This window comes from Achromobacter pestifer, from assembly GCF_902859625.1.
Taxonomy (GTDB): domain Bacteria; phylum Pseudomonadota; class Gammaproteobacteria; order Burkholderiales; family Burkholderiaceae_B; genus Achromobacter; species Achromobacter pestifer.
The window spans coordinates 57,672-114,016 of the sequence record NZ_CADIJX010000014.1; the positions used below are offsets into that span (position 1 = coordinate 57,672).

Sequence of the window (56,345 nt, forward strand, 5' to 3'; positions counted from 1 at the left end):
GGGGCCTTGGCCTGGCGCAACACGGCCAGCGGCAACAAGGGATTGGGCTTGGGCGACGCAGGCAACACGTCGTCGGTCAATCCCAGTATCCAAACGCCGTCCCAGTAGCCGCCCTCTGCTTCCAGCAGACCCAGCACGTCCAGGCGAGCCAAGGGATCGCGTTGCGGCTGGAACGAAGCCGACCGCGCCACGCTTTGCAGCAGATTCACCGCAGCCACCCCGCCCAGCCGGCCTGCGGCCGGCGCCAGCGCCGAAAAACTGCCCAAGGCGTCACCCAGCGCGCCCATGACCTGGTAGCCCACGCTATCCAGCACGGCTTCGCCCGGAAAACCCAACGCGGTCAGCGCGGCCTTCATGCGCAGTATCCAGACGTCGCAGGTGGCTTGACGGCCCCCCTGGGTCCAGATCTCCATCGCCTGGTTCCAGGCTTGCGCCAAGGTGGGCGTATCGGCCAACAGCTTCTTCCAATCCTGCGGGCTGACCCGCTGCACGGCCTGCCGGCGCCAACGCGCGTCGATCGCCGCCAGACGCGCGCGGTCACGCACATCGCTGGCGCAATATCCAGCCAGCAAGGCAGCGCCCAGCACGTCCACGCCGCACCCCTTGCCGGCGGCGCATTCAGCCAGCGCGCGCAGCCACGCCAGCGCCGCGCGTGCCATCGGCCATTCATTCAGGGAACGGCCCACCGCCACGTTGAACGCATAAGCCGGCGCACCATCGCGGCCGGCCAGCGCCTGGCTGAGCACACGCCGCGCAAAGGGGGATTCGGCTTCCAGCTGGGGCGACACAATGGCATAGCGTCCGTGCGGATGCGCCTTCAGCTGGCTAGCCGCCCATGCGGCGGCGGCACGCCATTCACCGCCTTGATCCGGTGCTTCAAATCGCCGCGCCACGGTCTCCACCCGCTGTGCATCTCGCCACTGCGCGACCACGGTGCCTTGCGCCTCGAAGGCATGCAGCAGACGGCGAAAGCGCGGCGACACATCGGTGAACCCCGCCAGCACCAGGTGATCGGGCGTGGCCAGCCGGCCCGCTTCCAGGGCGCGCAACACCCGCGCATACCCCTGGTTCGCGTCTTCGGCATCGATGCCCGTCAACGTATCGCGGTAGCGCGCTCGCCATCGGGCAAAACCGCGGTATTCGTCCGTGTCCGCGCCTGACGGCACCTGCAAATCCCATTCGTCCATCAGCAGATCGGCATCCATGGACAGCCGCGCCGCTTGGCTCGCATCCAGCAGCACCCGTTCGGCCTCTTCCGCGCGGATGGCTTCCGTCCACACCAATTGCGTGGCAAAACTGTCCAGCCGGTAGGCGGGCATGTCGCCATCCGCCTCGAAGGCCAGTTCGTTGGCGGATTCCGCCAGCCAGGCCGACAGCGGCAGAATGCGAGGCAGCTCGCTGACCTGACGCTCCTGGCGCAGCAGGCCGGCCAGCTCCAGCGTAAGCCGTCGCGACAGCCGGTTGTTCACCGTCAGCACCAGCGTGCCGGCAGCGGACATGACGCCGATGTCCGGCAGCGATAGATCGGGATAGGAAAGCGATGCGTCCTGCATGGGCACCTACAAGGCGCGTGTCGGAAGGACAGGCGCGAGTGACGAAAAAAACGACGGAGGAAACTCCGTCGTAGGATACCGCGAGCCAAGGGGGCAAAGGCGTCTAGAACCCGCAGAGGGCAGCCAGATTTTCCCAGTGGACCTGCATTTCGGGCGTGGTGTAGCCCCAGAACGCCAAACCCAGCACGACTGCCAACGCCAGCATGCCCAGTGCGCGCCAACCCCGATGGCGGCGGACGACGGGGGCTTGGGCAGGCGTCATGGGCGGTTCTCTGGATGGCATGATTCGCTGATCGGCATCAGGCCGACACGGGACGGGCTTCGACTGGCGTCACCGGTTGCTCACGCACCGGCAGGCACAACAGCGCCGCGATGACGGCAAGCGCCACGCCCAGCCACCAGACCATATCGTAGTTGCCCGTCTTGGCGTAAGCGTAACCCCCCAGCCAGACACCAATAAAGCTGCCCAACTGATGGCCCAGGAAGACAATGCCAGACAGGGTAGCGGCATAGCGCAAACCGTAGATCTGACCAATCAGGCCTTGCGTAAGCGGCACCGTGCCCAGCCAGAACAGGCCCATCCACGCCGCGAAGACATACAGCACCCAAGAGGACAATGGCACGGCCAGCAGCAGCAAAATGCCAAAGGCCCGCATGAAATACACCACGGCCAACAAGCGCTTCTTGCTGTATTTTCCGCCCAGCTTTCCCGCGTAGAACGAACCCAGCACGTTGAACAGGCCGATCAACGCCACGGCGGTTGCCCCCTGCCCTGCCGTCAGGCCGCCGTCGGTGACGAAGGCCGGCAGGTGCAAGGTGATGAAGGCGGTGTGGAAGCCACAGACGAAGTAGCTCCAGAACAAAAAGTGGAATGACGGGTGGCGCACCGCCTGACGCACGGCCGAGGCCAGTGACTGATGGGGGCCTGACTGCGATTGCGGACGGCCGCGCAGAAAATAGGCCAGCGGCGCGGCGCAAGCCACAAACAAGGAAAGCACCCACAGCGCGCCCGGCCAGTCCATGCCGGTGATCAGCGCTTGCCCGGTGGGCACCACGGCGAACTGGCCCAGCGAACCACCGGCGCTGGCAATGCCCATCGCGGTGCTGCGGTAGGCGGGTGGCACCGCGCGCGCGACCACCGGCAGGATCACCGGAAAGGTGGTGCCCGCCTGGCCCAGCCCGACCAGCACGCCGGCCGTCAGGTACAGGGTGGTTTCGTCAGTGGCGAAACGGGTGCCGATCATGCCCAGCATGTACAGCAGCGCGCCCAGCGCGATGGTGCGCCCCGAGCCGTAACGGTCGGCCAGGATGCCCATGAAGATACACGCGACGCCCCACACCAGGTTCTGCAAGGCGAAGGCCATCGAAAATACGTCGCGGCCCCAGCCGTGCGCCAGGCCCATCGGCTGCATGAACAGGCCAAAAGTCGCGCGAACGCCCATGGCAAGCAACACCACCAAGGTGCCCAGGACAATGGTGCGCGTGGAAATCGTATCGGTTTGACTAGACATGAAACCCGAGTCTGGTTGTTGTATGGGTTTCGTCCCCTCCTCGGGACGGATCCGCACATCATATACAAGTCCCCGGGTCCGAATCGGCAATAGCCATGCTGCCGCATCGCGCTTTTCGTCCCTCCGCCTCGGGCCTTACCCCTACGACTAAGGTCGAGTGTCCCCCGGACGGATGCGTCTCTATATTGGCCGCAGCCCGCCCGGCATTCCCGCACGGGCCAGACCGGAATCCCAGAACCCTCCGGCGATAACCATCGGGAGACTCCTCAAGTGACCTCTTCGGAAGCATTGACGGCCGCCGTCATGCGACATCCCAAATATCAGGAATTGCTGCGTCGGCGCAGCCGCGCCAGCTTGCTGTTCTTCACGATCACCGCCGTGATCTACGCAGGCTTCATCCTGACGCTGGCCTTCGACCCGGTGTTCTTTGCGCGTTCGCTGCCGGGCATGACGATGAGCATCGGCGTCCTGACCGGCACCCTCGTCGTATGCAGCGCCGTGGTGCTGGTTTCCGCCTACGTCCACCTGTCCAACACCGTGTTCGATCCGCTTCTGGCCGCCATCGTCAAGGACGTCTCATGAAGCACAAGACAAGCATCGCAGCCGTGCTGGCATTGTGGGCCGGGCTAACCGCGACGGCACAAGCCGCCACCACGGGGCAGACCAGCACTTCCGCCATCGCCATGTTCGTGACGTTCATCGCTGCCACCATGGGCATCACTTACTGGGCGGCCAAACGCACCCGGACTACGTCCGATTTCTACACCGCGGGGGGTGGCCTGTCAGGCTTCCAGAATGGCCTGGCGATAGCCGGAGATTATCTCTCGGCCGCCTCGTTCCTGGGCATCGCGGGCATGGTCTACGTCAGCGGCTTTGACGGCATGATCTACGCCATCGGGTTCCTGTTCGGCTGGCCCGTGGTCATGTTCCTGATCGCGGAGCGGCTGCGCAACCTGGGGCGCTACAACTTCGCCGATGTCACGTCGTTCCGGCTGGCGCAAACGCCCATGCGCATTCTTGCCGCCAGCGCATCGCTGCTGATCATCGCGCTGTATCTGATCGCGCAGATGGTGGGCGCGGGCAAGCTGATCGTGCTGCTGTTCGGGCTGGACTACAACATCGCCGTGCTGATCGTCGGGTCGCTGATGATGATCTACGTGGCTTTCGGCGGCATGACCGCCACCACCTGGGTGCAGATCATCAAGGCCGTGCTGATGCTGTTCGGCGCCACGCTGATGACGGTGCTGGTGATGGCCGCCTTCCGCTACAGCCCGGACGCGCTGCTGGCCGAAGCCGTGCGCGTTCATCCGTCGGGCCGCGAACTACTGGCGCCGGGCGCCGAGGTCAGCAGCAATCCGCTGAACGCCTTGTCGCTGGGCATCGCGCTGGCGTTCGGCACGGCCGGGCTGCCACACATCCTGATGCGTTTCTTCACGGTATCGAACGCCAAGGAAGCGCGCAAGTCCGTCATCTACGCCAGTTCCTTCATCGGCTACTTCTATCTGCTGACGTTCATCATCGGCTTTGGCGCGGTTGCCCTGCTGGTTCGGCACCCCGAATATTTCGTGGCCAATGCAGACGGCAGCTTCGACATGTTGAAAAGCCTGATCGGCGGCACCAACATGGTGGCGGTGCACCTGGCCAACGCCGTGGGCGGCAGCCTGTTGCTGGGGTTCCTGGCAGCCGTCACGTTCGCGACGATCGTGGCGGTGGTGGCGGGACTGGCGTTGGCCGGCGCTGCGGCGATCTCCCATGACCTGTACGCCAACGTCATTGCGCGCGGCCGCGCCACGGAGCACCAGCAAATGCGCATCTCGCGCCTGTCGACCATAGCGCTGGGCGTCATGGCCATCCTGCTGGGCATCGTGTTCGAGAACCAGAACGTGGCATTCATGGTGGGCTTGGCCTTCGCCATCGCCGCCAGCGCCAATTTCCCCGTTCTGGTGTTGTCGATCTCATGGCGCGGCTGTACCACGCGCGGGGTCACCATCGGCGGATTCCTGGGCCTGGCCAGCGCCACCCTCTGGGTCATCCTGAGCAAGACCGTATGGGTGGACGTCTTCGGTTTTGCCGCGCCCATCACGCCCTTCCCCAACCCCGGCATCCTGTCCATTCCCCTGGCGTTCTTCTCGATCTGGTTGTTCTCGAAGCTGGACAAGAGCCCCAGAGCCCAGCGGGAAGCCGCGGCGTTCGACGCCTTGACCGTCCGCAGCCAGACCGGGATCGGCGCCGCCACCGCCATCTCCCATTAACCGTTCAGAGGAGCTTCCATGGACCCCATCCGCGACCTTTATCCCGTGCCACAAGGCTTTGCCGGCCCGCAAACGGTTACGCAGGAACAGTACCAGGAACAATACGCGGCCTCGCTGAGCGATCCCGACGCTTTCTGGGCGCAAGCTGCGCAGCGCGTGCAGTGGTATCGCGAGCCCACGCAAATCCGCGACGTCAGCTTCGCCACCGAGGACTTCCACATCCGGTGGTACGCCGACGGGGAACTGAACGCCAGCGTCAACTGCCTGGATCGCCACCTGGAGACCCATGGCGACAAGACCGCGCTGATCTGGGAACCCGACGACCCCGATACGCCTTCGCAGCGCGTCAGCTACCGCGAACTGCACGCCAAGGTCTGCAAGATGGGCAATGCCTTGCGCCGCGCGGGCATCGGACGCGGCGACCGCGTCACGATCTATATGCCGATGATCGTGGACACCGTGGCAGCCCTGCTGGCCTGCGCGCGCATCGGCGCCGTGCACAACGTGGTGTTCGGCGGATTCGCGCCGGCCTCGATCGCCGACCGTGTGCGCAACTGCGGCGCCAAGGCCATCATCACCGCCGACGAAGGCCGCCGCGCGGGCCGCACGATTCCGTTGAAGGCCAACGTGGACGCCGCCCTGGAGATGCCAGGCATGGAGGGGGTGCGCACGGTGCTGGTAATCCGGCACACGGGGGCTCCCGTCAGCATGACGGCCGAGCGCGACTACTGGCTGGACAAGCTGATGGACCGGGAATCCGACGAATGTGTCCCCGAACGCATGAACGCCGAAGATCCGCTGTTCATCCTCTATACCTCGGGCAGCACCGGCAAGCCCAAGGGCATGTTGCACACCACCGGCGGCTACCTCGTCTATGCCGCGTATACCCATGCCGTCATCTTCGATATCCGGGACAGCGATGTCTTCTGGTGCACGGCCGATGTGGGTTGGATCACCGGCCACAGCTACATCGTGTACGGCCCGCTGGCCAACGGAGCCACCTCCGTCATCTTTGAAGGCGTTCCCAGCTATCCGGACGCCTCACGCTTCTGGCAAGTGATTGACAAGCACGAGGTCAGCATCTTCTACACCGCCCCGACCGCCATCCGCGCCCTGATGCGTGAAGGCCCCGAACCTGTGCTGCGCACGTCGCGCAAATCGCTGCGGTTGTTGGGCACGGTGGGTGAACCCATCAACCCCGAAGCCTGGCGCTGGTACCACGGCGTGGTCGGCGCAGGCCGTTGCCCCATCGTGGACACCTGGTGGCAGACGGAAACGGGCGGCATCCTGATTGCGCCCCTGCCTGGCGCCAAGGCCTGCAAACCCGGAGCGGCCAGCATGCCGTTCTTCGGCATCCAACCCGCGCTGGTCGACGTGAAGACGGGAGCCCTGATCGAAGGCGCGGGCGAAGGCAATCTCTTCATCCGCGATTCCTGGCCCGGCCAGGCCCGCACGGTCTACGGCGATGACCGCCGCTACATCGAAGGCTGCTTCAAGGACTATCCCGGCATGTACTTCACCGGCGACAGTTGCCGTCGCGACGCTGATGGCGACTACTGGATCACCGGCCGCGTGGACGATGTGCTGAACGTCAGCGGGCACCGCATTGGCACCGCCGAACTGGAAAGCGCGCTGGTATCGCATCCGAAGGTTGCCGAAGCCGCCGCCGTCGGCTTCGCCCATGACATCAAGGGTCAGGGCATCTACGTCTATGTCACGCTGAAGGCCGGCACCATGGAATCCGACAGCCTGCGCAAGGAACTTGTAGACCACGTGCGGCGCGAGATCGGCCCCATCGCCACGCCAGACCATCTGCAATGGGCGCCCGCCCTGCCCAAGACGCGCTCGGGCAAGATCATGCGCCGCATCCTGCGCAAGATCGCCGAGAACAGCGTCGACGATCTGGGCGACATCACCACGCTGGCAGATCCCTCGGTCGTGCAGGCATTGGTGCGGGAACGCCGCATGGCATGATAGCGCCATGCTCGTCTTCCTGATTGCCGACGATCATCCGCTGTTTCGCGAAGCGCTGTGCGCGATGATCGTCCGCATGTTTCCCCGCGCAGTGGTCCACGAAGCCGACCACGTGAGCAAGCTCTATGGACTGGTGGATGCCTGGCCGGACGCTGCCCTGCTCCTGCTGAACTTGAATCTGCCGGGCGGCGCCGGCTACGGCCCGCTGGCGCATGTGCGCGACCGGCATCCCCAGTTGCCGATCATCATCCTGTCGGCACGCGACGACCCCGTGTTGATGCGACGGTCGATGGACCATGGCGTACAGGGCTTCATTCCGAAATCCATCGACGCGGCCACATTGGGTGACGCCCTGCGGCACGTGCTGGGCGGCGGCGCCTGGTTGCCCGAACGCAGTGATACGGCGGGCAGCGACGCAGCCCCGCCGACGGCCAGCACGCGCGATCTGACGCCACAGCAGTTCCGTGTGCTGCAAATGGTGGCGGCCGGTCTCTTGAACAAGCAGATCGCCCATGAACTCCATGTGTCCGAAGCCACCGTCAAGAGCCACATGACCGCCGTCATGCGCAAACTCAGCGTCACCAATCGCACGCAGGCGGTATTGATGACGGAACGGCTGCGCATGCGCGCCAGGCATTACACCCCCCCGCGCTGACACCACACCGGCTATCGATCCGGATGGCACCCGGTAAATACAAGCACGCCGAATATAGTTGATATTATCAACTAATTGATTGAAAATGGCGTTTTCCATATCGCAGGCAACGCCATGATTCTGCAAACTCCGCTGACCCGGTTGTTGGGCACGCGCTATCCCATCATCCAGGGCGGCATGAGCTGGGCATCGTCCAACGCGGCACTGGCGTTGGCGGTATCCCAGGCAGGCGGCCTGGGCGTCATCGCCGCGGGCCCGATGTATCCCGAAGCGCTGCTGGCCGCCGTGCGCCAAGTGCGCGCAGGCACGGATGCCCCTTTCGCCGTGAATATTCCGCTCTACAACAAGCGTGCGCAGGAACACATGGACATCGCCATTGGGGAAGGCGTACCAGCGATCATTGCGTCTCAGGGCGGTCCACAGAAATACCTGGGGCGCGCACGCGAGGCCGGCATCAAATGGCTACAGGTCGTCGCCAGCCCGCTGCATGCCGAAAAAGCACAAGCGGCCGGCGTGGATGCCGTGATCGCCGTGGGCCTGGAAGCCGGCGGCCATCCCGGCCCGGACGAAATCGGCCTGCACGTGCTGGTGCGCGCCATCGTGCGCCGCGTGACGTTGCCCGTGGTTGCGGCGGGCGGCATTGCCGACGGCGCGGGCATTGCCGCCGCCCTGTGCCTGGGCGCGGCCGGCGCGCAACTGGGCACCCGCTTTCTGCTGACGCCCGAGGCCGGCGTCCATGCCGACTACAAGGCGGCCGTGTTGGCTGCGGGTGTCTCGGACACCACGCTGGTCGGACGCGGCCGCTCTCCGGTACGGATGCTGCGCAATACCTTTGCCCGCCAATACCTGAGCGCCGAACGCGCGCTCGAAGACGCCGACCTGGATGCACTGTTCACGGCCAGTTCGCTGAAGCAAGCCGCCCTGGAGGGCGATGTCGAAGGCGGCAAGGTCGAAGCGGGACAAAGCGCCGGCCTGATCGACAGCGTGCAGCCGGCCGGCGTGGTCATGCAACAGCTGGTGGATGAAACCCGCGCGGCCTTGGCGCGCGCCGCCGCGCTGGCGGGCTAGCGCATTCCCCATCCCGCCAAGCAACAAGCCGCCCACGTAAAAACCCCCGAAGGTTGGATCAACGTCCCACTTTCGGGGGTCAGCTCAACGGGGCGGCTTGTTGCTTGTCAGCGCACGTCGATTCCTCTACTTCTTCATCAGGCCCGCCGACTCCACCAGCTTGCGCATCGCCGCCTGATCCTTTTCCACGAACGCCGTCGCCTGTTGCGGAGACATGTTCCACAAGTCCACGCCTTGCGCCTGCATCAGCTTGCCGTATTCCACATCGGCGTTCACCCGGCTCACGGCCTCGTTCAATCGTTGCAGCACCTCGGGCGGCGTGCCCTTGGGCGCCGCCAGGCTGTACCAGGATGCGGATTCCGCCCCGACCACGCCCGACTCCGCCAAGGTGGGCACATCGGGCAACAGCGGCGAGCGCTTGTCGTTGGCATAGGCCAGCGCCTTCAGGCGTCCGCTACGAATGAATTGCAAGCTGGCCGCCAGGTTCAGCACGGCGATATCCACCTGCCCGCCAACCAGGTCATTGATGGCGGGTGCCGCGCCGCTGTAGGGGATGTGCACGATATCCACGCCCGCTCGCTGGCGGAACAATTCGGCGCCCAAATGCGGCGAGCTGCCCGGCCCGGCTGAGGCATAGTTGATCTTGCCCGGTTCCTTGCGCGCAAGCGCCACCAGATCGGCCACGCTACCCGCGTTCAGGGTGGGCCGCGCAACCAACATGTTGGGCTGGTTGGCCACGATGGACACGAAGGCGAAATCCTTGATGCCGTCATACGGCGTGCGCTGCATCAAGGGCGTGACGACGTGCGCGGCCGAGGTGCCAAGCAGCAGGGTGTAGCCATCCGGCTTGGCTCGGGCCACGTAGTTGGCGCCGATGGCCGCGCCGCCGCCCGCCTTGTTTTCCACGATCACGGGCTTGCCCAATTGCTTCTCAAGTTCGCGGGCCAAGGCCCGGCCCAAGACATCGGCGGGTCCGCCCGCCGCATAGGGGTTGACCAGCGTGATCGGCTGGGACGGATAGGAATCGGCCGCGGCGGCCGTCGCGCTTAGCGCAGCGACGGCCAGGCCGCAGCACAGGCGCTTGAGGGTCTTCATGAGGTTGTCTCCTGGAATATTGGTTTTTTTGGTACGAAAGGGAAATGCCGCTAGATCGCGCCTTCGGCGCGCAGCGCTTGAATCTCATCCTGCGTCAGCCCCAACTGTGACGTCAGCAGTTGCTCGGTGTGTTCCCCCAGCAATGGCGGCCGTTCAAGGCGGGGGTTTTCGTATCCCTGGAACTTGAAGGGCACCGGCACTGCGCCGAATCGGCCGATGGAGGGGTGTTCATAGCTGGACACCATGCCGCGCGCCAGCACATGCTCGTTGTGCAGGATTTCTTCCACATCCAGGATGGGGCCGGCCGGCACACCAACCGCGTCGCAACGCCGGCATAGTTCGTCGCGCGTCAGCCGCGCGGCCGCCGCCGCTAGTCCCGCCATGACTTCATCACGCCGTGCCACGCGCACGGCGTTGCGCGCCAATTCCGCGTCGTCGGCCCATTGCGGCAAGTCCAACGCTTCGCACAACGGCTTCCAATGCTGATCGCTGCCCGTGATCTGCACCCATCGGCCGTCACTGCACACGAATGCCGCCGACGGCACGCGACCCGGATGCTCGGTGCCCAGCCGTGGCGGCACTTCGCCCAACGCGAAATAGCGCGCCGCCGCCAGCGACAGCAGGCCGACCTGACCATCGAGCATCGAGAAATCGATATGGCAACCCTGCCCCGATTTCGCCCGGCCAACCAGCGCCGACAAGATGCCAATGGCGGCCCACAATCCCGACGTCAGGTCGCCCACGGGCAGCCCCGGCTTGACGGGTCCGCCGCCGCGTTCACCCGTCAGACTCATGATGCCGCCCATGGCCTGGAATACGGTGTCGTAGCCCTTGCGCGGCGCGTATGGCCCCGTCATGCCAAAGCCCGTGCAGGAAAAATAGATCAGCCCGGGATTGCCTGGCGCGATCGAGTCCCGATCCAGCCCGTACTTCGCCAGCGTGCCCACGGGAAAGTTCTCGACCACGACGTCGCTGGTCTCGGCCAGCCGGCGGATCAAGGCCTGCCCCGCCGGCTTGCGGAAATTCACCGTGATCGATTGCTTGCTGCGATTGAAGGCCAGGTAGTAGGCCGACTCGGTGCCCCCCTCCCCTTGCACTTGCGGTTCAAACCCGCGCGTCTCGTCGCCCGATCCGGGTTGCTCGACCTTGATCACGGTCGCCCCCAATTCGGCCAGGATCATCGAGGCGAACGGACACGCCAGTACACGCGACAGATCCAGGATGGTCACGCCATCCAACGGCCTCATCGCGCGGCTCCCTGGCGGAATCCCCGCATGATGACGTTGGCGTCGCGCCCGACCCCCAACGCCTCGGCCAGCCCCAAGTCGGCTGCGCGGTGGAAGGCGCGCTTGGTCAGCCCCATCGCGGCCGGCTCCCAGCCTGCCAGCCGTGTTGCCATGGCAATGGCCGCGTCCAGTACCTGTCCGGCAGGCAGCGAACGGTTGGCGATGCCCAGCGCCAGTGCGCGCGCGCCGTCGATGGGCTCGGCCATCACCACCAGTTCAAAGGCGTGCTTGCGGCCCACTTGCCGCACCAGATTCGCCATGACGACCGCAGCCACGATGCCGTGGCGCAGTTCCGGATACCCGAAACGCACATCGTCAGCCATGACGGTCAGGTCGCACGCCAGCGCCAGACCGGCGCCACCGCCCAGCGCATTGCCATGCACCGCCGCGACGACTGGCTTGGTCATCCGCGAGAACACCAGATGCAGGTCCGTCGTCAGATCCGCGCGGCTCAGCACGGCCTCGGGCTGCTCCATCGTCAGGCCTGAAAACTCTGTTGTGTCGGCGCCCGCGCAGAACGACTTTCCATTTCCGGTCAGCACCACGGCGCGCACGGAGGTGTCGTGGTCCGCCTGCCGCAGCGCTTGCAGCAAGGCCGTGGTCAGCGCCGTGTTCAGCGCGTTGTGCTTTTCCGGCCGATTCAGGCGCAGCAGGCGCACGGCACCCTGGTTTTCGACGATCAGTTCCGACATGACGCATGTCCTTCTAGAAAGAGGTGAAGCATTTAATGGACTTAATCAACAATATGGGCAAAAAAAGGCGCAACGCGGGCGCCCATCGCTTAGCGTGGTTGCACCCCGCGGCCACGGCGCGCAGGCACCTCGGCTTTGAATTCGTTCAGCATTTCCAAGGCGTGCGCGGTCAGCTTGTCCAGCATCCGTTCCATCGCGTCGCGCTCTTCGTCGGTCAGCACCGACAACATCGCGTCGTTGCGTTGGACGGCGGCGGGGAACATCTCGTCATACAGATCGCGCCCTGCGCGCGTCAGATCCAGGCTGACGCCGCGGCCATCCTGGCTATCGGCGCTACGGCAGATCAATCCGCGTTCGATCAGTTCGGACACGGTTCGGCTGGCCTGGCTCTTGTCGATGTTGGCCTCGCGCGCCACCGCGTTGAGCGACATGTCCGGTGCCGCGCCCAACAGCGCAATGATCCGCCATTCACGCGGGCCGACGCCATAGCGGCTTTCGTTGAGTCCTGCCGCAATCCGGCTGGACACGTAGGCCAGACGGTTCAGCCGATACGAGAACAGTTCCTTAAGGGCCTGGGGTTCGGCGCGCGTGCGGGTAACGGTCTTGTGTGCGGTCGGAGATGCCATGGCTGAGTTCTACGTAGAGGAAGAAGAAGTCGGGCGGACGCAGCGGACGCGCCCTTGGCCGCATGATATACAAATGCGGCGCGCGGCTTTCATGACGCAGCCTGCGACGGCGATACACCCGGTATCAGCGGATTCAGGCCACTTTGCGCCACGCGGCTGTGCAACGGCCGCCCCAGCGTCTGCTGGCAATATTGCGACACCTCGTCCAACGCCGTCAGATTCAGCCCGGTTCGCACGCCCATGGACTCGAACAGGCTCACCAAGTCCTCAGTGGCGACGTTGCCGGTGTGGCCGCCACCATATTTGACCTTGGCCGGGTGCCCGCCCACGCCACCGAATGCCGTATCGAAATGGCGCACGCCCGCCTCCAACGCGGCCACGTAATTCACCAGGCCCGTGCCACGGGTATCGTGGAAATGCGCGACCGGCGTCAGCTGCGGAAATTCCAGCGCCATGCGCGAGTACAAGCTGCGTACCGCTGCGGGCGTCGCCATCCCGGTGGTGTCGCCCAGCGTCACGATCCCAACGCCCAGTTGCGCAAAGCGTTCCACGTCGTCCATCACGGAGTCGGGGTCCACCGCCCCTTCAAACGGACAGCCGAACGCCACCGAAATCGTGCCAACCATGCGCAAGCGTCCGCCTGCCAACTGCGCCATCTCGGCAATGTTGTCCCATTGCGCGACCCGCTCGCGTTTCAGATTGCGCAGCGAATGCGAGGTGGTGGCCGACACCAGCAGGCTGATTTCGTTGGCGCCGATTCCCGCGTCCTGATCGGCCAGCGCGCGTTGCACCGCACGGGCATTGGCGCAGGTCGCCTTGTACCAAACCCCATCACGACGCGGCAGCATGGCCAGCAGTTCAGTGGCGTCGGAAAACTGCGGCACGACCTTGGGGTTGGAATAGGACGTGGCTTCCACGCGCTCAAAGCCCAACGCCGCAAAGCGATCGATCAAGTCCGCCTTGATCCTGGTGTCGATGAATTCCGGTTCATGCTGCAAGCCATCGCGGGCAAAGCACTCGCACAACACCACATCGCGCGCGCTCATGCCGTCTGCTCCAGTCCGAACAGCGCAATCGCATGCGCACGCAGCTTGTTCTTCTGCACCTTGGAACTACCTGTCATGCCGATGTGCTCAAAACTATCGACCACTTCTACGTAACGCGGCACCTTGTAGTTCGCGCACCGCGCCTTGCACCAGGCCGTCAATTCACTTGCCGCGCAAACCTGCCCTTCCTTGAGAAGAACGAATGCGGCTGGCACTTCACCCAGGCGCGCATCCGGCACGCCCACGACCTGGGCCATGCGCACGGCGGGGTGACTGTGCAGCACTTCTTCAACTTCGGCCGGCGCGACGTTTTCACCGCCGACGCGGAACATATCCTTTAACCGGCCGACCATCCGCAAGCGGCCGTTTGCGTCCATTTCGCCCAGATCGCCCGTGCTGAGCCAACCGTCTGGGCCCAACGCGCGAGCCGTCGCTTCGGGCATGTTGTAGTAGCCCTTCATCACGCTCCATCCGCGCGCCTGGATCTCGCCCGCCTCGCCAACCGCGACGGGCAGGCCCGTGCCCGGATCCACCACGCGGATTTCCATGCCGGGATGCGGCAGCGCCCAGCCTGCGGCGCGCAGCGCAAAAGAATCATCAAACGACGACAGCGTGATGTTGGGCGAGGCTTCGGACTGACCGTAGGCATTGCAGATGCCCGGCACGCCCATGACGTCGCGTATTTTTTGCATGACTTGCGGCCCCGCAGCGGCCCAACCGCCCCGCAGATGAATACGTGCGCGGTCAAAATCGGGATGGCCCATCAGCATCAGGAAGATCGTATCGTTGCCGGACGTCAGCGTGCAGCGCTCGGCATCCAGCATCTGCAAGGCATCAGCGACGTCAAACTTGGGCAGCGTCAACAAGCAGCATCCCGTGACCAGGCTCACCAGGATGGATAGCGTGGTGCCGGCAACGTGGAAGTACGGGCGGATACTGAAGTAGCGATCGTCCGCCCGCACGCCAATGCGCTGGGCAGCGGCCCACGCATTGGTCAACATATTGGCGTGCGTCAGCATCACGCCTTTCGGAAACGAGGTCGTGCCCGACGTGTATTGAATCAACAGCACGTCGTCCGGATGAACGGCGTCGATAGCCGCCTGCATGGCAGCATCGTCCACGGCGCGGCCCGCGTCCAGGAATGCTTGCCACGCTTCGCCGCCACCCGGGCAGCGTTCGCCCAGCACCACGACCTGGCGCAATGCAGGCAAGCGTTCGCCCGGCAGCCGCATGGCCAGCGCCGGCTCTACTTGCGTAAGCAGATCCAGAAAGTCGATGCCCAGAAACGTATCGGCGGTCAGCAACAGCGTCACGTCGGCCTGCTTGAGGCAGAACTCAAGCTCTTCCGTCTTGAAGCGCGTATTGACCGGAACCGTGACTGCGCCCAGCATGGCGCAGGCATAGAAAATCTGCACCCACACGCCGCTATTGCCCAGCAGCACGCCGACATGATCGCCGTGCCGCACACCGGCCGCGTGCAGCGCGCGCGCAATACGGCGCGCTTCATCACGCATCTCGCGCCAGTCATGGCGCTCACCGGGCGCGACGAACGCTTCGGCCTGCGGGAACGCATGGACGCTGCGCTCCAGCGCCTTCGATAAGGTGGTTGGCGCGGCGATCATGCGCGGCCTCCCGATTCAGCCGCGCCAAAGCCGGCGATTGCCTGCTGCCAGTTGGTGCCGCGCAGATTTTCCTCGATCGCCAGCAGCTCGATCGCCATGGCCCCTTCTCGCGTCGTCGCCAGCCCCTGGTCGATGCTGCGTTTCGTCAGCCTGACGGTCAGCGGCGCGGCGCCAGCAATGTGCCGCGCCATGGCAAGCGCCTCTTGCCCCAAGGCATCCGGCGCGTGGACATGATTCACCAGGCCAATCTCGCACGCTTCCGCCGCGTCGAAGCGGCGACCGGTGAACAGCAATTCCTTGGCCTTGCGCGCGCCAGCGATGCGCGGCAGCCGCTGCGTGGCGCCCACCGTTCCCCAGCCCACTTCGGGATAACAGAACATCGCTTCAGAAGAGGCCAGCACGAAGTCGCAGGCCGAGGCGATCTCGCAGCCCGAGCCGAATGCCGGCCCATGCACCACTGCGATCACCGGCTGCGGCATGCGTTCGATCGCGCCATAGGCGGCAAACCCCTGCACCCGCCGCGCCGTCATGTCGGCCGTGGACATGGTTTTGCGTTCTTTCAGATCGGCGCCCGCGCAGAAGGCCGATCCCGCCCCCGTGATCAGCACCACATGCACGGCGGGATCAGCGGCCAGCGTCGTCATGGCCTGCACCAATTCGGCGCACATCAACGAGTTCAACGCATTGCGGCTATCGGGACGATTCAGCGTCACCGTGGCGACACGGTCCTGCACATCCAACAAGATCGTGTGAAAAATCGGGGTCATGCCTGCTCCTGAGTGTTCTAGGTATCTATCGGGCCTGGAACTGGCGCCTTTGCCAGCGCGCGTGCCGCCTTGAAATCGACTATAGGTCATATAGTTGATTAAATCCACTAGTTTTCAGATCACTGGAGGTCGGCGCTTGCTGGTTGCGGCGGATCGACCGGCTTTCGGACGATTTGGGCCGATGCCCCTGTCCTGCTAGACTTGCGCCCTGCCTGCCCCTGGGGCCACATTGATTAGTGATACACTCCCCGCCGAGTGTTTCCCTGCAATATCAAGGCACTAGGATAAAAACTTGAAGCGCGCCGCGGCACCGCGATGGCTTCAACGTGATTGCAGTGCCCAGCCTTGCCCGTCTCGCCGTAGTTAAATGGATATAACCGGCCCCTCCTAAGGGTCAATTGGTGGTTCGATTCCACCCGGCGAGGCCACCCCCCGGCCTCGGTCCCGACGCCGCACTCCCCCCTAAATTCCGCACGTTCAGCCAGATGAGGGTTAATCCGGGCTACGCTCACGCGCCTTGCGCCGTTAGCTTCTGGTGTCGCGTCTTGTGACGAATTGAAGCGACGTCAATACGTCACTAATATTTTTTTCAGCGATGATAGTGAATCGTCTTGCGCGCAACTTGATGTGCTGTTTAAATTCGACTCGTAAGCCCCTAATTCATCTGGATTTTTTCTGAACCGACGAACCGCCGGCTTAAGAAACACTTCTTCACAGACTGACAAGCCTGCTCAAACCATGGCATTTTCCTGGAAACGTGCAATAGCGAACGCGATAGCGCCGGCAGCGCTGGCGATGTGCGCGCTGCTGCCCCCAGCCGCGCTAGCCGCGAAGAATTCCGACCCTTGCAAGACGAACGCCAAATCGGCGGCCTGCAAGGCGCAACAAGCCAAGAAACCCCCTGCCGCGAAAGCTGGCTCAGGCAAGAGCGCCTCAGGCAAACAAGCCGCGCCCGCCGCCAAGAAGGCCGCCCCGGCCGCCAAGAAGGCACCGCCTAAATCTTCCTCCACCGCCAAGAAAGCACCGCCCAAGGGCGGCAGGCAAGTCGCCGCCAAGGGCACGCCGCCCAAGAAGGGCGCGGCGGGCAAGAACGGCGCCTCGAACAAGCCCTCGCGCGGACAACGCGCCGCCGCCGCAGCCTCAGCGGCCGCCATGCCGCCGCCCGCAGTTTCGGTGCGCGCCGAAGCCGCCGCGCTGCGATCCAGCACCGCCTACGTGCAAGACCTGGAAACGTCGACCGTCCTCTTTGCCAAGAACGAAAATGTCGTGCGTCCCATCGCCTCGATCTCGAAGCTGATGACGGCGGTCGTCGTCGTGGACGCCAACCTGCCGATGGATGAAATGCTTGAGATCACCGACGACGACGTCGATGGCTTGAAGCACACCACGTCGCGCTTGCGCGTCGGCACCAAGCTCTCGCGCGGCGACATGCTGCACTTGGCGCTGATGTCGTCCGAGAACCGCGCTGCCAACGCGCTGGGCCGCCACTATCCGGGCGGCCTGCCCGCTTTCGTGGCCGCCATGAACGCCAAGGCGCAATCGCTGGGCATGGGCAGCACGCACTTCATCGAGCCGACGGGCCTGTCCAGCAACAACGTCTCGTCCCCGCATGACCTGGCCCGCCTGCTGCGCGCAGCGTCGCAGCGCCCGCTGATCCATCGCTATTCGACTGATACCGAGTACGACGTCGAGATCAACAACCGCACGCAGACCTTCCGCAATACCAACCTGCTGGTGCGCAAGCCTGACTGGGACATCAAGGTGTCCAAGACCGGCTACATCAACGAAGCGGGCGAATGCCTGGTCATGCTGGCCCGCATCAATGGCCGCGATCTGGCCATCGTGCTGCTGGATTCCCAAGGCAAGCTGTCGCGCATCGGCGATGCCGTGCGGATCCGCCGCATCGTGCAAAACGAAGTGGCATTGGCATCGATCCAGCCTGGCGGTTGAACGCTCTGCCTGCCCAAAAAGAAGGCCCGATCTTGTGATCGGGCCTTTTTCATTACGGGTGCCTGAGGGCTATGCGGCCACGGGCCGCTTGCTGCGCAACGGGGTCGCGTCATAGAGCGACGCCGGCAGCCCTTCCAGCACGGCTTGCGGATTCAGGGACCGAAGCGGCACCGCCGCATCCAGCGGAATCCGGCCGTCGGCCTGTAGCACTTGATAGCGCAGGCAACATACGCGCAGAAACGATGTGAAGTTGGCGGCCTCGCCACGGTATTCGATCAGTTCGTCGTACAGGCGTTCGATCAGTTGCGTGACCCGCATGCCGTCGCGTGCGGCGATCTCTTCCAGCACCTGCCAGAACAACTGCTCCAGCCGCAAGCTGGTTGCCACGCCATGCAGACGCAACGAACGGGTTTCGGGCGCGTAGGACTGCTCGCTCGCGCGGATGAAGATTTCACACATGGGAGCTCCGGGGCCAGGCGCCCGCTGAACGGGCACATCCGGGTCACTGTACGACGTTTGATGCGCTACCCGCAAGACACCCCTGCCCCCGGCACGGCTTACGCCAGCCGGTTGAGCCCGCTATTCTGCAACGACACGTTGCACGCCAGCGGCCCATGCCCCCCAGTTGATATAAATCATGGTCACGACAGCGTGAGCGTCCGAGCATAGTGAAACTGATCAGACTTCGGAGGTAGTGTGATGGACAAGACCATGAAGGCCGCAGTTGCACGAGCATTTGGCAAACCCCTTGTGATTGAAGAGGTCGCGGTGCCCCGGCCTGGCCCGGGCGAACTGCTGGTGAAGATCGAAGCTTGCGGCGTGTGCCACACCGACTTGCATGCCGTTGAAGGCGACTGGCCGGTCAAACCCAATCCCCCCTTCATTCCCGGCCACGAAGGCGTGGGCCACGTCGTGGCGGTGGGCGCGGGCGTCACCCATGTGAAGGAAGGCGACCGCGTTGGCATCCCCTGGCTGTATTCCGCCTGCGGCCATTGCGAACACTGTCTGGGCGGCTGGGAAACCCTGTGTGAACAGCAACAGAACGCGGGCTATTCCGTGAACGGCGGTTTCGCCGAATACGCGCTTGCCGCCGCCGATTACGTTGGGCTACTGCCCAAGAACGTCAGTTTCATCGACATCGCCCCCGTCCTGTGCGCGGGCGTCACCGTGTACAAGGGCCTGAAGATGACGGACACGCGCCCGGGCAACTGGGTGGTGATTTCCGGCATTGGCGGGTTGGGCCACATGGCCGTGCAATACGCCAAGGCGATGGGCTTGAACGTTGCCGCCGTGGACATCGACGACGCCAAGCTGGACTTCGCCCGCCGGCTGGGCGCGGAAGTGACCGTTAACGCCAAGACCACTGATCCCGCCGCCTATCTGAAGCGCGAGATTGGTGGCGCGCATGGCGCGTTGATCACGGCCGTGTCGCCCAAGGCGTTCGAGCAAGCGCTAGGCATGGTGCGCCGTGGCGGCACCGTGGCGCTGAACGGCTTGCCGCCCGGCGATTTCCCGCTATCGATCTTCGACATGGTGCTCAACGGCGTCACCGTGCGCGGCTCCATCGTGGGCTCGCGCCTGGACTTGCAGGAGTCCCTGCAATTCGCCGAAGAAGGCAAAGTGCATGCGACCGTCGCCACGGAAAGCCTGGAGAACATCAACAGCGTGTTCGACCGCATGAAGCAGGGAAAAATCGAAGGCCGTATCGTGCTTGATTTCGCCTGACCGGCGAACGCAAAGCCGCCGCAACGACAAGGCGCCAGGGGCAGTTGCAGCCCCTGGCGCCTTGCGTATTCACACGGAAGTCCGGAATCGGATTCGCAGCCTTCCGCGCGCGGTGGATCAATGCGTGATTTTCGTGCCCAGCACCGCCAGGAACTGCGCCAGCCATGCCGGATGCGCGGGCCACGCCGGCGCCGTCACCAGGTTGCCGTCGGTGTAGGCCTGATCAATGCCGATCTCGGCGTAAGTGCCACCAGCCAGCCGAACTTCCGGCGCGCACGCGGGATACGCCGAGCACGTGCGTCCCTTCAGGATGCCGGCCGCGGCCAGCAATTGCGCGCCATGGCACACCGCCGCGATGGGCTTGCCGGCCTGGTCGAAGCCGCGCACGATATCCAGCACCTTTTCATTCAGGCGCAGGTATTCCGGCGCACGCCCGCCGGGGATCACCAACCCGTCATAGGACGAAGGTTCCACGCGATCGAAGTCGAAATTCAGCGCAAAGTTGTGACCGCGTTTTTCACTGTAGGTCTGCGCGCCTTCAAAATCATGGATCGCGGTGGCGATGGTGTCGCCGGCTTTCTTGTCCGGGCAGACCGCATGCACCGTGTGCCCCACGGCCAACAGCGTCTGGAACGGCACCATGGTCTCGTAGTCCTCGGCGTAGTCGCCGACCAGCATCAACAGTCGTTTGCTCATGATTGTCTCCTAGGGATGGGGTGGAGCCGGTTGTGCGCCTGACTCGGTGTCGGGCTTCCGGTTCTTGATGTTCTGCCCCATTGTGCCCCTGTCGCAAATCCGGCGGGTGGTATGGGAATACCACGTCTGGGGCTGCCGCTATTCCAGCGCGACGGTCACGCTCTTCGCCCCCAGCAACGTCACGAGCACGTTGGGGTCGATGCCAATCAGGTAGCCGCGCCGTCCACCGTTGATATAGACCACGGGATACGTCAGCATCTCGGCTTCGATCCACACCGGCATCTTCTTGCGCGTGCCGAACGGAGACGTGCCGCCCACCTGATAGCCGGAGTGCCGCTGCGCGACCTCGGGCTTGCAGGGCTCCACTTTCTTCAAGCCCGCCTGGCGTGCCAGGTTCTTGGTGGAGACCTCGCGGTCACCGTGCATGACCACGATCAGCGGCTTGGCCGATTCGTCTTCCATCACCAGCGTCTTCACCACCGCATGCGGATCCAGGCCCAACTGACGCGCGGCCTCGCCGGCGCCGCCGTGGTCCACGTAGTCATAGGTGTGTTCCGTGTAGGCCACCTTGTTCTGCTTCAGGAACTGGGTGGCGGGGGTTTCAGAAACGTGGCGGGCTTTGCTCATGGTTGGGTCGGGTCGAAAATGAAAAGTGTAAGACAGCGCGGGGGCCGGGCGTCGCGGCCAACTAACCGCGCGGATGATGCGCCGCGTGCAGCGCCTTCAGGCGTTCGCGCGCCACATGCGTGTAGATCTGCGTGGTGGAAATGTCTGCGTGGCCCAGCAACATCTGCACCACGCGCAGGTCGGCGCCGTGGTTCAGCAAGTGCGTGGCGAATGCATGGCGCAGCACGTGCGGCGACAACGGCGCGTGGACGTCGGCCAAGAGCGCATATTTTTTCACCAGTTGCCAGAACGCCTGGCGCGACATGGCTTCTGCGCGTCCGGTGATGAACAACGCATCGCTTTGACGCCCGGCGGCCAGTTCGGGGCGCGCGGTCTTCAGGTACTGGTCAATCCAGTGCGCGGCCTCCTGGCCCAGCGGCACCAGGCGATCCTTCCCCCCTTTTCCCAACACGACGCGCACCACGCCTTCATTCAGGCTGACGTCCAGTGCGCGCACGCCCACCAGCTCCGACACGCGCAGACCGGTGGCATACAGCGTTTCCAGCATGGCGCGATCACGCAGGCCGCGCGGCTGCCCCAGGTCCGGCGCGCGCAGCAAGGCGTCCACCTGCTGTTCGGACAAGGTCTTGGGCAGGCGGGGGGGCTGCTTGGCGGCAATCAGGGTCAGGCAGGGATCTCGCTCCGACCGGTGTTCGCGCAATGCCCAGGCATAGAAACGGCGTAGCGCCGCCAGCCGGCGGTTGGCGGTGGTGGCACGGGTTTCTTCATGGCGAAACGCAAACCAGGCCTCGATATCGGCCTTCTGCGCCTCGTTCAAGGGTTTGGCGGGACCTGCGGGCAGCGCGTGCGTGGCGGAGGCGTCGCCGTAGCGGTCGGCCATTTCGCGAGCATAGGCATCCGGGTCCTCCAGCCAGCGGGCAAAGCCGGTCAGGTCGCGCCGATAGGCGGCCAGGGTATTCGCCGACAATCCGTCCTCTAGCCAGACGGCGTCGATGAAGGCGTCGATATCGGCCTGGGAGGCCAGTGGCGCGCGGGAATCCGACATGGAGCTCACCGTTCCCCCACGCCCACGGCGGCCGACTTCAGCCAGCTCTCGAAGAGCTTGAGCGCGTCGGAACGTTCGCTGCGTTGCGGATAACCGAAGTAATAGCCCTGGCTGACCATCAGGGACTGCGGCACCGGCATTTTCAGCGTGCCCTGATCCAGCGCCGGCTGCGCCAGGAAACGCGGCATCAGCCCCACGCCCAACCCGGCCTGCACGGCCGCCATCACCATGGTGAACAATTCATAACGCGGGCCGCCCGCTGCCTGCGGGCCATATAGATGGTTGTTGGCGCCATACCACTGGCGCCAGGCGTCCGGCCGCGAGGCCAGGTGCAGGTGGGTCATGCCGGCCAGGACGCTGGTGCCCGTGTCCGTCGCCCGGGCGGCCCGGGCCGCCAGGTCCGGCGCACACACCGGCACCAATTCTCGCTCGGGGAACAGCAGCCCTCCCTGGGTGCCTGGCCACAGGCCGTCGCCGTGGTAGAGCGCCCCGTCAAAAGGCTGGTCCTTGAATTGGAACGGCAGCGTGCGCACCGACAGGCTGACCGTGATATCCGCATGTTCGCGCTGGAAATCCGCCAATCGCGGAATCAGCCAGGTCGTGGCCAGGGTGGGCACCACCGCGATGTGAATGCTGCGCCCCATGCCCGTGCGGCTGACGAGCCCGAAAGTGTCCTTTTCGATCTGGTCCAGATGGTGACGGATGCGGCCGGCATATTCGGCGCCGTGGTCGGTCAGGACGATCCGCCGCCGCACCCGGGTGAACAACTGCACCCCCAGGCGCGATTCCAGGCTGGCCACCTGCCGGTAGACCGCGCTGTGCGTCAGGGACAGTTCCTCGGCCGCGCGGGAAAAACTGCCTAGACGGGCCGACGCTTCAAACGCTTGCAGCGCGCTCAGATTGGGTATGCCATTTCTCATGGGGCGGGAACTACCTGAAATCGGCCTGAACCCCGCATGCCGCTTGCGGCGGCGCAACAGGGCACTACGTGCCGGAGGATCAATAGATTGTGCAATTTTATCAATTGCGTTGTGCGATCAAGGAACATATGCTCGGGAGTCTTATCCTCGGCTCACCACGACATCCCATCATGCCCCAGCAAGATTCCCGCCTTGGCGGTCACATTCTGGTCGACCAGTTGGTCGCCCAGGGCGTCAAACATGTTTTCTGCGTTCCCGGCGAGAGCTACCTGGCGGTGCTGGATGGCCTGCACGATGTCGATATCAAGGTCACGGTCTGCCGTCAGGAAGGCGGCGCGGCCATGATGGCCGACGCCCACGGCAAGCTGACCGGCGAACCCGGCATCTGCATGGTGACGCGCGGCCCGGGTGCGTCCAACGCGCTGGCCGGCGTGCACATCGCCAAGCAGGACTCCACGCCCCTGATCCTGTTCGTGGGCCAGATCGAGCGCGGCATGCGCGAACGTGAAGCCTTCCAGGAAATGGACTACCGCGCCGTGTTCGGCACCCAGGCCAAGTGGGTCACCGAGATCGACCAGGTAGAGCGCATTCCCGAACTGATCTCGCGTGCCTTCCATATCGCCACGTCGGGCCGCCCCGGCCCCGTCGTGATCGCATTGCCTGAAGACATGCTGGTGGAGGCCGCCAAGGTCGCCGACGCCCCGCGCTACGAATTGATCGAATCCGCTCCCACCGCCGGCCAATTGGCCGATCTGGAAAAGCTGCTGGCGGATGCCAAGAATCCGGTCGCCATTCTGGGCGGCACGCGCTGGGACGCCCGCGCCGTGCAGCAATTCGCTGACTTCGCGCAGAGCCATGCGCTGCCCACGGCGGTCTCGTTCCGCCGCCAGATGCTGTTCCCCGCGGATCACCCTTGCTTCATCGGCGACGTGGGCCTGGGCATCAACCCGGCGCTGCTCAAGCGCGTGGCCGACGCCGACCTGATCCTGCTGATTGGCGGCCGCATGTCGGAAAACCCCAGCCAGGCCTACACGCTGCTGGATATTCCGGTGCCCAAGCAAAAACTGGTGCACGTGCATCCCGACACCGCCGAACTGGGTCGCGTGTACCGCGCCAACCTGGCCATCAATACCTCGCCCTCCGCTTTCGTGGCCGCGCTTGCCGGCCTGAAGGCCCCCGCCAAGCCGGCATGGGCCGAAGGCACCCAGGCCATGCGCGAGTCCTACCTGAAGTGGAGCAACCCGGACGCCATCACGACCCCGGGCGCGCTGCAAATGGGCCAGGTCATGGCTTATCTGGAAAAGACGCTGCCCGCCGACGCCATCATGACCAACGGCGCGGGCAACTACGCCACCTGGCTGCACCGTTTCCACCGTTTCACCCGTTTTGGCACGCAACTGGCCCCCACCTCGGGGTCGATGGGCTACGGCCTGCCGGCGGCCGTCGGCGCCAAGCGCGTCTGGCCGGACAAGACCGTCGTCTGCTTCGCGGGCGACGGCTGCTTCCTGATGCACGGCCAGGAATTCGCCACGGCCGTCCAGTACGACTTGCCCATCATCGTGGTGCTGGTCGACAACGGCATGTATGGCACGATCCGCATGCACCAGGAAAAGCATTACCCCGGCCGCGTTTCCGCGACCGAACTCAAGAACCCGGACTTCGCCGACTATGCGCGCGCCTTTGGCGGCCATGGCGAGCGGGTCGAGACCACGGATCAATTCGGCCCGGCCTTTGAACGGGCCTTGGCCAGCGGCAAACCGGCGATCCTGCATTGCTTCATCGATCCGGAAACCATCACCCCGTCGACGACCCTGGAAAAGATTCGCGACGCGGCCCTGAAGGCGCAGCACTGATACCAGACCGGGCGGCGCATCCGGCGGCAGGCCTCGGCATGCTGCCGTGCAAACCCCAACTTGCCGCCCGAATTATTTTAGGTTTAAACTTTCTAGATTCCGAATACGGAAATCCATAGCGGAGACCCTGCATGTCCTCGAATCCTTCTTTCCAATGGCAAGACCCCCTGTTGCTGGACCAGCAACTGACCGAAGAAGAACGCATGGTGCGCGATGCCGCCTATGCCTATTCGCAGGACAAGCTTGCCCCCCGCGTGTTGAACGCCTTCCGCAACGAGAAGACCGATCCGGAAATCTTCTCTGAAATGGGCGAACTCGGCCTGTTGGGCGCCACCATCCCCGAAGCCTACGGCGGCGCTGGCATGAACTACGTCAGCTATGGCCTGATCGCCCGCGAAGTCGAACGCATCGACTCCGGCTACCGCTCGATGATGAGCGTGCAGTCGTCGCTGGTCATGGTGCCGATCAACGAATTCGGCAGCGAAGCCCAAAAGCAGAAGTATCTGCCCAAGCTGGCCCGCGGCGAATGGATCGGCTGCTTCGGCCTGACCGAACCCAACCACGGCTCCGACCCCGGCGGCATGGAAACCCGCGCCGTCAAGACGTCTGACGGCTACAAGGTTTCCGGCAACAAGATGTGGATCACCAACTCCCCCATCGCCGATGTGTTCGTGGTGTGGGCCAAGTGCGTCGGCGGCGAGTTCGACGGCAAGATCCGCGGCTTCATCCTGGACAAGGGCATGAAGGGCCTGTCGGCCCCGGCCATCCACGGCAAGGTCGGCCTGCGCGCGTCGATCACCGGCGAAATCGTCATGGACGAAGTGGAAATCTCCGAAGACCAGATGATGCCTGGCGTGTCCGGCCTGAAGGGTCCGTTCACCTGCCTGAACTCCGCCCGTTACGGCATCGCCTGGGGCGCCATCGGCGCCGCGGAAGCGTGCTGGCACACCGCCCGCCAGTACACCCTGGACCGCAAGCAGTTTGGCCGCCCGTTGGCCGCCAACCAGCTGATCCAGAAGAAGCTGGCCGACATGCAGACCGAAATCACGCTGGCCCTGCAAGGCTGCCTGCGCTTGGGCCGCATGAAGGACGAAGGCACCGCCGCCGTCGAAATCACGTCGATCATGAAGCGCAACTCGTGCGGCAAGGCGCTGGACATTGCACGCCTGGCCCGCGACATGCTGGGCGGCAACGGCATCTCCGACGAGTTCGGCGTGGCCCGCCACCTGGTGAACCTGGAAGTGGTCAACACCTACGAAGGCACCCATGACGTGCACGCCCTGATCCTGGGTCGCGCGCAAACGGGCATCCAGGCTTTCTATTGATCGCTTGATTGGCCCTGCCACTGAAAACCGCCCCTCGGGGCGGTTTTTTCGCTTCTGGACGTTTCGCTTCTGGACGCCATGGCCATATACGCGATGCCCGCCCGGCACGCATTGTCGTTGGCCCGTCTTGTCGTTGGTTCGCATTGCCGTTAGCCCGTATTGGCGGCAGCTTGTACACGCCGTACGCTTTGTGGCACTTGTCCCGACCAGGAGCCGCCCATGCACGTCAGCCCTTCCCTCCGCCTGATGGCGGGTATCGCCATGGCCTTCATCGGCCATGGCGCCTACGCCGTCACCACCCTGACCATGACCACCGAGTACCCGGCGACGTCCATGCCCGGGCAAGGCGTCTCCACCTTCGCGGATCTGGTGCGGGCGAAGACGGCAGGCACGGTGGTGATTGACGCCACCTACGACGCCGCCAAGGGCATCAAATCGGGCGACATGATTGACGCGGTGGAAACCCGGAAGGTGGATGCCGGCGATGCGTTCGCTGGCGCGCTGGCCACGAAATATCCGCTGTTCGGCGTGTCGTCGCTGCCATTTCTGGCCGACTCGCTGTCCAAGGCGCGCAACCTGAACAAGGCCGCACGGCCCGCGTACGAAAAGTTGTTGGCGGCCCACGGACAGAAGCTGCTCTACACCACGCCATGGCCCGCCTCGGGCATCTGGTCAAAGCAGAAGATCGACAGTGTGGCGGCGCTAAAGGCCTTGAACATCCGCACCTATGACGCTACGTCCCAGGACGTGATGCAAAAGGCCGGGGCGCGCGCGCAGAACATTTCATTCGCCGATGCCATGCCGCGCATCGCGGCTGGCGACGTGAATGCGGTGCTGTCGTCAGGCGACGGCGGCGCGGGGCGAAAGCTGTGGGAGCACCTGCCGAATTTCTCCGAAATCAACTATGCCATGCCGATTTCGATTGCGACGATGAACCTACAGGCGTATCAAGCACTGGATGCCCGCACCCGACGAGCCATCGACCAGGCGGCGGCGCAGACAGAGACCGAGCAATGGAAACGCATTGACGGCCGCTTGCAGCAGAACTACGCAAACATGCGCAAGAACGGCGTGGCGATCAATACCGCCGTGCCACCCGCAGTGCGCAAGGCACTGCGGGATGCGGCGGCGGATTCCGTGCAGGCCTGGAAAACAGCAGTTGGCCCCGATGCGGCAAATATCCTGAAACAGGGTTCCAAACGCTAGCCGCACATCAAGGGGCTGGGCCGCATCGCCCTAATCTTCGCCCGACAGATCAAACAGGCTGGTCGCATCCAGTTCCAGCACGCCTTCGTCGTGCTGGTTGATCACCGTCCATGACCACGTGATGATGCCCAGGTCGGGGCGCGACGACGAAGTTCGCGCGCCCTGTACCCGCGCTTCCAGGCGCAAGGTGTCACCGGGGCGCACCGGCGTGCGCCAGCGCACTTCGCCCAGCCCCGGTGAACCGAAGGATTCGGAATCATGCAGCGCGGCGTCCACGGCCATGCGCATGGCCAGCGCGCAGGTGTGCCAGCCACTGGCGATCAGTCCGCCCCAGCGCCCTTCCGCGGCCCGTTGCGGGTCGGTATGGAACCATTGCGGATCAAACTTGCGTGCAAACTCCAGGATCTCGGCCTCGGTGATGGTGACCGGACCCGCCTTGATCATCATGCCGTCTTTGAATTCGGCGAACTTCATCTTTGGTTTTCCCCCCAACTAACGCAAACGGCGCACCCATGGCGCGCCGCTTTTCACGTGTGTCACGCTTAAGGTCTCAGGACTCAGTACGTCTCGAAATGCAGGCGCCCTTCGCGGCGCAGCACATCATGCAGGATAGACCAATCCTGCCCCGATTGCATCGTCACGTCGCGCAAAGCGTCCAACACACCGACTTCCATGCCCTTCAGTCCGCACACGTAGATGCAGGTATTGCGATCGGACAGCAGATCCAGCACCGGAGCCGCGCGTTCCCGGATCAGATCCTGCACGTAGCGCTTGGGCTGCCCGGCCTCGCGCGAGAGCGCAAGGTTGATATCGATGAAATCGCGGGGCAGCTTCATCAGCGGGCCGAAGTACGGCAGTTCGCGTTCGGTGCGGGCGCCGAAGAACAGCATCAGGCGGCCGTTTTCACCGGTATCGATACGGCGGCGATAGCGCTCGGTCATGGCGCGCATCGGCGCGGAACCGGTGCCGGTACAGATCATGATGAGATTGGCGCGCGGATGGTTCGGCATCAGGAAGGTATGGCCGAACGGGCCAATCACTTGCACGGTGTCGTTCTTGGCCAGGTCGCACAGGTAGTTCGAGCACACGCCGTGCGCGGCGACGCCGCCATGGTCTTCGGTCACGCGCTTCACGGTCAGCGACAAGTTGTTATAGCCGGCGCGCTCGCCATCACGCGGGCTGGCCAGCGAATACTGTCGCGCATGGTGCGGCCGGCCCTGGGCGTCGGTGCCCGGCGGCAGGATGCCGATGGACTGCCCTTCCAACACGGGAAAAGGCAGTTCGCCGAAGTCCAGCACGATGTGGTGGATATCGCTTTCCGTGTCGACACCCGTCACGCGGTAGTTGCCCACCACCGTGGCCGTCATCGGCGTCTTGTGCGTGTACAGATTGACATAGGGGTGCGCTGCCGACCACGGCGGTATGGACGCCCCCGGCACGGCAAACGACGCGGACACGGCGGCCGCGGCAATGTCGGGCGCGTCCAGGGCGACGCCTGCATCGGCGGCTTGCGGCAACGATTTTTCCTGCGGCAGTTCCTCCCAACCGAGCTGGTCCTGCACCGAATAGGCCTCGCTGCGCAGCACCATTCGCCAGTTGTCGATCGACCCCGTGGGGCATGGCGGCACGCACGCCATGCAGCCATTGCAGATGTCGGGATTCACGACGTAGTTGTTCGAGTCGTGCGTGATCGCGTCGACCGGACAGGTTTCTTCGCAGGTGTTGCAGCGAATGCAGATCTCGGGATCGATCAGATGCTGCTTCAGCATTTGTACGGGTAATGGGGCGTTCATCGCGGTCTTCCCAATGCGCTGGCGGACGGCGCCGTTGCGCCGCCCTTTCCGCCTTAGTTGAAACGGACGTAGTCGAAATTCACTGGCTGGCGATTGATGCCCATGACGGGCGGCGCGATCCAGTTGGCGAACTTGCCCGGTTCCGTGACGCGCCCCATCAGCGATGCGACAAACGCCCGGTCCTCCGGGGAAGGCAGCCACTTGTGGCTGTTGGCCTTCCATTGGGATTCGGACAGGATCTCGCCTTCGGGCGACATGCGAATACCGGCCAGCGTGCCGATCTGGCGGTTGAACGCCTTGTGCGGCACTTGCAGGCGAAACGGAATGCCGCTTTTTTCAATGACCTTGTTCCAGCGCCCGATGCCGGCCACCGAATCGCGAATGAAGTCATCACGCAGCACCTCGTTCAAGGCGTTCAGCATGGGCACTTCGATCTCGTTCAATTTGCCGTTGTTCACGGTCAGTACGCGATAGGTGTCATTCTTCAACTGATGGTCGTCGGTGCGCTTGGATTCTTCATAGCGGCCCTTCAAACCGGAACCGTAGAAGATCGCGGCGTTGGAGGATTGGTCCGCGCCGAACAGGTCGATGGTGACGCTGTAGTGGAAGTTCAGGTAGCGCTGGATGGTCGGCAGATCGATCACGCCGGCGGCGCGCACGCTTTCCGGATCATCGGTCTTGAGCTGGTTCATCACTTCGCAGGTGCGCTGGATCACCCGGGAAATTCCGGATTCGCCCACGAACATGTGGTGCGCCTCTTCCGTCAGCATGAACTTGGTGGTGCGGGCCAGCGGGTCGAAGCTGGACTCGGCCAATGCGCACAACTGGAATTTGCCGTCGCGGTCGGTGAAGTACGTGAACATGTAGAAGGCCAGCCAGTCCGGCGTCTTCTCGTTGAACGCGCCCAGGATGCGCGGATTGTCGGAGTCTCCTGAACTGCGCTGGAGCAGCGCATCGGCCTCTTCGCGGCCATCGCGGCCGAAGTAGCGATGCAGCAGATAGACCATCGCCCACAAGTGGCGGCCTTCTTCCACGTTGATCTGGAACAGGTTGCGCAAGTCGTACTGCGACGGTGCGGTCAGGCCCAGATGGCGCTGCTGCTCGATCGAAGCCGGTTCCGTGTCGCCCTGCGTGACGATGATGCGGCGCAGGTTGGCGCGGTGTTCGCCCGGCACGTCCTGCCAGACGTCGCGCCCCATGTTTTCGCCGAAATGGATCTTGCGCTGCCCGTCCTGCGGCGCCAGGAAGATCCCCCAGCGGTAGTCAGGCATGCGGACGTGGCTGAAATTGGCCCAACCGTCGGGCTCCACGCTGACCGCGGTACGCAGGTAGACGTCAAAACCGTGCGAGCCGTCCGGCCCCATGTCCTGCCACCATTGCAGGTAGTTTGGCTGCCAGTGCTCCAGCGCGCGTTGCAAGGTGCGGTCGCCGGACAGGTTGACGTTATTGGGGATCTTATCGGTGTAATTGATTCCAGACATTGTCTCGCTCCTTTTCTCTTTCAGACCCGGTTCCAGTCGAATGCCGCCTGTTCGCCCTTGCCGTAGAGCTTCAGCGCGCCCTTGTCCCCGGCCGCATTGGGGCGGTTGAAGATCCAGTTCTGCCAGGCGGTCAGGCGCCCGAAAATGCGGGTCTCCATCGTTTCCGTGCCGCCGAAGCGCAGGTTTGCCTCCAGCCCGGTCAAGGCGTCGGGCGACAGCGCGCGGCGTTCTTCCAGCATCATGCGCACCTCGTCATCCCAATCAATGCTGTCGGGCGCGAAGGTGACCAGGCCCAGTTCCAGCGCATCGGCGGCGGACAGCGGTTGCCCGGCCCGCGCGCGCACGGCTTCCAGCGGCGCGGTCTCTTCGTAAAAGCGGCGCTGCAAGCGGCTTTGGCCATTCACCAGCGGATACGCGCCGAAGTTGCGTTCGCCCACCACGATCTGCGCTGGCGCGGATGCATCTTCGTTGTCCAGCATGTAGGTGCGGTCGGCGGCCAGCGCCAGTTCCAGCAAGGTGCCCACAAAGCAGGAGCCCGGTTCGATCAGGGCAAAGAGGCTGCGCGAGGTCACGTCGAAACGCGCCAAGGTGCGGCGCAACATGCCGGCGGTCTCACGCACGAACCAGTGGTCGGCGTGACGCTGCAACGCGGCGTCGGCGGCCAGCACGGCTTCGGCATCGCCTTCCGTCTTCAAGATCCAGGTGCCGATATCCAGTTCGTTGGTGCGCATGGACAGGATGGCGTCATCCAGTTCGCGCGCCATCTGCAAGGGCCACCACGCGGCCCCCGCGGCCATGATCTCTGCAAGTTCCACTTCCACCGGGCCTTGCGGCGCGCGCACGGTCCAGGTGGCCTGGCGCTTTTCGCGGTCCAGCTGGATATCCACATACCGGTACGACAGGCTGTCCGCGCTTTCGGTGCGCTGCACCGGCGTCAGTGCGACGCCCTGCCCGTCCGTTTGGCGATTGCTGTCTTTGGCCAGTTCCAGGGCGCGTTCTCGCACGGCGGCCTCGAAGCGCGCGGGCTTGACCACATCGTCCACCAGCCGCCAGTCCTTGGCCCGCTGGCCACGCACGCCTTCAACCAGCGTGCAGAAGATGTCGGCATGGTCGTGGCGCACGCGGCGCTTGTCGGTCACGCGGGTCAGGCCACCAGTGCCGGGCAGCACGCCCAGCAGCGGCACTTCCGGTAGCGCCACGGCAGACGAGCGGTCATCGATCAGCAGGATTTGGTCGCAGGCCAGGGCCAGTTCGTAGCCCCCGCCAGCACATGCGCCGTTCAGCGCCGCGATGAACTTCAGGCCACTGTGGCGGCTGGAGTCTTCGATGCCGTTGCGGGTTTCATTGGTGAACTTGCAGAAGTTGACCTTCCAGGCGTGCGACGACAGACCCAGCATGAAGATATTGGCGCCGGAACAGAAGATCCGGTCCTTCATGCTGGTCACGACCACGCTGCGCACTTCCGGGTGTTCAAAGCGAATGCGCTGCAAGGCGTCATGCAATTCAATGTCCACGCCCAGGTCGTAGGAATTCAACTTGAGCTTGTAGCCGGGACGCAGCCCCCCGTCTTCGGCGACGTCCATGGCCAGCGTGGCGACCGGGCCATCGAACGTCAGGCGCCAATGGCGGTAATGCTCGGGTTGTGTCCGAAAATCGACCCGGTTGATGGTGCTGCTCATAGTGTGTCTCCTCGTACGCCCTGCCCTGGACAGGAAAAATACTGCATCACATGAATTATTGTGCAGATTAGTGCAGGAAAAATGAGACGTCAAGCAAGACATGCACAAAAGTGCAGATTGGTGCTTCAGCAGCCCCCGTGAGCCGCCAGATGCAAAAAAGGCCGCCTGGGGAGACAGGCGGCCTTTCCGGGGGGGAAGCGCAGAAGATCTGCGCGGCATTGAGTTGCCTATAGCGGCAGGCCGCAGGCTTTGCGCACCTGCGTGCGCAAGCCGGCAAAGCTCTCTTGCACTTCCAGGTTGCTCGTGACCCAGGTCAGGTCGGCTTTGGCATAGAACGCTTCGCGCCCGGCCAGGATGCGCTTCAGATCGGCCATGGCTTCGTTATTGCCCGACATGGGACGGAAATCGCCTTGAGCCATCACCCGGCCCATGTGCTCTTCGGGGGTGGCGCGCAGCCAGACCGTGTAGCAATGCGCCAGCAGCAAATTCAGCGTGGCGGGCTCCGACACCAGCCCGCCCGGCGTGGCCAGCACCATTTCCGGATAGATCTGCACGGCCTCTTCCAGCGCGCGGCGCTCATAGCGGCGATAGGCGTTGGGACCATACAGATTATGGATTTCCAGGATGCTGCATCCGGCGACGCGCTCGATCTCGCGGTTCAGTTCGACAAAGGGGTAACCCAGATCGTCGGCCAGCATCTGGCCCAGCGTGGACTTGCCCGCGCCCCGCAGCCCGATCAGCGCCACGCGCTGCGTGCGGTTGGGACGTTGTGCACCCGCACCGACCCCGAACAGTTGCGTCAAGGCCTCGCGGGCGCGTTGCAGGTCGGATTCCGTGCGGCCGCTGAGCAATTCGCGGATCAGCAGCCAATCAGGCGATTCGGTGGTGACGTCACCGACCAACTCGGCCAGTGCGCAATTGAAGGCGCGGGCGATCTGCAACAGCACCAGGATCGAGGCATTGCCCACCCCGTGCTCAAGATTGGCAAGATGCCGCTCGGACACACCCGTCACTTGCGACAGGCTCTTGCGCGTCATGCCGCGTATGGCCCGCAAGCGGCGCACCCGCTCGCCCAATGCCACCAGGAAAGCTTCCCGCCTGGGTTCGGATGGCGCCGCGTCTAGCGCTTGATTCATGTTTTGGCTGACTCCGCAAATACCCTGATAAGCCTCGTTTTCTGCACTATAGTGCTTGACCCAATCCATTGGAAGCACTATTTTTCCTCAAAGCAGTTCCTAGCCGCCAGGGTGTGCAAAAAAGCAGCACTTGATTTCATGCCGCATCTTAGGCGCCGACAGTGTAAAGGAGGAGTCCCGGTGAGCACGCCAGATCAATTCCATGCCCTGATGCGCGAGGCCACGCGCCTGGTGTCCGGCCAGCAGTTGGACGACGGGCTGCAAGCGCGGCTGAACCGCGAGGCCGGCCCGCAAAGCGCGCTGTACCAGAACATCTTCGCCGCCTGTAAGCAGGGCGTGGCCGACGGTTGGATGTGCAACCGGGAAGGCGGCGGCATCCGCTATGGCCGCGTCATCAAACCCGCGGACGACCTGGCCGGCTGTTCCGTGGATGTCGTCGACATGGACGATCTGGCCGGCCCGCACCATGCGCATCCGAATGGCGAGATCGACCTGATCATGCCGCTGACCGACGACGCCCGCTTCGACGGGCATGGCGCAGGATGGCTGGTCTACGGTCCTGGCAGCGCGCACTGCCCCACCGTCACGCAAGGCCGCGCCCTGGTGTTGTACCTGCTGCCCGGCGGCGCCATCGAATTCACACGGCCCGGCTGACTAGCCGGACGCCGCACTCACGTCGCGCGCTCGCAACCGGGCAATAAAAAAAACAGCCCTCGCCGACCCGAATCAGGACATCAGGAGACAACCGTGAACACCTGCCCCGCCGAACTCAACTACGCCAGTTACCTGGCCGCGTTGAACGCGCCCCGCGCCGCCAAACCGGCCTACATCGACGACACGCGCCAACTGACCTATGGCGAACTGGCCGAGCGGGTGGCCCGCATGGCGGGCGCCTTGCGCCAATTGGGACTGCGCCGCGAAGAACGCATCCTGCTGCTGATGCAGGACACGGCCGACTGGCCCGTGGTGTTTCTGGGTGCGCTGCATGCCGGCGTGGTGCCCGTGGCCGTGAACACCCTGCTGACCGCGGATGACTACGCCTACATCCTGACGCATAGCCGTGTGCGTGCCGTGTTCGCCTCTGGCGCCTTGCTGCCCGTCGTGCAAGCCGCGCTGGCCCAGGCGCCGACCGATGTCGAACACCTGGTGGTGTCCCAGCCCACGTCTGCCTTGCCCGCCCATGGCCATGAGCTTGAAGCCCTGCTGGCTGCGGCGCCCCTCGCGCCCGCTGTCCGCACCCTGTCCGACGAGATCGCCTTCTGGCTGTATTCATCCGGGTCCACCGGCAAGCCCAAGGGCGTGGTCCACACCCACGGCAACCTGTGGCACACGGCCGAACTCTATGCCAAGCCGGTGTTGGGCATCCGTGAGGACGATGTGGTGTTCTCGGCGGCAAAGCTGTTCTTTGCCTACGGCTTGGGCAACGGCCTGACCTTCCCGCTGTCGGTCGGCGCGACTGTCGTGCTGATGGGTGAGCGCCCCACGCCGCAAGCCGTGTTCCAGCGCCTGACCCAGCATCGCCCCACGGTGTTCTACGGCGTGCCCACGCTCTACGCCAGCATGCTGGCGTCGCCCGACCTGCCACCGCGCGCCCAGGTGGCGATGCGCGTCTGCACGTCGGCCGGCGAAGCGTTGCCGCGCGACATCGGCGAACGCTTCACGCGGCATTTCGGCTGTGAGATCCTGGACGGCATCGGTTCCACCGAAATGCTGCACATCTTCATTTCAAACCAGAGCGGGCAATTGCGTTACGGCACCACCGGCAAGCCCGTGCCCGGCTACGAAGTGCAGCTGCGCGATGAGAACGGCGCCCCCGTCGAACCCGGCACCATCGGCGACCTCTACATCAAAGGCCCCAGCGCCGCGCTGATGTATTGGAACAACCGCGACAAGACGCGCCAGTGCTTCCTGGGCGACTGGTTGAAAAGCGGCGACAAGTACACCTGCGACCCGGACGGGTACTACACCTACGCAGGCCGCAGCGACGACATGATCAAGGTCAGCGGCCAGTATGTATCGCCGGTGGAGGTCGAGAACATCCTGGTGCAGCACGAGGCCGTGCTGGAAGCGGCGGTGATCGGCGTGCCCGACCATGACGGGCTGGTCAAGACCAAGGCTTATGTCGTGCTGCGCCCCGGTTTCGAGCCCGACGCCACTACCGGCGCCGCCTTGCAACACTACGTGAAGCAGCACCTGGCGCCCTTCAAGTATCCGCGGCAGATCAATTTCACCGAAGAATTGCCCAAGACCGCCACCGGAAAAATCCAGCGCTTCCGCCTGCGCCAGTTGGAAGAGTCGACGCTATGAATCCGCTCGCGGCATCGGCCGCGATAACCACCCGCACTGGTTTCGCCGACGTCACGGCTGCGGGCCGCGCCTTGCGCTTGGAGTGCCTGTGGATCGCTCCTGAGCGCGCCGCCGCGCCATTGCTGGTGTTCCTGCACGAAGGCCTGGGGTCGGTCGCCATGTGGAAGGATTGGCCGCGCCAGGTCTGCCAGGCCGCCGGCTGTCGCGGGTTGGTCGTATCGCGCTATGGCTACGGGCAATCCACGCCCCGCCCCGCGCAGGAAAAATGGCCTGTGGACTTCATGCACCACGAAGCCCGCGACGTGCTGCCCGCCTTGTTCACCGCGTTGGGCGTGGACACGCAGCGGGACAAGCCGGTGCTGTTCGGCCACAGCGACGGCGGATCGATCGCGCTGCTGTATGCCGCGATGCACCCGGATGCCGTCGCCGGCATCGCAGTGGCCGCGCCGCACACCTTCGTCGAAGACGTGACGGTGAAGAATATCGCGCTGGCGCGCAAGGCCTACCAGGACACGGACTTGCGAGACCGCCTGGCTCGCTATCACGCAGACGTGGATTCGGCGTTCTGGGGATGGAATGACATCTGGCTCCAACCCGAATTTCGCGATTGGAATATCGAAGACTATCTGCCCCGCATCACCTGCCCCGTGCTGGCGATCCAGGGCGTGGACGATGAGTACGGCTCGTTGGCGCAAATTCGCAGCATCCGTCGCCATGCGCCGCAAACCGTATTGCTGGAAATTCCTGGCTGTCGCCATTCGCCGCACAAGGACCAGCCCGACATTGTTATCCAGGCCGTCGCCGATTTTGTCGGCGCGTTGGACAAACCCGGCTGAGCTAGCGCCAGCCCATGATAAGCACGGAGACAAACCATGAACCACGCCCTGACCCGGACTGCGATCGCCGCGGCCCTGATGTTCGCCGCCAGCGGCGCGCAAGCCGCCGACAAGATCAAAGTCGGCTTCATGCTGCCCTATAGCGGCACCTTCGCCGCGCTTGGCAATGCCATCGAGAACGGCTTCAAGCTGTATGTCGCGGAGCAAGGCGGCAAGCTGGGCGGGCGCGAGATCGAGTATTTCAAGGTGGACGACGAATCCAATCCCGCCAAGGCAGCCGAAAACGCCAACCGCCTGATCAAGCGCGACCAGGTAGACGTGCTGATCGGCACGGTGCATTCGGGCGTGGCGATGGCGTTGGCCAAGTCCGCCAAAGACAGCGACACCACGCTGATCGTGACCAACGCGGGCGCCAATGCCATCACCGGCCCGCTCTGCGGGCCCGGCATCTTCCGCACGTCCTTCACCAACTGGCAACCCGCCTACGCCATGGGCCCGGTCGCCTACGCCAAGGGGCACAAGACGGCCGTCACCATCACCTGGAAGTACGCCGCGGGCGATGAGGCGATTGGCGGCTTCAAGGAAGGCTTCGAGAAAGCCGGCGGCAAGGTCGTCAAGGAACTGAGCCTGCCGTTTCCCAATGTGGAATTCCAATCGCTGCTGACCGAGATCGCCGCAGCCAAGCCCGACATGGTGTTCACATTCTTTGCCGGTGGCGGCGCGGTGAAATTCGTGCAGGACTATCACGCTGCGGGCCTGGACAAGACGATCCCGCTGTATGGATCCGGCTTCCTCACGGACGGCACCTTGCAAGCACAAGGCGCATCGGCGCAAGGCCTGTTGACCACGCTGCATTACGCCGACGGCCTGAACACGCCGCGCGACAACGCATTCCGCGCCGACTACGCCAAGCATTACAACGCGCAGCCGGATGTGTATGCCGTGCAGGGTTATGACGCAGCGCAGCTGATGCAGTCCGGCCTGTCCGCCGTCAAGGGCGACTTCACCAAGAAGGAAGACTTCCGCCGCGCCATGCGCGGCGCCACGGTGGACAGCCCGCGCGGCCCCTTCACCTTGTCGGCCGCGGGCAACCCGGTGCAGGACATCTATCTGCGCCGCGTGGACGGGCTTGAGAACAAGGTCGTGGAAGTCGCCGTGCAGAAGCTGGCCGATCCGGCCCGCGGCTGCAAGCTCTGACGCCACGTCCGCCACGGGAGGCCCCATGGACATCAGCATCCTGCTCATTCAAAGCCTGAACGCATTCCAGTACGGCTTGCTGCTGTTCCTGGTGGCCAGCGGACTCACGCTGATCTTCGGCATCATGGGCATCATCAATCTTGCCCACGGCAGTTTCTACATGATCGGCGCCTACATGGCGTTTGCGTTGGGACCGGTGGTCGACCGCTGGATTGGCGGCGGCTTCATCACGACCCTGATCGTCTGCGTGGCGCTGGCCGCGGTGCTGGGCTATTTCCTGGAAGCCGCGTTCTTCAGCTACCTGTACCACCGCAACCACTTGCAGCAAGTGCTGATGACCTACGGCCTGATCCTGGTCTTCGAGGAACTGCGCAGCATCCTGGTCGGCAATGACGTGCATGGCGTGCCCCTGCCCGCGTGGTTGCAGGGCAGCATCTCGTTGGGCGGGGTGATGACGTATCCGGTCTACCGGCTATTCATATCGGCGGTGGGCATCGCCGTCGCGCTGCTGTTGTATTGGGTCATCTCGCGCACGCGGCTGGGCATGATGCTGCGCGCGGGCGCCAGCAACCGCGAAATGACGGGATCACTGGGTATCGACGTCAACAAGCTGTACCGGCTGGTATTCGCGGCGGGCGTTGCGCTGGCCGCGCTGGCCGGCACCATTGCCGCGCCGGTGTCGTCCGTGTATCCCGGCATGGGCAACGGCGTGCTGATCATCTGCTTCGTGGTCGTGGTGATTGGCGGCATCGGGTCGATCCGCGGCGCCTTTCTGGCCGCGATGCTGGTGGGGTTCGTCGAGACCTTCGGGCAAGTCCTATTCCCTTCCGCGGCGGGCGTGCTCGTTTACCTGCTGATGGCCTTCATTCTTCTTTGCAAGCCCGAAGGGCTGTTCAAACAGGGCTAGCCATGACGAAACTTCTACCCGTCGCGACGCTGCTGGCGCTGGCCGCGTTTGCCTGGAGCGGCAGCGACTACTACACCGGCCTGGCGATCAAGATCATGATCTACGCCATCTTCGCGCTTAGCCTGCAACTGCTGGTGGGCGGCGCGGGGCTGGTCAGCCTGGGGCATGCCGCGTTCTTCGGCATTGGCGCCTATGCGGCGGCGTTGCTGTCGCCCGAATCAGGAGCCGCCAGCCTGTGGTGGTTGCTGCCCGTGGCCCTGCTGGCAGCCGCCGTCTATGCCGCCGTGACCGGCGCTCTGGCGCTGCGCACGCGCGGCGTCTACTTCATCATGGTCACGCTGGCATTTTCCCAGATGGCCTATTACGTATTCCACGACACCAAGCTGGGCGGTGGCAGCGACGGCATCTACCTGTATTTCAGGCCGGAGTTGTCGGTGGCCGGCTGGATGCCGTTCGACCTGGGCAACGCCACGACCTTCTACTACTTCGTGCTGATCTGCCTGGCGGGCGCATGGGGCTTCCTGGCCTTGCTGCGTCGTTCGCCCTTCGGCGCGGCGTTGGCCGGCATACGCATCAATGAACAGCGCATGCGCGCGGCAGGCTATTCGACCTATCCGTACAAGCTGACGGCCTATGTCGTAGGGGCCACGCTGGCCAGCCTGGCGGGCTTCTTGTTCGCCCTGAAAGACGGTTTCGTCACGCCTGAATTGTTGGCCTGGGAGCAATCCGGGCTGGTGCTGCTGATGGTGATCCTGGGCGGCATGGCCAGCCTGGGCGGCGCGGTGCTGGGCACGGTGACATTGGTGCTGATGCAGGAACTGTTCCAGTCGCAAGCCCTGTTTGGCGACTATGCCCGCCATTGGCACCTGCCCCTGGGGATCGCCATCATCGTGCTGGTGGCGCTGCTGCCCAACGGACTGGCCGGACTGCCCGCGCAATGGCGCCAGCGCCGCGAGGCGCGGGCAGCCAGCCAGCGGGCGGCTACGCCCGCCCCCAGCCCCACCCGCAATGCGGCCCGCCTGCCCATCCAAGGGGAACCTCATGCCTGACCTTTTGCTTGCCGCCACCGCCGTCACGCGCCGCTTCGGCGGGTTGACCGCCGTCAATGGCGTATCCCTGGGCCTGGCACGCGGCCAGGTTCATGCCGTCATCGGTACCAACGGCGCGGGCAAATCCACACTGATCAACATCCTGTCGGGGGAACTGGCGCCCAGCAGCGGCAACGTCATGCTGGGCGGACGTGACATCACCGCGTGGCGGCAACCGGAACGGGCGCGCGCCGGCCTGGGACGCAGCTATCAGCGGTCAACGCTGTTTCCTGAACTCAGCGTGTTTGAAAATTGCCGGCTGGCCGCGCAGGCGGGCCGCCAGCGTTTCTGGCACTGGTGGCGTTCGGCCTCGGACTGCCGGCATAGCGCCGACCGCGCGCATCACGCGCTGGAACGCACCGGTTTGACGGATGACGCCACACGGGCCGCCGGCCTGCTGCCGCATGGCCGCAAGCGCCAGCTTGAAATCGCCATGTGCCTGGCGGGCGACCCGCAGGTGCTGCTGTTGGACGAACCGCTGGCCGGCATGGGGCCCGAGGAAACCGACCGCATCCTGGACCTGCTTCAAACGCTGAAGGCCGGCCACGCCATCCTGCTGGTCGAGCATGACATGGACGCCGTGTTCCGCATCGCAGAGACCATCACCGTGATGGTCAACGGAACCGCCATCGCCAGTGGCACCCCGGCCGAGATTCGCGCCAATGCGCAAGTGCGCACGGCGTATCTGGGCGAGGACATGCAAGACACCCCGAAGGGAGCCACGCCATGAACGCGCTGATCGAGGCCGGCGGCCTGCACGTGTACTACGGCGCCAGCCATGTGCTGCGCGGCGTGGATGTGCGGATCGCCCCCGGTGAATCCGTCGGGCTGGTGGGCCGCAACGGCATGGGCAAGACCACGCTGATCCGTAGCCTGATGGGACAGGTGAAAAGCGCGCAAGGCCAGGTGCGTATCAGTGGCCGCGACTGTACTCACGCGCAACCGCATGCCATCGCCCGGCTTGGGCTCGCCTACGTGCCAGAAGGACGCGGCATCTTCCCCAATCTGAATGTGCGTGAGAACCTGCTGGTGGCGGCGCGTCCTGGCGTGCGCGGCGGACAGGACTGGACGTATGCGCGGGTGCTGGACACGTTCCCACGGCTGCGGGAACGGCTGGGACATGGCGGCCAGCAACTATCGGGAGGCGAGCAGCAGATGCTGGCCATTGGCCGCGCGCTGATGACCAACCCCGACCTGCTGATCCTGGATGAAGCCACTGAAGGGCTGGCCCCGCTGATCGTGGCGGAGATCTGGAAGATCATCCGCCAGATCCGCGCCACGGGCATGTCCACCTTGATCGTGGACCGCAATTACCGCGCCGTGCTGGAACACACCGACCGCTGCCTGGTGATGGAAAAAGGCCTGATCGTGCACGACAGCGACAGCGCGTCGCTGGCCCGGCAACCGGAACAGCTGACGCGCTATCTGGGCGTTTAGATGAGGGCTTCGATCAGGAACGGGCCACGGCGCTTCAGGCCGTCGGCCAGCGCCCGGGCAAAGCCTTCGACCGTATCCACGCTGACCGCCTCCACGCCCATGCCGCGGGCCAGGTGCGTCCAGTCCAGATAGGGTTCTTCCAGATCCAGCATGCGGCGCGCATTGCGGCCGGGTTCCTTCACACCCACGTTCTTCATTTCGCCATGCAAGGTGGCGTAGGAACGGTTGGCCAGAATGACCGTCAGGCAATCCAGGTTCTCGCGTGCTTGCGTCCACAGCGCCTGCAAGGTGTACATGCCGCTGCCGTCCGCCTGCAAGGTGATCACCTTGCGATCCGGGCAAGCGACTGCCGCGCCGGTTGCCAGCGGCAAGCCGATGCCGATGGCCCCTCCGGTCAGCATCAGCCAGTCATGCGGCGCACTGCTGGCGCTGTAGATCGGGAACTCGCGGCCTTGCGTGATGGATTCGTCGCACACGATGGCCTGTTCGGGCAAGGTGTGGGCAATCAGGATGTTCACGGCGGCGCCGGTCAGCTTGCCCGACTTCGGCACTTCGTAGCTGGCAGCGGGCGTGGCCAGGCGCGGCGCATCCGCAGCAATACCCAGTTCATCCGCCAGCCATTCCAATGCCTGCGCCAGATCCTGTTCGGCAGTTGCCAGCACGACCTGATTGCAGTCCGGCGGCGCCAGCAGGCTGGGTTTGCCTGGATACGCGAAAAAGCCCACCGGCGCCTTGGCGCCGGCCAGCACCAGGTGCTTCACGTCTTTCAGCTTGGCCACGGCCAGATCGATCGGATACGGCAGGCGGTCGACCGGCGTGCGCGAACCGCCACGCTCGATGCGGCGGTTGGAGGTTTCGGACATCAGGCGCACGCCCGTGGCGCGCGCAATGCGTCCGGCAGCATTCAACGCGCGCTCACGCAGCGCCGCGCCGCCCAGCATCAGCACTGCGACTTCTCCAGAGCGGATCGCCGCAGCGGCAGCGCGCACGGCGTCTGCCGAGGTACTGGCCAGCGCGGCATCCTTGACCTGCACGGGCGCCGGCGCGTTGTCGGGCAAGTCCGTCCACGCGGTATCGGCGGGCAGGATCAAGGTGGCGATATTGCCCGGCGCGCGGCGTGCCACGGCGATCGCTTCAGCGGCATCCCCGGACACCTCGGCAGCGGTCATCGTGCGCTTGACCCAGTGCGACATCGGACGTGCCACGCCTTCGACGTCACTGGTCAGTGGCGCGTCATACTGCACGTGATAGGTGGCGTGGTCGCCCACGATGTTGACCATGGGCGTGCGCGCGCGCTTGGCGTTGTGCAGGTTGGCCAGGCCATTGCCCAGGCCCGGCCCCAGATGCAGCAGCGTGGCGGCAGGCTTGTCGGCCATGCGCGCGTAACCGTCGGCCGCGCCCGTCACCACGCCTTCAAACAGGCCCAGGACGCAACGCATCTTGGGCTTGCGATCCAATGCGGCGACAAAGTGCATTTCTGATGTGCCGGGGTTGGCAAAGCAAACGTCCACATCATTGGCAAGCAAGGTATCGCAAAGACTGTCAGCGCCGTTCATCGTGTTTCCCTGGTCATTGTCATTGGCAGTGCGGGCGCGCAAGCGCCCCTGTGACTGGCATGATAGGTAGGGTAGCGCAAACGCGATAGAGCCATTTCAGTCTGTGGAGATGGAACCATTCCCGATCCGTCCGCTACGTTCCGCCAGCCGGAATTAGCATAACCGCCGTTGGGGGATCAACCCAATATCTGGCCCAGGAACGCCTGCGCACGCTCTGAGCGAGGAGCCCCAAAGAAATTCTCGGGCGTGTCGGCTTCCACGATGGTCCCCTGGTCCATGAAAACAACCCGGTCGCCGACTTCTCGCGCAAAGCCCATTTCGTGCGTGACGCAGACCATGGTCATGCCGTCCTTGGCCAGCGCGACCATGGTGTCCAGCACTTCCTTGACCATCTCGGGGTCCAGGGCGGAGGTCGGTTCGTCGAACAGCATGATCTTGGGCTGCATGCACAGGGCGCGCGCAATGGCCACGCGCTGCTTCTGGCCACCCGAGAGCTGGCCGGGATACTTGTCCGCGTGCTGCGGAATCCTGACCCGCTCCAGATAGTTCATGGCGCACGCCCGGGCTTCGTGCGCCGGCACGCCCTTGACCAGCAGGGGCGCCAGCGTGCAGTTCTCAAGCACGGTCAGGTGCGGAAACAGGTTGAAGTGCTGAAACACCATGCCGACTTCCGCGCGGATGCGCTCGATGTTCTTCACGTCTTCGTTGAGTTCAATGCCGTCGACCACGATACGGCCTTTCTGATGTTCTTCCAGCCGGTTCAGCAAGCGGATCGTGGTGGACTTGCCCGAGCCGGATGGACCGCAGAGGATCAGCTTCTCTCCTGGGGACACCTCAAGCGCCAGGTCATCCAGCACTTGAAATTCGCCATACCACTTGCTGACACCTTCCATGGTGATGATCGGGGCCGAAGCATTCTGTGCATTCATGATGTCAGGCCTTGGAAATATCGTGGTTTTCGCCCGCACCGCTCCAGTAGCCCGGCACGGTCAGGCGCTTTTCGGAACGCCGGAACAAGTAGGACAGCACGCTGCACATGGCGAAGTAGATGACGCCCACCATCGTGTAGACCGTCAACGCCTGGAATGTCGCGCCTGCCAGCATCTCGCCCGCCCGCATCAGTTCGTACACGCTGATGACGGCAACCAGCGACGTTTCCTTGATCAGCACCAGCGCATAGTTTCCCAACGCCGGGAATACCGTGCGCAGCGCCTGCGGCAATACGATGCGGCGTAGCCGCTGCACCTTGCGCAGGCCCAGCGCGCGGGCGGCCTCGTACTGCCCGCTATCGACCGACTGGATGCCGCTTCTGAACAATTCGGCCAGGTAGGCGCCGAAGTTCAGGGTCAGGCCCAGCACGCCCGCGACAAAGCCGTTGATCACGACGCCCATCTCGGGCAAGCCGTAGTAGATGTAGAACAATTGCAGCAGCAGCGGCGTGCCCCGTATCACTTCGATGTAGAAGCGCGCGCCACGGCTCAACAGCCGCGAGGGCGACAAGCGGCACAAGCAGACGACCAGGCCCAGCGCCACCGCCAGAAAGGCCGAACAGAAAAACAGCGCCAGAGTCCAGACCGTGCCCTCGGCCAAAGGGGTCAGGTACATGCGCAGCGTAGCGAGATCCAAGTCGTGCTCCTTATCCGTGCCGGTTGCGGCCCTTACTTGCTCATCAAGTCAGACACGCCCCATTTCTTGCCGATGGCGGCCATCTCTCCGTTCTGCTTCATCTCGGCCAAGGCGCCATTGACTGCGTCCAGCAGCGCGGCGTTGCCTTTCTGCACGGCCATCCCGACCTGCCACTTGCGCTGCGGCTGGTAGCCGGTATCGAGCTTCACGCCCGGGATGTTCTTCGTCTGGATCTGATAGATGATGCTGGGAGGATCCACGATGCCCAGGTCGATGCGGCCGGCACGCACATCCGCCAGCAAGGTGGAATAGTCCTGGTAGGTCGTGACCTTGGTGCCCGGCATGTCCTTGATCATGTTGAACTGGACCGAATCCACCAGCACGCCCACCCGTTGCCCCTGCATGTCTTCAAACTTGGTGTACTTCTTGGCGGCCTTGTCGCTGACGACGATGCCCTCGCCCCATTCGTAGACAGGCGCCGAAAAGTCGATGGCCTTTGCCCGCTCTTCGGTGATGAACAGCGGCGCGGACATGACATCCGCGCGCCCGGAAGTCAGCGTGGGAATCAGGCCCGAAAACGGGACGTCGGACAGCTTGTCCGAAACCTTCAGGTGCTTGGCCACGCCTGCGGCCACGTCCACCATGATGCCTTCCAGCTGATTGGATTTTGGATTCTTGAACCCGTGCGGTGGCGCGGATGCCGTCGTGACCACGGCCAGGTTCTTTTCAGCACGCACTTCGTCCAGCGTGCGCGCCTGCGCACCTGATTGGACCAACAGGCTGGCAGCGGCCATGCCCAGCAGGATGGATTTGAGTGTCATCGTTTTCCCCTTGAATGAATGAATACCCCGGGCGCTGCGGCTCAAGCCGGACGGCCTTGCGGGTACTGCTGCACAGCTACCGCCGCCAACGCGCAGAATTCCTGCATCACGGTGGCGGCCAGGAAGGCGGTGGCCCCCTGGACGTCTTGCGGCGGCGACACGGTATTGACGTCAAACGCCACGAAGTTCAGGCCGGCAAGCTGGCGCAACAGCGCCAGCCCCTCCTTGGCCGTCAGTCCCCCCCACTCCGGCGTGCAGACGCCCGGCGCGCAAGAGGGATCAAAGATGTCCATGTCAAAGCACAGATAGACGGGACGTTGGCCAATGCGCTGCTTGATGTCGGCCAGCGTGGCCTTCTGGTCCTGATCAAAATCGTCGTAGGGCACGATCGTGTAGCCAACCTCGCGCCCGAATTCCAGCACCCCCGGCATGAAGGAGCTTCCCCGGGTGCCCACGTGAAAACTGGAAGCCACGTCCAGCAGTCCTTCTTCGGCGGCGCGGGTGAAGGTCGTGGCGGTGTTGTAGCCGGGGATGGGATAGGTATCCGTATGCGAATCGAAGTGCAGCACGACGAAATCCGGATGGCGACGCGCCACCGCGCGCAATTGCGGCAGGGTCACGGCACCATCGCCTCCCATCGAAATCGGGATGGCGCCAGCGTCCAGGATGGCGCCGATACCCGCTTCGATCAGCGGATAGGACGCATCCGGATCACCAGGATGGCAGGCGACATTGCCCACATCGATGGCACGCAGAAATTCCGGCGGATTGTCGATCCCGTTGCGGCGGAAGATATCCACGGGGCGCAACAGCCTGGATTGCTCCCGGATCGCGTCCGGCCCCTGACGCGAGCCCACACGGAACGGGTGCGTGCCGCAATCGAACGGGATGCCGACCACGCAAGCGCGCGCCTTGCCCGCCCCCGCATCGCGAGCCGACGGCAGGCCCATGAACCCGGCAACGGGGTTGAAACTGACTTCAGATGTCTGCGGCACTGCGCGGCTCCTGGGGGCTGGGAATCCCGACCACGCCTAGCGATCGGAACTTCTATTTAGATTCAATCAAATCGCTAGACGATACGATCGTGTCATAAATAGATTAGCAAGCAAAAACCCAGGCGGCCAATTAGGGAGTTCCCCCTAGAGGCGACAAAAATAGTTGAGTGTTTTAGTTTGGAATAAGCGCGCACGCGCCCCGCACTGGTGCAAACCTGGCACCGGAATGCGGCATCGCGCAGGGGTCAGGCGTCGTCGTCGGAGGACGGCATCATGCCGCGCAGCGCGCCCCCGGGCGGTTCCATCTCGTAGAAGGGATGGGAACGGCCCAGCGTGCGTGATGCACTGATGGCGTGCGCGGTTTCCACCACTTGCGGGCCGAAGACGGCTTGCGCCTGTTCAAATGACCAGCGGCTGGAAGGCACGGACACGTTCACGGCCCCCAAAGGGGTGCCGCCCGCATCCAACACGGCCGCGCTGACCGTGATGTCGCCAGGGTAGAACTCGCCATTCGAGCGCGCATAGCCGTGGCGCCGCGCGAAATCCAGCTCGGCCAGCAAGGCATCCAGGGACGTGATCGAGTTTGGCGTATGCGGCTTGCGGTCGCAGCGCTCCAACAGGCTTCGCGCCACCTCTGGATTCAACTTGGCCAACACCGCGCGGCCCGCGGCCGTGCAATACAGGGGCAAGCGCATGCCCACGGGCATGTTGACGAACATTTCCTTGTGGGTGGCAAAACGCGCCACGTAGACCATGTCCAGGCCATCCGGCTCAGCCAGGCTGCATGTCTCTTGGCTGTTGCGATTCAAGGTGTGCAGGAAGGGGTTGCCGCCCAGCACCAGCGGACTGGTCTGCACATAGTTCATGCCCAGTTCCAGCGACCAAGGCGCCAGCGAGAACTTCTTGCTGGCCGGGTCCTTGCGCAGGTAGCCAAGCGTCCACAACGTATGCGTGAAACGCTGGACGGCGCTTTTGCTCAACCCTGTGACCTCGGCAAGTTCCGGCAGCGTCATGGCGGGTTGCCCTTGCCTGAACGCCCGCAATACCGAAACGCCGCGCGCCAACGCCGCGACGAACAACGGGGAATCTTCGGGATTTCGAGTCAGGGTCATGGCACGGGGCGTGCAGTGGCAAAGCGCATAGCGTACCGCATATCGGTTCGCTTATATCGCAGGGCGATGCCTGGAAGATTCTGCCAACGCTACGTCAGCGCTGCTGCCCGGCCCCTGCCTCATCGCCATCGGAAGCCTCGCCCCCGTGCGGCTTGACGAGCAAGCCATTAAGCACGATTTCATAAAACTCGGTGAAGGCGGCGCCGATCGACAGGCCGGTTTCCTCCAGAAATCGCTGGTTCCTCAAGCGATGGGCGGCCCCCAGAATCGCTTCCGAGACGAGTCGCGGGTTGTGCGGCACCAGCAACCCTTGGCGCACGCCGTCGTCGATCATGGCTTCCAGGCCGCGCACACGCGCCAGTTGATACTCGTCGAAAACCGCACGGCCACTTTCGGTTGCGTCCAGATCCGTCAACGCTGCCTTGCTCAAGCCCGATGCATTCAACGTCGCGCGCAGGTACATCGCAATCGCCTTGGCACCGTTGGATTCGCTGCGCGCTGCCACAAAACCCTTTTCCAAATTTGCAGTCAGCACCTGCCGGCAAACGTTGACGAAGAGTTCTTCCTTGGTGTCCGCGATTTCATAAATGCGCCGGCGCGAGCATTGCAGACGTTGCGCGATGTCGGCGATTGTCAGCGAAGACACGCCCTCAACGATCAACAACGCGGTCAATTCTTTGATGAAGACTTCATCGGTACGTCGCTTCGCCATGTATCGCCGCATGCCTCTGGAATGGAAAAACCGGGGGGTATCGAAGACGGGAATTCTACGACGCCTAGGTAAAACACCTAGGCATGAAAAGCGCCTTTTCGGTACCAATAATATTGACACAGTACCGCTTGTCATCTCAAATCGGTACCAGACAATAAATTCCAGTACCAAAAAAAGGTGACGGAGACATGCGGTATCCCTCTACTTCCCTGTACGAAGGCGCTACGGTCGCGTCCCTGTACCGTTCGGCATTCAAGGCGTTTCCGGAGGCCACGGCGATCGTGTCCAACCAAGCGTCTCTTTCCTATTCGCAGCTGGAAGCGCAGTGCCATCGCATTGCACGCTTGCTTCGCGCCAAGGGTTTGCAAAGACAAGATGCGATCGCCTTCCTGGTCAGCAATCGTGCCGAAGCCATCGCCGCCATCATCGCCGCGCAGTTCATCGGCCTGAAGGCAGTGTCACTGCATCCCATGGCCTCGGAGGAAGATCACGTTTTCGTCCTGCAAGACGCGCAGGTGAAGGCCTTGGTGGTGGATGCGAGCCTGTACGCCCAGCGTGCCCAAGCCATCGAAGCGCGCGGCATCATCCCACTGGTGCTCCCGCTTGACCGCACCGTTGACCACGCCGGACTTGCCAGCGAGGCGGCGGCGATGGACGGCAGCGATCTTGAGCTTGACGCCTACCCAGAGGAAATCACCAAGCTGTCGTACACCGGCGGCACGACCGGCCGATCCAAAGGCATCCTGCACGCCCACCGCACCACCGTCACGATGGTGCTTCAAATGCTGGGAACCTACGAGTGGCCTGAACACATCAGGTATCTGGTGACCACCCCGATCTCGCACGCGGCAGGCGGTTTGATCCTGCCCACCCTCATTCGAGGCGGCACGGTGTACCTGAGCGAGAAATACTCGCCGGCCGATTTCCTCAAGCGCGTGCGGCAGCACCGCATCAATTTCACCTTTCTGGTGCCCACCCAGATCTACGGCCTGTTGGACCATCCCGATCTGGTCGACAGCGATTGTTCAAGCCTGGAACTGGTGCTCTATGGCGCGGCCCCCATGGCACCGTCCAGGCTGCTGGAAGCACTGCGGAAATTTGGACCGGTGTTTGGCCAACTGTACGGTCAAGCGGAAGCGCCGATGACGATCTGCTATCTGCGCAAGCAAGACCACGACCCGGCCCGCCCCGGGTTGCTGGGCTCCTGCGGCAGAGTCGTCGCGGGCAATCAGGTGAAGCTGCTTGGCCCTGAGCTGCAAGATGTGCCGCTGGGAGACATCGGCGAACTATGCGTGCGCAGCCCGCTCGTCATGGACGGCTACCTGAACCGGCCGGAAGAAAACGCGAAGGCCTTCGCGGGAGATTGGCTGCACACCGGCGATATGGCGCGCATGGATGCCGCTGGCTATGTGTACATCGTTGACCGCGTGAAAGACATGATCATTTCGGGTGGCTTCAACGTCTATCCCAGCGAAGTCGAGAATTGTCTGGCCCTGCATCCCGACATTGCCGTATCCGCCGTCATCGGCGTGCCTGACGAGAAATGGGGTGAAGCCGTCACCGCCGTCGTGGTGCTCAAGCCTGGCGCCAGCGCAAGCGAGGCCGAGATCATTCAGTACGTCACCCGCAACAAGGGCGTCGTGAATGCGCCGAAAGCCGTGGTGTTCGAAGACCAGCTTCCTCTCACGGCGCTAGGAAAGATTGACCGCAAGACCATCAGAAGAAAGTACTGGGCTGGCCAGGACCGTCAAGTCAGCTGACTGACAAGCCGTCCGCAGACAAGCCTTCAGGCAACCAAGGAGACAGCAATGCGCATCAGACACCGCCTTTTCAAAGCATGTGTTTTGGCACTCGGCATGCTTAGCGTCAATCTTCATGCCCAAGAGGCTTACCCGGCCAGACCCATCAAATTCGTCATTCCCTTCGCGCCGGGCGGCATCACCGACCTGACTGGCCGAACCTTCGCGAAATACATGTCTGATGCCCTCAAGCAACCGCTCATCACGGAAAACAAGCCTGGCGCGGGGGCGCTCATCGGTGCGAATTACGTGGCTCGCGCGCCCTCCGATGGCTACACCTTGCTGCTGGGCACGAACGTCACCCACGCCATCAATCCGCAGCTGATGGCGTCCACCCCCTACGACCCCATCAAGGACTTCCAACCGGTGGCGATGTTTGGGCTGAACGGGAACGTGCTGGTCGTCAACGCCTCATTTCCCGCCAACAACTTCGACGAGTTCATCAAGTACGTCAAGGCGAAGCCGGGCGACATCAACTACGCCTCGGGCAGCGTCGGCAGTTCCGCTCACTTGGCCGCTGAACTGCTGAAACAAGAGGTCAAGGGCCTGAATTACATGCACGTGCCCTATGGCGGTCCCTCCGAGGCCATGTCGGCCCTGATTGGCGGCCACGTGGACTTCATGTTCGCGAACATCGGAGCCGCCATCAGCCAGATCAAATCAGGAAAGATCAAGGCCATTGCGGTCACCACGGCCAAACGCGAGGCGCAATTGCCGGACGTGCCCACCATCGCTGAATCAGGCGTACCGGGGTTTGAGGTCGTTGGCTGGATTGCTGCGTTCTTGCCGAAGGGCGCTCCGCCCGAGGTCACGATGCGTCTGAACCAAGTCATCAACAACGCGCAGGCCAATCCGGAACTGCGCAAGACCTTGGACGCGGCTGCGCTGATTCCCGTGGTGGCGACGCCTGAGGAAACCGCGAAGTTCGTGCAAGACGAATATGCGAAATGGGGCCGCGTGATCCGCGACGGCAATATCCCGAAACTCTGACCGCCAGGTAGCTTATGACCATCAAGGGCAAGGCCTACATCGCGGGCGCATACGAACATCCCACACGGTATGCGCCCGACAAATCCGTTACCCAGCTTCACGCAGAGTGTGCCTTGGGCGCCCTGCGCGATGCCGGCTTGAGCATCAAGGACGTGGACGGGTACTTCTGCGCCGGCGACGCACCGGGCGGCAGCCCGCTGTCCATGGCGGAATACCTGAATCTTGACCTGAAATGGATAGACGGCACCGAGCTTGGCGGTTGCTCGTACATGGTGCACGTCCGCCATGCCGCGCTGGCGATCGCCCAAGGCAAATGCTCGGTGGCCTTGATCACGCTGGCGGGCAAGCCCAAGAGCAGCGGCATGGCCACCGGCACCGTGCCACGGGAATTGGGTCCTGAACGGCCGGAAACGCCTTGGGACAGGCCGTATCGATCCACCATCACCGGCATATACGGCATGCTGGCCCAACGCCACATGCATGAATACGGCACCACCTCCGAACAGCTGGCAGCCGTCAAGGTAGCCGCCGCGCATCACGCGCAATACAACGAGCTGGCGGCGCTGCGCAAACCTGTCACGGTCGAGGACGTGCTGGCCTCTCCCGTGATTGCAAGCCCCTTGCATCGCCTGGACTGCTGCGTCATCACGGATGGCGGTGGCGCGTTGGTGCTGACCAGCCCAGAGATCGCCAAGCGCCTTTCACGGCCTCTCGTGAAGATCATTGGCGCAGGGGAAAGCATCAAGACCAGTAAAGGCGGCTATATCGAGCCCACAACATCGGGCGCGGTCGCCAGCGGCAAGCTGGCGTTCGCCGAAGCCGGCATCTCGGTCGACGACGTGAAGTATGCGTCTCTGTACGACAACTTCACCATCATGGTGTTGATGCAGCTGGAGGACCTGGGCTTTTGCAAGAAGGGCCAGGCGGGCCCCTTTGCCGCCGAGGGCAATCTGATCTCGGGCCGGGGGAAACTGCCGTTCAACACCGATGGCGGCGGCCTGTGCAACAACCACCCCTCAAACCGAGGCGGCATGACGAAAGTGATTGAAGCGGTGCGCCAACTGCGCGGAGAAGCGCACCCGGCAGTGCAAGTGCCTGATTGCAACCTGGCCTTGGCATCGGGTCCAGGCATGGTCATGGGCGTGGCCCATGCGCATTCCACCTTGATTCTTGAACGGGAGTAACGTGTGAACAGCCACATCGAGCGGACGACCTATCTGGACGACCCTTATGCCCTGGCGTACCCCGAGACCGCGCCGTTCTGGGCCGCGGCGGAACAACAGCGATTGCTGCTGAAAACCTGCAATCAATGCAAGCGCGCCCATTGGTATCCACGCATCGTCTGCCCGCTGTGCGCCAGCGACGATACGGACTGGAAGCCCGCAAGCGGCCAAGGCAGCCTCTACGCTTTCAGCATCATCGAACGCGCCGATCCGCCCTATGCGCTGGCGTATATCGAGTTGGACGAAGGCCCGATCCTCTTGAGCAACCTCGTTGACTGCGATCTTCGTGCATTGCGCATCGGGCAACGGGTATCCGCCGTATTCCGGCAAACGCCGGATGGGCGGTCAGCGCCCTACTTCACGATCATTCCCTAGACCACGGTCTCCGAACCACGCCGGCCATCACGGCCCGTCGATGTTCATCGCCGACAATGGAAAACCCCTGCAAAGCGGAATCCGCGATGCAGGGGCCTGGCTAGCGTCGGATGACGGCCCGCAACGCGGGCCGTTCCTGGTTCAGGCGCGTCAGCGGATCGGCCACGGATACATGGCGCCGCCCTTGTTCCACAGCGCGTTGGTGCCGCGTTGCAGGCCCAGCTTGCTGTCCTTGCCGACGTTGCGCTCGAACACTTCGCTGTAGTTGCCCACGGCCTTGATGGCGTTATAGGCCCACTTTTCATCCAGGCCCATGTTCTTACCAGCGCCGGGCGTCACGCCCAGGATGCGCAGCACGTTGGGATTATTGCTCTTCAGCATCTCATCCACGTTCTTTTGCGTAATGCCGTATTCCTCGGCTTCCAGCAGCGCGAACAGCGTCCAGCGCACGATGCCCAGCCAGTTCTCGTCGCCCTGGCGCACCATGGGGCCCAACGGTTCCTTCGAGAAGCGTTCCGGCAGGATCTCGAAGTCGTTCGGGTTGGCGACTTGCGTGGCGCGCACGGCGGCCAATTGCGAAGCATCGTCGGTGAAGGCGTCGCAACGGCCGGACTCGAAGGCGCGAACGACTTCAGTCACCTTGTCGATCACGACCGGTTTGAATTCGATGTTGTTGGCGCGGAACCAGTCGGCCAGGTTCAGTTCGGTGGTGGTGCCCGGCTGCACGCAGACGGTGGCGCCGTTCAGTTCCTTGGCGCTTTTGACGCCCAGCTTCTTGTTCACCAGGATGCCCTGGCCGTCATAGAAGCTGGCGGCCACGGCAGACAGGCCCAGCGAGGTGTCGCGCGTCTGCGTCAGCGTGACGGTGCGCAGCAGCACGTCGACTTCACCCGATTGCAGCGCGGTGAAGCGTTGTTGGGTCGACAGCGCCGTTCCCTTGAACTTGCTCGAATCGCCGAATACCGCCGCGGCGACCGCGCGGCAAATATCCACGTCCATGCCTTCCCATTCACCCTTGCTGTTGGTGGCGGAAAAGCCGGATACGCCGTCGGTCAGGCCGCACTGCACGAACCCTTTTTTCTTCACCGCATCCAGCGTGGGGCCGGCTACCGCCGCCTGGGACGCGCAAGCCAGGGCGAGCGCGCCGGCTGCAAACAAGATGGACCGCTTCATTATTGCCTCTCCTGAGATGGATGCCCCGGGCAGGCTTGTAAGCCGTCCCGGCTGAAACCGGGCCCTGTTTTGGTGGGCCGGCCGCCAGATTACGCGATGTCCACAGCGTGAACAACGCGATATGACTTAGTGGAAACCCGAGGGAATTGGGACGGCAGCCAGACCCATGTAGTTCGGTGATCGAACTTTATCAGCCCATCCCGACCCGTCCTGGCGTGCGCTTGCATGCCATACTTTTTTTCGCGGCATGTCCGCTCAGCGGCACCGCCGCGCAACAGAAAAGCCGATCGCGCCACAACAAAAACCCCGGGCGCGCATCGATACTCGGCCGATTCATGGAGGAGACAAATCCATGGCACAAGCAAGCAAATTGCAGCCTCGCCACGCAGCAGCGCATCGCCGCATGGCCCTGAAGACCCTGTTGTTGTCCGCGCTTGCCGCGGCGGGCCTGAGCGCCGGCCCCGTCCAGGCAGCGGATGACTGGCCCAACAAGCCCATCAAGATCATCGTGCCCTACACGCCGGGCGGGTCCACCGACATCGTGACCCGCATCGTCATGGAAAAGCTGGGGCCGCGCCTGAAGCAAACCATCATTGTGGAAAACCGTCCGGGCGCCAACAGCAGCGTGGGTTCGGCGATCGCGGCGAAGTCGGACCCCGACGGCTACACGTTCCTGTCCATGCTGCCGGCCTACATCATCAACTTCCATCTGTACAAGCTCACCTACAAGCCGGCCGACCTGACACCGGTGGTGCAGATGGCCGACTTGCCGCTGTTCCTGTTCGTAGCCGAAGACCTGCCCGTCAAGTCCGTGGCCGATCTGGTCGCCTACGCCCGCAAGAACCCGGACAAGCTGACCTACGCCTCCAGCGGCAATGGCTCCAGCGCGCACCTGACCGGCGCCGACTTCGCGTTGCAGAACAAGATCACGATGACCCACGTCGCCTACAAGGGCAGCGCCCCGATCCTGACCGATCTGCTGGGCGGCCGCGTGTCCATGGTGTTCGACCCGATTCTGGTGCCGATGCAATACGTCAAGCAGAACCGGCTGAAGGCGCTGGCGTTCACGGGCAAGGAACGCTGGCCCACCGAACCCGGCATCCCCACGATGGAAGAAGCGGGCATGCCGGGTTTCGTGACGGGATCGTGGGCCGGACTGATGGCGCCCGCAGGCACCCCCCAGCCGATCATCGAACGCATGGCGCGCGAGATCAGCGAGATCGTCAAGGAACCCGATGTGAAGCAGAAATTCGTGGATGCGGGCTTTCTGCCCGTCAGCGGCACCACGGCGCAATTCGCGGAACTGATGAAGAAGGATTCGGCGCGTTATGCCGAAATCATCAAGCAGGCCGGCATCACCGTGAATTGAACGCGGATCGGGCGTGGCACTGCGCCACGCCTGACCCGATCGGAGTCCCCATCATGATCAACAAGTTCATCGACACCCCCGAGGCCGCGGTCTCGGACATCCACGACGGCGCCACCGTGCTGATCAGCGGCTTCGGCGGCGCGGGCATGCCCACCGAACTGATCCACGCGCTGATCGATCAAGGCGCGCGCGAACTGACCGTGGTCAGCAACAACGCCGGCAACCATGAAACCGGGCTGGCCGCGCTGATCAAGGCCGGGCGCGTGCGCAAAGTGATCTGCTCATTTCCCAAGGCCTCGCACTCCTGGGTCTTCGACGACCTGTACCGCCGAGGCGGCATCGAGCTGGAATGCGTGCCCCAAGGCACCATCGCCGAAAGGCTGCGCGCAGCCGGCGCCGGTCTGGGCGGCTTCTTCACGCCCACCGCCTACGGCACAGAACTGGCCCAAGGCAAGGAAACCCGCATGATCGACGGACGCGGCCATGTTTTCGAGACGCCGCTGCATGGCGACTTCGCGCTGGTCAAGGCCGATCAGGGCGACCGCTGGGGCAACCTGACCTATCACAAGAGCGCCCGCAACTTCGGCCCCATCATGTGCATGGCGGCCAAGACCACCATCGTGCAGGTGCGCGCCAAGGCGGAACTGGGCGACCTGCCGCCCGAAGCCATCGTGACGCCAGGCATCTTCGTCACGCGCGTCACCCAGGTGGCCAATGCCGCCTTTTCCAGTTGAAGGAGCCCGCATGCATCGCCCCCTGACCCGCGAGGCCATGGCACGCCGCCTGGCCCTGGACATCCCCGACGGCAGCTATGTCAATCTGGGCATCGGCATGCCGGTGCTGGTGGCGGCCCATCTTCCGCCTGGCCGCGAGATCGTGCTGCACAGCGAAAACGGCATCCTGGGCATGGGCCCGCCCCCCGCGGATGACGCCATCAATCTGGACCTGATCAACGCGGGCAAGCAGCCCGTGACGTTGCTGCAAGGCGGCTCGTACTTCCACCACGCGGATTCGTTCGCGATGATGCGTGGCGGCCATCTGGATATCTGCGTCATGGGCGGCATGCAGGTCGCGGCCAACGGCGACCTGGCCAACTGGTCGCTGGCCAAGCCGGGCGAAGCGCCGGCCGTGGGCGGTGCGATGGACCTGGCGGTGGGTGCGCGCAGCGTGTTCATCATGATGGAACACAACAGCAAGAACGGCGATCCGAAGATCGTCGAACGCTGCACCTATCCGCTG

The 56,345-nt window shown here is 63.8% G+C and carries 53 protein-coding genes and 1 tRNA gene (2 of these 54 cut by a window edge); 26 read left to right on the top strand and 28 right to left on the bottom strand.

The window, feature by feature from the left end:
* From HV753_RS29230 to HV753_RS29240, 3 genes are all read right to left on the bottom strand, one after another.
* Positions 1-1,553, bottom strand: partial view of a PD-(D/E)XK nuclease family protein gene (locus tag HV753_RS29230; RefSeq protein ID WP_175178064.1) — the 5' portion only. Its footprint begins 1,111 nt before the window's first position; 1,553 of the gene's 2,664 nt are visible here — the first part of the coding sequence; it begins with the start codon at positions 1,551-1,553; its stop codon lies beyond the left edge, outside the window.
* 103 nt (positions 1,554-1,656) lie between these two features.
* Entirely contained in the window at positions 1,657-1,815 is a 159-nt protein-coding gene (locus HV753_RS29235) for a hypothetical protein (RefSeq protein WP_175178065.1), read from the bottom strand.
* 37 nt (positions 1,816-1,852) lie between these two features.
* Positions 1,853-3,064 (bottom strand): MFS transporter, encoded by a 1,212-nt coding sequence (locus HV753_RS29240; RefSeq protein ID WP_175178066.1) that lies wholly within the window; start codon positions 3,062-3,064, stop codon positions 1,853-1,855.
* A gap of 303 nt (positions 3,065-3,367) precedes the next feature.
* Here HV753_RS29240 and HV753_RS29245 point away from each other — a divergent pair, with 303 nt between their 5' ends.
* From HV753_RS29245 to HV753_RS29265, 5 genes are all read left to right on the top strand, one after another.
* Positions 3,368-3,646 carry a DUF485 domain-containing protein gene (locus tag HV753_RS29245; RefSeq protein ID WP_175178114.1) on the top strand — a complete coding sequence of 93 codons (279 nt, stop codon included), beginning with the start codon at positions 3,368-3,370 and terminating at the stop codon, positions 3,644-3,646.
* A complete protein-coding gene (actP, locus tag HV753_RS29250) occupies positions 3,643-5,316 on the top strand; it encodes a cation/acetate symporter ActP (RefSeq protein ID WP_175178067.1) in 1,674 nt (557 codons plus the stop codon). Before HV753_RS29245 ends, actP begins: the two co-directional genes overlap by 4 nt.
* An 18-nt stretch (positions 5,317-5,334) precedes the next feature.
* The gene (acs, locus tag HV753_RS29255; protein WP_175178068.1) at positions 5,335-7,290 is read left to right on the top strand and encodes an acetate--CoA ligase; all 1,956 of its coding nucleotides are present in this window, start codon (positions 5,335-5,337) and stop codon (positions 7,288-7,290) included.
* A 7-nt stretch (positions 7,291-7,297) separates the two neighbouring features.
* A complete protein-coding gene (locus tag HV753_RS29260; protein ID WP_175178069.1) occupies positions 7,298-7,945 on the top strand; it encodes a response regulator transcription factor in 648 nt (215 codons plus the stop codon).
* 114 nt (positions 7,946-8,059) lie between these two features.
* On the top strand, positions 8,060-9,013 hold the full coding sequence (locus HV753_RS29265; RefSeq protein ID WP_175178070.1) for an NAD(P)H-dependent flavin oxidoreductase: 954 nt from the start codon (positions 8,060-8,062) through the stop codon (positions 9,011-9,013).
* 126 nt (positions 9,014-9,139) lie between these two features.
* Here the strand turns inward: HV753_RS29265 and HV753_RS29270 are convergent, their stop codons facing one another.
* The 7 genes from HV753_RS29270 to HV753_RS29300 all read right to left on the bottom strand — a co-directional run bounded on the left by HV753_RS29270 (position 9,140) and on the right by HV753_RS29300 (position 16,147).
* Positions 9,140-10,108 (bottom strand): tripartite tricarboxylate transporter substrate binding protein, encoded by a 969-nt coding sequence (locus HV753_RS29270; protein WP_175178071.1) that lies wholly within the window; start codon positions 10,106-10,108, stop codon positions 9,140-9,142.
* Between the two features lie 50 nt (positions 10,109-10,158).
* Positions 10,159-11,355: a CaiB/BaiF CoA transferase family protein gene (locus HV753_RS29275; RefSeq protein WP_175178072.1), complete on the bottom strand. Its 1,197-nt coding sequence runs from the start codon at positions 11,353-11,355 to the stop codon at positions 10,159-10,161.
* Positions 11,352-12,086 (bottom strand): enoyl-CoA hydratase/isomerase family protein, encoded by a 735-nt coding sequence (locus HV753_RS29280; RefSeq protein WP_175178073.1) that lies wholly within the window; start codon positions 12,084-12,086, stop codon positions 11,352-11,354. Before HV753_RS29280 ends, HV753_RS29275 begins: the two co-directional genes overlap by 4 nt.
* Positions 12,087-12,175: 89 nt before the next feature.
* Positions 12,176-12,712 carry a MarR family winged helix-turn-helix transcriptional regulator gene (locus tag HV753_RS29285; RefSeq protein WP_175178074.1) on the bottom strand — a complete coding sequence of 179 codons (537 nt, stop codon included), beginning with the start codon at positions 12,710-12,712 and terminating at the stop codon, positions 12,176-12,178.
* Positions 12,713-12,801: 89 nt separating this feature from the next.
* Positions 12,802-13,758 (bottom strand): hydroxymethylglutaryl-CoA lyase, encoded by a 957-nt coding sequence (locus HV753_RS29290; RefSeq protein WP_175178075.1) that lies wholly within the window; start codon positions 13,756-13,758, stop codon positions 12,802-12,804.
* Positions 13,755-15,380, bottom strand: coding sequence for an AMP-binding protein (locus HV753_RS29295; RefSeq protein WP_175178076.1), 1,626 nt, complete (start codon positions 15,378-15,380; stop codon positions 13,755-13,757). The genes HV753_RS29290 and HV753_RS29295 overlap by 4 nt, the downstream gene beginning before the upstream one ends.
* Complete coding sequence (locus HV753_RS29300; protein WP_175178077.1) at positions 15,377-16,147, bottom strand: enoyl-CoA hydratase/isomerase family protein; 771 nt, start codon at positions 16,145-16,147, stop codon at positions 15,377-15,379. The genes HV753_RS29295 and HV753_RS29300 overlap by 4 nt, the downstream gene beginning before the upstream one ends.
* A gap of 353 nt (positions 16,148-16,500) precedes the next feature.
* On the opposite strand from HV753_RS29300, the gene HV753_RS29305 reads away from it, so the two are divergent.
* Both HV753_RS29305 and pbpG read left to right on the top strand, forming a co-directional pair.
* Positions 16,501-16,575 (top strand) — tRNA-Arg (locus HV753_RS29305).
* 310 nt (positions 16,576-16,885) lie between these two features.
* A complete protein-coding gene (gene pbpG, locus HV753_RS29310) occupies positions 16,886-18,097 on the top strand; it encodes a D-alanyl-D-alanine endopeptidase (protein WP_246288421.1) in 1,212 nt (403 codons plus the stop codon).
* Between the two features lie 69 nt (positions 18,098-18,166).
* Here pbpG and HV753_RS29315 read toward each other — a convergent pair whose 3' ends face one another.
* The gene (locus HV753_RS29315; protein WP_175178078.1) at positions 18,167-18,556 is read right to left on the bottom strand and encodes a ribbon-helix-helix domain-containing protein; all 390 of its coding nucleotides are present in this window, start codon (positions 18,554-18,556) and stop codon (positions 18,167-18,169) included.
* A gap of 240 nt (positions 18,557-18,796) precedes the next feature.
* On the opposite strand from HV753_RS29315, the gene adhP reads away from it, so the two are divergent.
* Positions 18,797-19,822 carry an alcohol dehydrogenase AdhP gene (adhP, locus tag HV753_RS29320; protein ID WP_175178079.1) on the top strand — a complete coding sequence of 342 codons (1,026 nt, stop codon included), beginning with the start codon at positions 18,797-18,799 and terminating at the stop codon, positions 19,820-19,822.
* A 117-nt stretch (positions 19,823-19,939) separates the two neighbouring features.
* Here adhP and HV753_RS29325 read toward each other — a convergent pair whose 3' ends face one another.
* The 4 genes from HV753_RS29325 to HV753_RS29340 all read right to left on the bottom strand — a co-directional run bounded on the left by HV753_RS29325 (position 19,940) and on the right by HV753_RS29340 (position 23,110).
* Positions 19,940-20,518 carry a DJ-1/PfpI family protein gene (locus tag HV753_RS29325; RefSeq protein ID WP_175178080.1) on the bottom strand — a complete coding sequence of 193 codons (579 nt, stop codon included), beginning with the start codon at positions 20,516-20,518 and terminating at the stop codon, positions 19,940-19,942.
* Between the two features lie 138 nt (positions 20,519-20,656).
* The gene (gene ybaK / locus HV753_RS29330; RefSeq protein ID WP_175178081.1) at positions 20,657-21,145 is read right to left on the bottom strand and encodes a Cys-tRNA(Pro) deacylase; all 489 of its coding nucleotides are present in this window, start codon (positions 21,143-21,145) and stop codon (positions 20,657-20,659) included.
* Positions 21,146-21,206: 61 nt separating this feature from the next.
* Entirely contained in the window at positions 21,207-22,190 is a 984-nt protein-coding gene (xerD, locus tag HV753_RS29335; protein WP_175178082.1) for a site-specific tyrosine recombinase XerD, read from the bottom strand.
* Between the two features lie 5 nt (positions 22,191-22,195).
* On the bottom strand, positions 22,196-23,110 hold the full coding sequence (locus HV753_RS29340; protein ID WP_175178083.1) for a LysR substrate-binding domain-containing protein: 915 nt from the start codon (positions 23,108-23,110) through the stop codon (positions 22,196-22,198).
* Positions 23,111-23,280: 170 nt separating this feature from the next.
* Here HV753_RS29340 and HV753_RS29345 point away from each other — a divergent pair, with 170 nt between their 5' ends.
* From HV753_RS29345 to HV753_RS29355, 3 genes are all read left to right on the top strand, one after another.
* Entirely contained in the window at positions 23,281-24,963 is a 1,683-nt protein-coding gene (locus tag HV753_RS29345; protein WP_175178084.1) for a thiamine pyrophosphate-binding protein, read from the top strand.
* Positions 24,964-25,094: 131 nt separating this feature from the next.
* Complete coding sequence (locus tag HV753_RS29350) at positions 25,095-26,288, top strand: acyl-CoA dehydrogenase (protein WP_175178085.1); 1,194 nt, start codon at positions 25,095-25,097, stop codon at positions 26,286-26,288.
* Between the two features lie 219 nt (positions 26,289-26,507).
* Positions 26,508-27,494, top strand: a complete 987-nt coding sequence (locus tag HV753_RS29355; protein ID WP_175178086.1) for a TRAP transporter substrate-binding protein — start codon at positions 26,508-26,510, stop codon at positions 27,492-27,494.
* Between the two features lie 30 nt (positions 27,495-27,524).
* Here the strand turns inward: HV753_RS29355 and HV753_RS29360 are convergent, their stop codons facing one another.
* From HV753_RS29360 to HV753_RS29380, 5 genes are all read right to left on the bottom strand, one after another.
* The gene (locus HV753_RS29360) at positions 27,525-27,968 is read right to left on the bottom strand and encodes a MaoC family dehydratase (RefSeq protein WP_175178087.1); all 444 of its coding nucleotides are present in this window, start codon (positions 27,966-27,968) and stop codon (positions 27,525-27,527) included.
* A gap of 83 nt (positions 27,969-28,051) precedes the next feature.
* Positions 28,052-29,287 carry a benzoyl-CoA 2,3-epoxidase subunit BoxA gene (gene boxA, locus HV753_RS29365; protein WP_175178088.1) on the bottom strand — a complete coding sequence of 412 codons (1,236 nt, stop codon included), beginning with the start codon at positions 29,285-29,287 and terminating at the stop codon, positions 28,052-28,054.
* Positions 29,288-29,340: 53 nt separating this feature from the next.
* Entirely contained in the window at positions 29,341-30,768 is a 1,428-nt protein-coding gene (gene boxB / locus HV753_RS29370; RefSeq protein ID WP_175178089.1) for a benzoyl-CoA 2,3-epoxidase subunit BoxB, read from the bottom strand.
* A gap of 20 nt (positions 30,769-30,788) precedes the next feature.
* A complete protein-coding gene (gene boxC, locus HV753_RS29375) occupies positions 30,789-32,447 on the bottom strand; it encodes a 2,3-epoxybenzoyl-CoA dihydrolase (RefSeq protein ID WP_175178090.1) in 1,659 nt (552 codons plus the stop codon).
* 227 nt (positions 32,448-32,674) lie between these two features.
* Positions 32,675-33,583, bottom strand: coding sequence for a helix-turn-helix transcriptional regulator (locus tag HV753_RS29380; RefSeq protein WP_006221123.1), 909 nt, complete (start codon positions 33,581-33,583; stop codon positions 32,675-32,677).
* Positions 33,584-33,763: 180 nt separating this feature from the next.
* On the opposite strand from HV753_RS29380, the gene HV753_RS29385 reads away from it, so the two are divergent.
* From HV753_RS29385 to HV753_RS29420, 8 genes are all read left to right on the top strand, one after another.
* Entirely contained in the window at positions 33,764-34,237 is a 474-nt protein-coding gene (locus HV753_RS29385; protein WP_175178091.1) for a DUF4863 family protein, read from the top strand.
* Positions 34,238-34,330: 93 nt separating this feature from the next.
* A complete protein-coding gene (locus HV753_RS29390) occupies positions 34,331-35,890 on the top strand; it encodes a benzoate-CoA ligase family protein (protein ID WP_175178092.1) in 1,560 nt (519 codons plus the stop codon).
* Positions 35,887-36,726: an alpha/beta fold hydrolase gene (locus HV753_RS29395; RefSeq protein ID WP_175178093.1), complete on the top strand. Its 840-nt coding sequence runs from the start codon at positions 35,887-35,889 to the stop codon at positions 36,724-36,726. The genes HV753_RS29390 and HV753_RS29395 overlap by 4 nt, the downstream gene beginning before the upstream one ends.
* 36 nt (positions 36,727-36,762) lie before the next feature.
* Entirely contained in the window at positions 36,763-37,923 is a 1,161-nt protein-coding gene (locus tag HV753_RS29400) for an ABC transporter substrate-binding protein (protein ID WP_175178094.1), read from the top strand.
* A gap of 25 nt (positions 37,924-37,948) precedes the next feature.
* Positions 37,949-38,830 carry a branched-chain amino acid ABC transporter permease gene (locus tag HV753_RS29405; protein ID WP_175178095.1) on the top strand — a complete coding sequence of 294 codons (882 nt, stop codon included), beginning with the start codon at positions 37,949-37,951 and terminating at the stop codon, positions 38,828-38,830.
* Positions 38,831-38,832: 2 nt separating this feature from the next.
* The gene (locus HV753_RS29410) at positions 38,833-39,879 is read left to right on the top strand and encodes a branched-chain amino acid ABC transporter permease (RefSeq protein ID WP_175178096.1); all 1,047 of its coding nucleotides are present in this window, start codon (positions 38,833-38,835) and stop codon (positions 39,877-39,879) included.
* The gene (locus HV753_RS29415) at positions 39,872-40,648 is read left to right on the top strand and encodes an ABC transporter ATP-binding protein (protein WP_175178097.1); all 777 of its coding nucleotides are present in this window, start codon (positions 39,872-39,874) and stop codon (positions 40,646-40,648) included. The genes HV753_RS29410 and HV753_RS29415 overlap by 8 nt, the downstream gene beginning before the upstream one ends.
* A complete protein-coding gene (locus HV753_RS29420) occupies positions 40,645-41,355 on the top strand; it encodes an ABC transporter ATP-binding protein (protein WP_175178098.1) in 711 nt (236 codons plus the stop codon). The genes HV753_RS29415 and HV753_RS29420 overlap by 4 nt, the downstream gene beginning before the upstream one ends.
* Here HV753_RS29420 and HV753_RS29425 read toward each other — a convergent pair.
* The 7 genes from HV753_RS29425 to HV753_RS29455 form a co-directional block, all read right to left on the bottom strand.
* Complete coding sequence (locus HV753_RS29425; protein ID WP_175178099.1) at positions 41,352-42,911, bottom strand: acetolactate synthase large subunit; 1,560 nt, start codon at positions 42,909-42,911, stop codon at positions 41,352-41,354. The two genes, HV753_RS29420 and HV753_RS29425, sit on opposite strands and share 4 nt — an antisense overlap.
* Positions 42,912-43,087: 176 nt before the next feature.
* Positions 43,088-43,840, bottom strand: a complete 753-nt coding sequence (locus HV753_RS29430) for an amino acid ABC transporter ATP-binding protein (protein ID WP_175178100.1) — start codon at positions 43,838-43,840, stop codon at positions 43,088-43,090.
* A 4-nt stretch (positions 43,841-43,844) separates the two neighbouring features.
* Entirely contained in the window at positions 43,845-44,537 is a 693-nt protein-coding gene (locus HV753_RS29435; protein ID WP_175178101.1) for an amino acid ABC transporter permease, read from the bottom strand.
* Between the two features lie 32 nt (positions 44,538-44,569).
* Complete coding sequence (locus HV753_RS29440) at positions 44,570-45,358, bottom strand: ABC transporter substrate-binding protein (RefSeq protein WP_175178102.1); 789 nt, start codon at positions 45,356-45,358, stop codon at positions 44,570-44,572.
* A gap of 41 nt (positions 45,359-45,399) precedes the next feature.
* Positions 45,400-46,308, bottom strand: coding sequence for an arginase family protein (locus HV753_RS29445; RefSeq protein WP_175178116.1), 909 nt, complete (start codon positions 46,306-46,308; stop codon positions 45,400-45,402).
* A gap of 290 nt (positions 46,309-46,598) precedes the next feature.
* Positions 46,599-47,465, bottom strand: a complete 867-nt coding sequence (locus HV753_RS29450; RefSeq protein WP_175178103.1) for an IclR family transcriptional regulator — start codon at positions 47,463-47,465, stop codon at positions 46,599-46,601.
* Positions 47,466-47,559: 94 nt separating this feature from the next.
* On the bottom strand, positions 47,560-48,177 hold the full coding sequence (locus HV753_RS29455; protein ID WP_175178104.1) for a TetR/AcrR family transcriptional regulator: 618 nt from the start codon (positions 48,175-48,177) through the stop codon (positions 47,560-47,562).
* Positions 48,178-48,365: 188 nt separating this feature from the next.
* On the opposite strand from HV753_RS29455, the gene HV753_RS29460 reads away from it, so the two are divergent.
* From HV753_RS29460 to HV753_RS29475, 4 genes are all read left to right on the top strand, one after another.
* Entirely contained in the window at positions 48,366-49,937 is a 1,572-nt protein-coding gene (locus HV753_RS29460) for an AMP-binding protein (protein WP_175178105.1), read from the top strand.
* A gap of 96 nt (positions 49,938-50,033) precedes the next feature.
* Positions 50,034-50,966, top strand: coding sequence for a Bug family tripartite tricarboxylate transporter substrate binding protein (locus tag HV753_RS29465; protein ID WP_246288422.1), 933 nt, complete (start codon positions 50,034-50,036; stop codon positions 50,964-50,966).
* 14 nt (positions 50,967-50,980) lie between these two features.
* A complete protein-coding gene (locus HV753_RS29470; RefSeq protein WP_175178107.1) occupies positions 50,981-52,150 on the top strand; it encodes a thiolase domain-containing protein in 1,170 nt (389 codons plus the stop codon).
* Between the two features lie 3 nt (positions 52,151-52,153).
* Positions 52,154-52,564 carry a Zn-ribbon domain-containing OB-fold protein gene (locus HV753_RS29475; protein WP_246288423.1) on the top strand — a complete coding sequence of 137 codons (411 nt, stop codon included), beginning with the start codon at positions 52,154-52,156 and terminating at the stop codon, positions 52,562-52,564.
* 150 nt (positions 52,565-52,714) lie between these two features.
* Here the strand turns inward: HV753_RS29475 and HV753_RS29480 are convergent, their stop codons facing one another.
* Positions 52,715-53,737: an amino acid ABC transporter substrate-binding protein gene (locus tag HV753_RS29480; protein WP_175178108.1), complete on the bottom strand. Its 1,023-nt coding sequence runs from the start codon at positions 53,735-53,737 to the stop codon at positions 52,715-52,717.
* A 352-nt stretch (positions 53,738-54,089) separates the two neighbouring features.
* Here HV753_RS29480 and HV753_RS29485 point away from each other — a divergent pair, with 352 nt between their 5' ends.
* The 3 genes in view from HV753_RS29485 to HV753_RS29495 are tightly spaced (at most 53 nt apart) and all read left to right on the top strand, a layout consistent with a single transcriptional unit that may run on beyond the window.
* The gene (locus tag HV753_RS29485; RefSeq protein ID WP_175178109.1) at positions 54,090-55,106 is read left to right on the top strand and encodes a Bug family tripartite tricarboxylate transporter substrate binding protein; all 1,017 of its coding nucleotides are present in this window, start codon (positions 54,090-54,092) and stop codon (positions 55,104-55,106) included.
* Positions 55,107-55,159: 53 nt separating this feature from the next.
* Positions 55,160-55,840, top strand: coding sequence for a 3-oxoacid CoA-transferase subunit A (locus tag HV753_RS29490; protein WP_175178110.1), 681 nt, complete (start codon positions 55,160-55,162; stop codon positions 55,838-55,840).
* 10 nt (positions 55,841-55,850) lie between these two features.
* Positions 55,851-56,345, top strand: the 5' portion of a protein-coding gene (locus tag HV753_RS29495) for a 3-oxoacid CoA-transferase subunit B (protein ID WP_175178111.1). 147 nt of this gene lie beyond the right edge of the window; only the first 495 of its 642 coding nucleotides appear in the window; its start codon is at positions 55,851-55,853; its stop codon lies off the right edge, out of view.

What these genes read in the sequence shown, in the direction of transcription:
- HV753_RS29240 (WP_175178066.1), bottom strand. Translation starts at nt 3,064, where the DNA reads ATGTCTAGTCAAACCGATACGATTTCCACGCGCACCATTGTCCTGGGC.
- HV753_RS29285 (WP_175178074.1), bottom strand. Translation starts at nt 12,712, where the DNA reads ATGGCATCTCCGACCGCACACAAGACCGTTACCCGCACGCGCGCCGAA.
- HV753_RS29460 (WP_175178105.1), top strand. Translation starts at nt 48,366, where the DNA reads ATGCGGTATCCCTCTACTTCCCTGTACGAAGGCGCTACGGTCGCGTCC.
- HV753_RS29450 (WP_175178103.1), bottom strand. Translation starts at nt 47,465, where the DNA reads ATGACCCTGACTCGAAATCCCGAAGATTCCCCGTTGTTCGTCGCGGCG.
- HV753_RS29245 (WP_175178114.1), top strand. Translation starts at nt 3,368, where the DNA reads ATGCGACATCCCAAATATCAGGAATTGCTGCGTCGGCGCAGCCGCGCC.
- xerD (WP_175178082.1), bottom strand. Translation starts at nt 22,190, where the DNA reads ATGTCGGATTCCCGCGCGCCACTGGCCTCCCAGGCCGATATCGACGCC.
- HV753_RS29415 (WP_175178097.1), top strand. Translation starts at nt 39,872, where the DNA reads ATGCCTGACCTTTTGCTTGCCGCCACCGCCGTCACGCGCCGCTTCGGC.
- HV753_RS29490 (WP_175178110.1), top strand. Translation starts at nt 55,160, where the DNA reads ATGATCAACAAGTTCATCGACACCCCCGAGGCCGCGGTCTCGGACATC.
- HV753_RS29260 (WP_175178069.1), top strand. Translation starts at nt 7,298, where the DNA reads ATGCTCGTCTTCCTGATTGCCGACGATCATCCGCTGTTTCGCGAAGCG.
- HV753_RS29420 (WP_175178098.1), top strand. Translation starts at nt 40,645, where the DNA reads ATGAACGCGCTGATCGAGGCCGGCGGCCTGCACGTGTACTACGGCGCC.
- HV753_RS29270 (WP_175178071.1), bottom strand. Translation starts at nt 10,108, where the DNA reads ATGAAGACCCTCAAGCGCCTGTGCTGCGGCCTGGCCGTCGCTGCGCTA.
- HV753_RS29345 (WP_175178084.1), top strand. Translation starts at nt 23,281, where the DNA reads ATGCCCCAGCAAGATTCCCGCCTTGGCGGTCACATTCTGGTCGACCAG.
- acs (WP_175178068.1), top strand. Translation starts at nt 5,335, where the DNA reads ATGGACCCCATCCGCGACCTTTATCCCGTGCCACAAGGCTTTGCCGGC.
- boxB (WP_175178089.1), bottom strand. Translation starts at nt 30,768, where the DNA reads ATGTCTGGAATCAATTACACCGATAAGATCCCCAATAACGTCAACCTG.
- HV753_RS29480 (WP_175178108.1), bottom strand. Translation starts at nt 53,737, where the DNA reads ATGAAGCGGTCCATCTTGTTTGCAGCCGGCGCGCTCGCCCTGGCTTGC.
- HV753_RS29410 (WP_175178096.1), top strand. Translation starts at nt 38,833, where the DNA reads ATGACGAAACTTCTACCCGTCGCGACGCTGCTGGCGCTGGCCGCGTTT.
- HV753_RS29465 (WP_246288422.1), top strand. Translation starts at nt 50,034, where the DNA reads ATGCTTAGCGTCAATCTTCATGCCCAAGAGGCTTACCCGGCCAGACCC.
- HV753_RS29455 (WP_175178104.1), bottom strand. Translation starts at nt 48,177, where the DNA reads ATGGCGAAGCGACGTACCGATGAAGTCTTCATCAAAGAATTGACCGCG.
- ybaK (WP_175178081.1), bottom strand. Translation starts at nt 21,145, where the DNA reads ATGAGCAAAGCCCGCCACGTTTCTGAAACCCCCGCCACCCAGTTCCTG.
- HV753_RS29295 (WP_175178076.1), bottom strand. Translation starts at nt 15,380, where the DNA reads ATGATCGCCGCGCCAACCACCTTATCGAAGGCGCTGGAGCGCAGCGTC.
- HV753_RS29485 (WP_175178109.1), top strand. Translation starts at nt 54,090, where the DNA reads ATGGCACAAGCAAGCAAATTGCAGCCTCGCCACGCAGCAGCGCATCGC.
- HV753_RS29445 (WP_175178116.1), bottom strand. Translation starts at nt 46,308, where the DNA reads ATGGGCCTGCCGTCGGCTCGCGATGCGGGGGCGGGCAAGGCGCGCGCT.
- HV753_RS29325 (WP_175178080.1), bottom strand. Translation starts at nt 20,518, where the DNA reads ATGAGCAAACGACTGTTGATGCTGGTCGGCGACTACGCCGAGGACTAC.
- boxA (WP_175178088.1), bottom strand. Translation starts at nt 29,287, where the DNA reads ATGAACGCCCCATTACCCGTACAAATGCTGAAGCAGCATCTGATCGAT.
- HV753_RS29380 (WP_006221123.1), bottom strand. Translation starts at nt 33,583, where the DNA reads ATGAATCAAGCGCTAGACGCGGCGCCATCCGAACCCAGGCGGGAAGCT.
- boxC (WP_175178090.1), bottom strand. Translation starts at nt 32,447, where the DNA reads ATGAGCAGCACCATCAACCGGGTCGATTTTCGGACACAACCCGAGCAT.
- HV753_RS29280 (WP_175178073.1), bottom strand. Translation starts at nt 12,086, where the DNA reads ATGTCGGAACTGATCGTCGAAAACCAGGGTGCCGTGCGCCTGCTGCGC.
- HV753_RS29360 (WP_175178087.1), bottom strand. Translation starts at nt 27,968, where the DNA reads ATGAAGTTCGCCGAATTCAAAGACGGCATGATGATCAAGGCGGGTCCG.
- HV753_RS29425 (WP_175178099.1), bottom strand. Translation starts at nt 42,911, where the DNA reads ATGAACGGCGCTGACAGTCTTTGCGATACCTTGCTTGCCAATGATGTG.
- HV753_RS29440 (WP_175178102.1), bottom strand. Translation starts at nt 45,358, where the DNA reads ATGACACTCAAATCCATCCTGCTGGGCATGGCCGCTGCCAGCCTGTTG.
- HV753_RS29350 (WP_175178085.1), top strand. Translation starts at nt 25,095, where the DNA reads ATGTCCTCGAATCCTTCTTTCCAATGGCAAGACCCCCTGTTGCTGGAC.
- HV753_RS29275 (WP_175178072.1), bottom strand. Translation starts at nt 11,355, where the DNA reads ATGAGGCCGTTGGATGGCGTGACCATCCTGGATCTGTCGCGTGTACTG.
- HV753_RS29265 (WP_175178070.1), top strand. Translation starts at nt 8,060, where the DNA reads ATGATTCTGCAAACTCCGCTGACCCGGTTGTTGGGCACGCGCTATCCC.
- HV753_RS29395 (WP_175178093.1), top strand. Translation starts at nt 35,887, where the DNA reads ATGAATCCGCTCGCGGCATCGGCCGCGATAACCACCCGCACTGGTTTC.
- HV753_RS29315 (WP_175178078.1), bottom strand. Translation starts at nt 18,556, where the DNA reads ATGTGTGAAATCTTCATCCGCGCGAGCGAGCAGTCCTACGCGCCCGAA.
- HV753_RS29355 (WP_175178086.1), top strand. Translation starts at nt 26,508, where the DNA reads ATGCACGTCAGCCCTTCCCTCCGCCTGATGGCGGGTATCGCCATGGCC.
- HV753_RS29300 (WP_175178077.1), bottom strand. Translation starts at nt 16,147, where the DNA reads ATGACCCCGATTTTTCACACGATCTTGTTGGATGTGCAGGACCGTGTC.
- HV753_RS29235 (WP_175178065.1), bottom strand. Translation starts at nt 1,815, where the DNA reads ATGACGCCTGCCCAAGCCCCCGTCGTCCGCCGCCATCGGGGTTGGCGC.
- HV753_RS29470 (WP_175178107.1), top strand. Translation starts at nt 50,981, where the DNA reads ATGACCATCAAGGGCAAGGCCTACATCGCGGGCGCATACGAACATCCC.
- HV753_RS29400 (WP_175178094.1), top strand. Translation starts at nt 36,763, where the DNA reads ATGAACCACGCCCTGACCCGGACTGCGATCGCCGCGGCCCTGATGTTC.
- HV753_RS29290 (WP_175178075.1), bottom strand. Translation starts at nt 13,758, where the DNA reads ATGAGCGCGCGCGATGTGGTGTTGTGCGAGTGCTTTGCCCGCGATGGC.
- actP (WP_175178067.1), top strand. Translation starts at nt 3,643, where the DNA reads ATGAAGCACAAGACAAGCATCGCAGCCGTGCTGGCATTGTGGGCCGGG.
- adhP (WP_175178079.1), top strand. Translation starts at nt 18,797, where the DNA reads ATGGACAAGACCATGAAGGCCGCAGTTGCACGAGCATTTGGCAAACCC.
- HV753_RS29340 (WP_175178083.1), bottom strand. Translation starts at nt 23,110, where the DNA reads ATGAGAAATGGCATACCCAATCTGAGCGCGCTGCAAGCGTTTGAAGCG.
- pbpG (WP_246288421.1), top strand. Translation starts at nt 16,886, where the DNA reads ATGGCATTTTCCTGGAAACGTGCAATAGCGAACGCGATAGCGCCGGCA.
- HV753_RS29430 (WP_175178100.1), bottom strand. Translation starts at nt 43,840, where the DNA reads ATGAATGCACAGAATGCTTCGGCCCCGATCATCACCATGGAAGGTGTC.
- HV753_RS29405 (WP_175178095.1), top strand. Translation starts at nt 37,949, where the DNA reads ATGGACATCAGCATCCTGCTCATTCAAAGCCTGAACGCATTCCAGTAC.